Here is a 57,671-nt window from a genome sequence, read left to right as displayed (position 1 = left end):
ATCTAAGACAAGCCGTTTTTGCATGGGTGTGATTTGCGGGTAAATATAAAAAGAAAATCTACTCTTGCCCTTCTTCAGGCTGATACAAATCCCCAGCGACCATTACTTTGCTTAAAAAAAACACCTCTTTGCTAGCACCTGATCCATCTTCTTTCTGATATCGAATCCTCTGAGTACCAGTCAATAAGTAAAATCTTCCAAACCAGTGAGAAATGCTTAAAGTCTCCATATTATTTTCAGCGATCCGCTGGGTCTCGTCCATCAACTCTATTTCAACCTCCAGATTGTCAAAAACTTTCTCCCCATTTTTGAAGTAAGCCAAACGGATTTCATCATCCCGAACATAGGCATGGTAAAATTCATCCCCGATTACTGCGATGTCCCCAAAAGCCATTCGGATTTCAGTATTCAGGTCATCAAAAGTGGCAGCATTATCCCAAATCACCTTTCCATCTTTGCCTAACTTGATGAAATGCGCCGAAATGTAACTGTACTCAGGTTGCAATTGATTGAACTGAGGAGACCCCAGCCTATTCATATAAATAGGGTCAAAAATATTCTGACCAAACCGATTAAAACGATCATATCTATACATTCCCATTGGGGAATAAGGAGTGCGGAAATTACCGCGGGAATTTATAATGTTATAGTGATCAAAATAAACATAATAGGCCTCCGGAGTCTCTATAGCCTGTCGGATAGAGTACACGTTACGAATGCTTGGAACTCTATTTTTCTCAATATTGCGCATCACTTCCCGATCTTTTCTGGCTTTAGACCTTTCATTCAGGTAATTGAAAAAATTAGGGAAATCTTCCAAGGTGTATAGTTTGGTTTCAAACTCCCCGAATTCATTAATATCCATCAAATACATCCCTTGGTAATAATCTCTTCTCTCCAATCCAAAGGATCCAATCATAGTCTGCTGATATCCTCGCATCGGTAAAAGCAAGGCTTCCATAATTTCCTGATCTGGATCTCCAAATTGATTGACCTTGATATCCCGCAGAAGATTTCCTTCCAAATCATAGGTATTGATAATGATTTCCCTTTCTCTATATTGCCCTTTTCGACTCAGTACCACCTGAAATGATTCGATTTCAGGCATTTTTCGTATTTGCAGAATTTGGGTGTCATTTCCATAAATTCCCTGTAGCGTATGCACACTTTTGTCATCCAAGTCATATACCTGAACAGCAGGCCGGGTATCAGCAACTCCCATTACAATGACGCTGTTATTTTGAACCAAAAACTCAGCGAGTTCCATATCCAAAAGATTGCTCAGCCCGTATTCAAAGCCCTTTCTAGTGGATAAATCTATTCTTAAAACGTAGCGTTCACCGGTGGTAGAATAACCTCTTTGAAACAAAACATGGAAAAAATCACCTTCCAGATCAAACCCTACCATATCAAAACCATCCCTGACAGGCAATTCGATCAGCCCATCTGTATTCAATTCCAAATCGGAAATAAAATATTGAAAGGTCCTCCTGTTATTGAAAGCCTTTTTAGAAAGAGTCCTGAAAGAAATCAGTCCTTGATTTGTAGGAATGGTTTCAAAAAGAGGATCAAAAAAATCAGTCTCTACTTCAAATCTCGCCACATACTCCACTTGTGCAAAAGATTTAAAGCCTAAAAAAAGAATTAAAACCAATACGAAAAGCTGCTTCATTTTGACATTTTTAAAATCGTTTCAAACTCTTCCTTACTCATAGGCAAAACAGATAATCGGCTTTGTTTTAACATGGGCAATTCCGAAAGCGAATCTTCTGATTTGATTTGGGAAAGAGTAACAGGCTTATTTAATTTTTGATGAGCCTTTAAGTTAACAGCCACCCAAGCCTCGTCTTTTGGGTCGGGAAATGCACTTACGGATACTTTAGCTATTCCTACGACTGCCTTCTCCTTTCCACTATGATAGAACATCACTGCATCCCCTACCTCCATTTCTTTAAGGTAATTTCTAGCCTGATAGTTTCTGACTCCATCCCAAACGTCTTCCCCTTTTCCCTCAAAATCCTCCCAAGAATAGGAGTTTGGTTCGCTTTTCACCATCCAATAGTTCATGTGCTTTCCATTTATATTAGTAAATCTGATAATCCTCAATCACGCCAGTTATCCAATTTTCATTGCTTGACTGATTTGAAGACCGAAGACCGAAGCAAGCTTAAATTGAACTCTCACCTGGCATTCATGCCAACTAATTCCCCTTATCATGAAAAGCATGGATGCATAATTACCAATTTTCATAAGCCAGCTACTTATCTCTCTCCAAAAGCTTAAGTTACCTGATCAGGCTTTAATTTGAAACAATATTTCTGCACTTTTGTCTGATATGTATCACGAAAAAGAAAAGATTTTGGACCATAAAACTATCCTGAAGAAAATCAAGCTCTGTATTCAATTAATGGAGCTACATGATGAAAATCCTTTCAAGATCAGAAGCTATCAATCTGCCCTGAATTCATTGGAAAGAGGGGATGCTGATATCATGGAAATTTCAGAAAGTGAGCTTTCAAAAATCCCGGGTGTGGGGAAAAGTATTTTGGAAGCCATTGTTTCTTTGAAGGAAACAGAAACTTTCAGTACTCTGGATGAACTGATAGAAAAAACTCCGGAAGGAATCTTGGAAGTTTTGCAAATCAAAGGTTTAGGTCCTAAGAAAGTTAAAACCCTATGGGAGGAATTAGGCATCACTTCCACCCATGAACTAATGGAGGCCTGCCAAAGTGGTAAAGTGGCTAAAATCAAAGGATTTGGAGAAAAAACTCAGGAAACCATTATCCAAAATCTAGAATTCAAGGCATCCAATGCTGGAAAATGGCTTTATGCTGATGTTGAAGAGAGCATAGAATCCTTGACAAGCGAACTACAAAAAAGCCTGAATTCATCAGAAGTTGTTATAGTTGGAGACTTTGCCCGAAAAATGGAAATCATTGCTTCGGCTGAATGGCTGATAGGCACCTCAGATATTTCTCAGGCAAAATCTCAATTTAAAGCAATCGAAGCATTTGAATTGGATAAAAGCCTTTCAAGCCCTTTTGTTTGGAGAGGAAAAGTTAAGGACTTGGATCTAAACTTTGGAATCCATTTCAGTGATCTGAATAATTACCCATCAAAAAAATATGCTCTCAGTGCCTCCGCTGAGCATTTGAAAAGCTTGGTGGATGAGAAGGAAACTATTGCAGAAAAGCTGGCAAAAAATGGCTTCAAAAACGATGAAGAATTTTTCTCTCAAATAAATCTACAGTTTATCCCAGTAGAGATGAGAGAAGGCTATGATGAAGTGAGTCTGGCGAAAGAACAAAAAATTCCAACTCTTTTGGAGGAGAAAGATCTAAAAGGTATTCTTCATAATCACTCCACCTATAGTGACGGAAAGCATAGCCTCAGACAGATGGCCGAATATTGCAAAGAGTTGGGCTATGAATATTTGGGGATTTCTGATCATTCCAGAACAGCTTCCTATGCCGGTGGGCTGGAAATAGAGAAAGTCCAAAAACAGCATGAGGAAATTGACCAACTCAACAAAGAATTGGCGCCTTTCAAGATCTTCAAAGGTATAGAGTCGGATATATTAGGAGATGGCAGCTTGGACTACCCTGAGGATGTGCTGAAAAGCTTTGACTTTATAGTTTCCTCGGTACACTCTATCCTTAATATGGATATCAAAAGAGCAACAAAACGATTACTGACTGCAATTGAAAATCCATATACCACCATCCTTGGGCATCCAACCGGAAGATTGCTCTTGAGAAGAGAAGGTTATCCTATTGATCATAAAACCATCATTGATGCCTGTGCAAAAAATAAGGTTGTCATAGAAATCAATGCCAATCCATGGAGATTGGATCTGGACTGGCGCTGGGTTCGCTATGCCATGGATCAGGGGGTAATGCTATCCATAAACCCGGATGCCCATGAAATGGATGGCTACGCAGATATGAAATATGGAGTTTTGGTTGGAAGAAAAGGAGGATTAACCAAGGAGATGACACTGAATGCATTGAGTTTGAAAGAAATTCAAGAGTATTTTGACCATAAAAAGGGCTGAATTTTCACTCAAGCTTAATCTTTGGAAATGACCTATTCTTTTTCCATCATGAATCTCTAACTTCGCTTCCTTTAATATAAGTAATATGAAATGGACTGACCAGCCGGAAGGCGTACTTCTTCAACGATCATTTATTTTTGGAATAACAGGTATTGTATTGGGCACTCTATCCATTTTCAATACCAATTTTCAGTTTTTGGAAGCTCCTATGGGGCCTTTAAATGGAGTGGCTATTCTACTTCAAATGATCGGCTTGAGCTTGGCAGTCTTGGTTTTGAGGAAAAGAAAAGTTCTCAAAGAAAATCTAGAAAAAGCCAAAGTGATGACCATGATTTTGAGTGTAGCTTTGTTGTTTTTTATTTTATCAATCTGATAGTTTTTTTTGGAAAACAATTTTAAAATTGCTGGCGTAGAAGTCCTTATCTAAATAAACCAGTAATGAAAAAAATATTGTTATCAGCCGCTTTAGTAGCGGCCTTCTGCTTGAATTTAAAAGCTCAAGAGGTTTCTAGCCAAGCATCATTTTCTGAGTTCAAAATTATCACTGTCGTGGAATCCATAGTTCCCATGGGTCTTGGGCGTTCCAGAATTATTGACAGTCAGACACAGGTAGATGCTTCCCTATTTACCACAGAAAGAACAGATGGCAAAACCAGTAAACAAAAGGAAATAGACCGGGCAGATATCAAAGTAAATGAGCTGGAGGAAACCAAATTATTAAACTTCTTCAGTGCTACCGGTATTAATTTTCAAAATATCGCTTCCAACGATGCGGTAATCGCTTCAAAAATCAACAGCATGCTTGCACAGGGATGGAAACTCACTTATGTGACTTCAGGAGTGGAAAGCAATGCTGGAGCTGAGGATGGTCAAGGGATTTTTATTACCCGACTCTTCTTTTCCAGATAGCAAAAATAAACCCCGATCCTATTTAGAATCGGGGTTTCATTTATTCAGAGGATTTTTACTCCTCAGCTTTTTCTTTCTTTTTCACAGTGATAGTCAATTCAGAACCCTCACCGTCATAATCGGCGGTGATGATATCTCCCTCTGACAAATCACCTTTCAGGATTTCTTCAGCCACAGCATCTTCCAGATATTTCTGAATAGCTCTGTTTAATGGTCTTGCACCATATTGCTGATCATATCCTTTATCAGACAAGAATTCCTTGGCCTTCTCGGTCAATTCAATCTTGTATCCCAAATCAGTGATTCTGTGGAAGAGTTTGCCCAAAGAGATGTCGATAATTTTGAAGATATGCTCTTTATTCAAGGAGTTGAATACTACCACATCATCTAATCTATTCAGGAATTCTGGACTAAATGCCTTTTTCAAAGCAGACTGAATGGTAGATTTCATAATCTCGTCCATATTGTCCTGCTTCGCCTTGTTGGCAAAACCAATTCCAGCTCCAAAATCCTTCAAATCTCTGACACCAATATTAGATGTCATGATGATAATGGTATTCCTGAAGTCAACTCTTCTACCCAATCCGTCGGTCAAGATACCGTCATCCAATACTTGCAATAAGATATTGAATACATCTGGGTGAGCTTTTTCAATCTCATCCAAAAGGACTACTGAATAAGGCTTTCTTCTGACTTTCTCAGTCAATTGTCCACCTTCTTCATATCCAACATATCCTGGAGGGGCTCCTACCAATCTGGATACGGAAAACTTCTCCATATACTCAGACATATCAATTCGAATTAAGGAATCTTCCTTGTCAAATAGGTAGGTCGCCAGCATCTTTGCCAACTCTGTTTTACCTACACCGGTAGGACCCAGGAAAATAAAGGAACCGATTGGCTTTTTAGGATCTTTCAGACCAACTCTCGTTCTCTGAATAGCTTTCGTAAGCTTCTTGATAGCTTCATCCTGCCCGATAACTTTTCCGGCAAGCTCCTCATTCATATTGAGCAATTTCGCTCCTTCATTCTGAGCAATTCGCTTTGCAGGAATTCCAGTCATCATGGCAATTACCTCAGCCACATTGTCCTCGTCTACGGTAAATCTTTTGGACTTACTTTCTTCTTCCCATCTTACTTTAGCGACTTCAAGTTGCTCAAGAAGTTTCTTCTCTTTATCTCTCAATTGAGCGGCTTCCTCATACTTCTGAGATTTTACCACTCGATTTTTCTCATTTTTGATATCTTCTACCTCAGCCTCGAGCTTTAGAATATCTTCCGGCACATGAATGTTGTTGATGTGCACTCTAGCTCCAGCTTCATCTAGAATATCAATCGCCTTATCAGGTAAGAATCTATCAGAGATGTACCGGTCAGATAATTTGACGCATGCCTCAATAGCCTCCTCTGTGTAGTTGACATTATGATGATCTTCATACTTGTCTTTGATATTATGAAGAATCTGCACAGTCTCTTCCGGAGAGGTAGCATCTACCATGACCATCTGGAATCTTCTCGCCAAAGCACCATCCTTTTCGATGTATTGACGATATTCATCCAAAGTCGTAGCTCCTATACATTGAATTTCTCCCCTGGCTAATGCCGGCTTGAACATGTTGGAAGCATCCAAAGAGCCTGATGCTCCTCCTGCTCCAACGATAGTGTGAAGCTCATCGATGAACAAGATCACATTTGGTGACTTTTCAAGCTCGTTCATGACGGCTTTCATTCTCTCCTCAAACTGACCTCTATACTTCGTACCTGCCACTAAAGAGGCTAAATCCAAAGTCACGACACGTTTGTTGAATAAGACACGAGATACTTTTTTCTGTACAATTCTCAAGGCAAGGCCCTCTGCGATGGCAGTTTTACCTACCCCAGGTTCACCTATAAGTATTGGGTTGTTTTTCTTTCTTCTGGAAAGAATTTGTGCAACACGCTCTATTTCTTTTTCCCGTCCTATAATTGGGTCTAGCTTATCATCTTCCGCCATTTTGGTCAAATCACGGCCAAAATTATCTAAAACTGGAGTGCGGGATTTTTCCGCACCGGCTTTAGAAGAGCCTGATCCACCGCCTGGAGAACCGAACAATTTAGAACCATCATCATCTGAATCTTCTGCTTCAGCTTTTGATCTCGGACTCATTCCCGGATCAGACTGCATTTCCAGCATTTCTTTGACAGCTTCGTAATTGATGTCAAACTTGTTCAAAATCTGTGTGGCAATATTTTCTTCATCCCTCAAAATGGAAAGCAACAAATGCTCTGTACCAATTAATTGGCTCTTAAAGATTTTTGCTTCCAAATAAGTTATTTTCAATACCTTCTCTGACTGTCTGGTCAGAGGTATATTGGCCATGTTCTTCACATTGTGATTTGCTGTACCTTTGACGGCACGTTCGATCGCCGACCGAAGTTCGTCCAAGGGTACGCCCAATTTTTTAAGAATGGAAACAGCTACACCTTCCCCCTCACGAATCATCCCTAATAAGAGGTGCTCCGTACCAATATAATCATGTCCCAGGCGAAGAGCTTCTTCGCGACTGAGAGAGATCACCTCTTTGACTCTGTTCGAAAATTTTGCTTCCATTTAATTCCTTTCTGATTGTTTAATAATCCTGTACGTATGTTACCGAATTTGTTTTAAAAACACAATCCTTTTGAGGATTGTTCATTGTTTTTTTGCAGACTTTAAGAGGAATTTTTTTGCTGCGGGTCCCTCGCAAAGGAGCAAATCCAGTACGGAGAGGTTAGGCTCAAAGTCTAAGCCAAAAAGTTGGGTATAAGGCTCCGCCTGATAATAATTTCTGTTCGAAAAGTGCTCTGAGGGCTTTATTTGACCTCTTATGTCCCAAGCATCTGGCAATTCCTCAGCTTTTTCAAGCACCTGCACTTTGACAGATAGCTGCAAAAGTTTAAGACAGATTGTCAGGAATTTGTAATTTAAATCCCATAAAGAGGGGATTTCCTGCTCGTAAATACTTTCGATGTATGGAAAAAAAAATTCAAAAAAAGGTGCCTTCCCGTAGGCACTTTGGATTCCCCGAAGGTGAGTAGCCAGCCATTTTTGGTTGTAATCAATCTGAATTTCTCCCAATGGAAGCCTAGGTCGTCTTCCCACTATTGGGATAGAAAGTGTCTCTACTTTATTACTGAGAAGAATCTGAGTTCTGTTGAAGTATGATTTTCTCTGATAGGTATCAAAGGGAGAAATGTAAAGTGTCTCGCATTGTGAAATAGCTGAAAAAAATTCCAGGTTGGGCAAATAAAAAAGGTCGGCAATAATTTGGCGCATGATTTTCTTAGGATGAGAAAGCGAAATTGAAGTCTTTTTCCGATTTAAAAAAAGGAAAGATTTCTAAAATAAGTCCTCAACATTTCCCAGGCCTTCCCTGATTACTTCCACTTCATCGCCTGTGCAATTTAAAATAGTTGAGGCTACATTTTGTCCGTAGCCACCGTCAATAACCACATCTACCAAGTGCTGGTATTTCTCGAAAATCAATTCAGGGTCCGTGCTATATTCTACTACCTCATCTTCGTCGTGAATGGATGTGGTAAGAATAGGCTGCCCCAATTCCTGAACCAAGGTCCTAGGAATATTATGATTGGGAACACGAATACCCACTGTTTTTTTATTGGAATGGAGGATCTTAGGAACTGTTGAATTTGCTTCCAAAATAAAGGTGAAAGGTCCCGGAAATGCCTTTTTCATCATTTTGAAAACTGGCTTGGTAATCACTCGAGTGTATTGAGCAATATCGCTCAAATCAGCGCAGATGAAAGAAAAATTATGCTTTTTCGGGTTGATCCCTTTGATCTTAGCGATACGTTCAATTGCCCTTTGATTAGTAATATCACAGCCCATACCATAGACTGTATCCGTAGGGTAGATTACTACTCCCCCATCTCTCAGGATTTCTACTATTTCCTTAACCTTTTTAGGTTCGGGATTCTCTTCGTACAGACGTATAAATTCAGCAGGCATACTTAAAATTAATAGTTCTTTTGAATGGATTCCCACTTTCTACTCAGTTCCTGCACAATGGGAATATCAGCTTGTGCCCAATTTACTTCAAAAAGTTCACTTGAACCCAGCCAACGATAAGCAGCATGCTCCGAAAGTATCAATTCGCCTGCTTTGTAAGAAGCCAAAAATGGAATCAACTGTATGGTTTTCCCCCGTTGGTAGGAATGCTCGGAGGAATCCCAGCTTTCCAATAAATCAATTTCTATGTTCAGTTCTTCTTTGATTTCTCTATGCAGGCAGTCCTCAGGACTTTCCCCTGATTCTACCTTTCCCCCTGGAAACTCCCAAAGTCCTGGTAGATTCATAAATTCAGACCGCTGTGTTGCCAAAACCTTGCCTTCAAATAAAATTATTGCGCAGGTGACTGGTATGATCATCAGGAGTTCTCTTTCCTATTCAACTGATCAATAAAGTTATCACTAAACCCTATTTGAACAAATTCAATTTTCCCGTTTTCATCTATAATATAAAAGGTAGGATAACCGGAGACTTTATAGGATTTGCCCAATTCACTAGCTCCCACTAGGACAGGAAAAGGAATAGAATTAGTTCGAAGGTATTTTTCCATCAGTTCTTTGCTATCGACCGGATTGATGTATAATGGAACCAAATTTGAGTCAAAGGCAAAGTCTTCGTCTTTGAATTTGTTGATTGCAATTTTACACCATCCGCAATTTATCATAGAGAAGTCCAATAGCACCCTTTTTCCTTTGAGCTCCGATAATCTGACAGGATTACCCTCCATATCAACCAATTCAAAATCAGGCGCCTTTTCCCCTACCTCCAAAGGCAGTCGAGTTTCAGATTCCCGCTCTGTCTTACTTACATAAGAGCTCGGTATTTCTAAGGTCAACTCTTCATTTCCTTCAGAAAATTTATAATCAGAAAAGTAAATCTCTATCAATTGATTCCTTTTCCCATGATGGTACAAACGTCTGCTATACCAAACCGGAATAGCATTAGAGGGATTAATAAAAAGGTGATTTTCAAGCAACACTTTGGTTTTATCAATCGTGGTATCCATTTCGATCTGTAAGTAATCAAAATAGATTTTATTGTCGACGATGGTATCTTTTACAAAGGACCAGCCTTCTTTTTTCATCAAGCCTAATGGAGAAAAAGAAAGAAAGCCATTATTAGAAAGGGTATTGATAAAGTTGAGAGAATCTTGCTCAATGGAAGTAATTTCTACGGTTTTCTTTTCATGATCAATAGACTGCAGCACTCCTCCCAAATACGCGAAAGTATAATTATCTCTCTTTCCTATATAGGCATAGTCAAAATATTCATCCTTTATTTTTCTAGCCTCAAAACTTCTGAAAGTAGTATCAAATTCATGGAAATTGGGGTTTTCCCAAACCATTTTGGATTGAAAAGATAATCCTTGAGGATTGAAAATTTGAGTTTTTGATTCTTCCCAGATCTGATCGGGAGTTTTTGGAGTTTCGCAGGAAAAAACTGCAACCAAGGCAAACAAAAGGAAATACAAACGCTTAATCATAGTATAAAAAGATGTTTTAACAAGATAGTTAGGAATTTCAAATTCTATAAGCATTAACCATATTTTGTTCGATAGAAAAAATAGACCCATTGAAAGTTTCTACTTAGCGTTTTAAAGCTATTTCCTATTTTTGCTCATATGATCGCCGACAAAAAGAAAAAATTACTGCTCATTCTGATCATCACTTTCTCCGTATTGGGAATTTCGATGACCTTCTATTTCTATCAGGTATTCTTCAGTCCCAATACTTTTTCGGAGCCTGATCAACCCATTGCTCTAAGAATACCAAGCAATGCCAATTATAAATATGTAGCTAATAAGCTGTATGATGATCAAATCATCAATGATGCGGTCAGCTTTGCTTTTGTAGCTAAGGTTCTTGGCTATCAGGAACTTGTCAAGCCGGGACTCTACACGATCAAACCTAGAATGACGAATCTGGAATTGGTGAGACTGTTGAGGTCAGGAAGACAAACTCCGGTTCGGATTACTTTTAATAATGTGCGAACCAAAGAGGATTTGGCGGAAAAAATTTCCGACAATTTGGAATTGGAAGAAGAGCAGTTTCTAGCCTTACTCCAAGACTCTGTTTACATCAGAAAATTCGATTTTAACGAGGAAACAATCATGAGCATGTTTATCCCCAATACTTATGAAGTTTGGTGGAATACATCTCCGGAAGCCCTTTTCGATAGAATGTATAAGGAGTATAATGATTTCTGGACGGATGAAAGAAAAAGGAAAGCAGCAGAATTGGGTTTGAATCCAAAGGAAGTTTCAACCTTAGCCAGTATTGTTCAGGCAGAAAGTCAGAAAAAGGATGAAAGAGCAAAAATTGCCGGCGTTTATCTCAATCGCTTGAAGTTGAATATGCCTTTGCAGGCTGATCCAACGCTGGTTTTTGCCTTAGGAGACTTCTCTCTCAAGAGAATCCTCAATATCCACAAAGAAACTGAAAGCCCTTACAACACCTACAAATACGCAGGTCTTCCTCCTGGACCTATTAATCTTCCAGAAATCAATTCTTTGGATGCTGTCCTGAATTATGAAGACCATGATTATCTATACTTCTGTGCGAAGGAGGATTTCTCAGGCTATCATGCTTTTGCAAAAACCTTATCAGAGCATAATGCGAATGCCAGACGATATCAGGCCGCATTGAATGCAGCAAAAATATTTTAAGATGTATCAAGCCGAAACACAAATCCGGGTAAGATATGCCGAAACAGATCAAATGAGCTATGTATACTATGGCAATTATGCCATGTATTTTGAGGTAGCTAGAGTGGAAGCTATGAGAAGTGTAGGTTTTTCCTACAGACAAATGGAGGAAGAGGGAATTATGATGCCGGTTTTAGAAACCCATTTTCGTTATCTAAAGCCGGGTAAATACGATGAGCTTTTGACCATCAAAACCCAGATCCCTCAACTCCCGGGAGTGAAAATAAGATTTGAGTATCAGGTTTTTAATGAGGCCGATGAGCTGATCACAGAGGGCTGGACTACCTTGGCTTTTTTAAAAAAAGTAAGTCATCAACCCACTAGACCTCCTCAAAATTTATTAGCTTTATTGAAACCCTATTTTTAGAATTCCTTATCTGTGGTTAAAAAAAGGATAAAAAAAGCACGTAAAAGATTCGATGATTGGCTGTTAAGCTTAAAAAATGTCCATCTAGGAGATCCGTATAAAAATGTCTACGACCTAGGAAATATTTTTATCCAGCAGCTTCAAAAAGATGATATCAATGAAAGAGCAGGTTCAATGGCTTTCAGCTTTACGATTGCTTTGTTCCCAACCATGCTTTTTTTATTAAATCTTGTTCCTTATTTGCAGGATTTTGTTCCCTATGTGACTACAGAAAATATATTACTTTTTGTGCAGGAGAGTTTACCCGGGGAAATATACAGTCAGTTGGAAACCACGATTATGGATATTGTATCCAAACCCCGACAAAGCTTATTATCTATCGGTTTCTTTTTCGCACTATTTGCCAGTACTCAAGGGGTGATGTCTATGATGATGTCTTTCAACTCAGTGTATCAAACCAAAGAGAGTAGAGGTTTTTTCAAAAGCCGTGTAATTGCCATCAGTATCGTGGTTGCTTTAGTGTTGGCGATTTTCGCAGCCAGTACAATTATGATTTTGGGCTCAATTGTCATCACCAGAATTGAGGAAATGCAGTTATTCAATTCTGACTTCTTAATTTTCTTATTCAATAGCTTAAAGTTTTTGGTTCTATTAGCCGTTTTTTACTTTACGACAGCATTTGTATTCAGGCATGCTCCAGCGATACATGATAAGTGGCATTTCTTTTCAGTAGGTGCTAACATCGCAGGTCTATTGATTACTTTAGCTTTTTACGGATTTACCTTTTATCTGAATAATTTTGCCAGCTACAACAAACTTTACGGTTCTATCGGAACATTGATTGGTTTGATGCTGTGGTTGTATATCACTTCTCTGATTATCCTCATTAGCTTTGAAATTAATGTGACGCTTGACTTGATAGAAGAAGACAAAAAGAGAATGGAAGATAAACTTCTTCGAGAGGCCGGACCAGAGAATATTGATTAGACTCGTTAGAATGGGTATTTGTGTAATTGAGTAACTGAGTAATTGATTAACAGTGTGTTTGTTCAGGGTATACTCCATTAAGGGCAATCCAATTCTTTATTTAAATATTGGTTTTGAAGAAACCAGATTTGGATTTAGTTCTAACCTTTATTCACCAGCTAAAGCTGTAGGAATTTTTTAGCATTGAACTGAATATCGCTTCATTAAAAAATAGGAACGACCCTTAAGGCTATTCAATCAATGAGTGTCAAGATCAGTTAAGCGTATGAAAAAAAAGCCCGGTTCCCCGGGCTTTTTATTGATTGGTGATCAATTACTTTAACTCTAATTGTTGAATTTGACCATTCGAACCCCTGATTTCCTCATACTTTCGAATCATTTCCTGGAGCTTTTCAGGATTGCTTGATGCCAAGTTATTTTGCTGTTCAAGATCCTCCTTGAGATTATACAATTGATAATCACTCGAGTTTCCCAATTCAATATTGACCTGATTTTGAACTGCCGGTCCTGGATACGGCGGGATCATAATCCAATCCCCTTGTCTTAAAGCTGTTTTTGTTGTAGCCTCCAATACAAAAGCATCTCTTCCTTTTTCGCTTTTCCCAAGAAATGTATCTAATAAATTCTGGCTGTCTGGGGCACTTTGCTCACTTCCAACCAAAGCGGAAATTGATGCCAACAAATCAATCTGAGTAACCAAAGCATCAGAAACTCCCGGTTGGATTTTCCCTTTCCAATAGGTGACAAAAGGAACTCTTGTCCCAGCCTCAAATAAAGAATATTTGCCCCCTCTCAATGGCCCTGCTGGAGTATGGTCACCTAATTTCTCAACAGCATCATCGTAATATCCATCGTTGAGTACAGGCCCATTATCGCTAGTGAAAACAATTAAGGTATTTTCCAAAATCCCAGCTTCTTCCAAAGCCTTGATGAATTCTCCAATCACCCAATCCGCTTCCAGAATCACATCTCCTCTCGGCCCCATGCCTGACTTTCCTTCAAACCTAGGATGAGGAGTCCTTGGAACGTGTGGCTGCTGCAATCCATAATACAAGAAAAATGGACTGTCTGACTGGGCTTTTTCTAAAACATATTCCTTGGCTTTGGCCAAAAAATGATCAGCCATATCCACATCACTCCACTTGGCACTTGCACCACCTTTCATAAATCCAATTCTAGGCACTCCATTAACGATGCTGTTATTGTGACCATGATGCCATTTCATAGTCAAGAGTTCTGGATTGGAGATTGCAGTGGGCTCTCCTTCAAAGTTCTGATCATAATCCACCTGAATAGGGTCATTAGGATCCAAATTAACCACTTGTCCATTTTCTATATAGACTGTGGGTACTCGATCTTGGGTGGCGGCCATGATGTGGGAAAAATCAAACCCCACCTCATTAGGACCTGGCTTAATTTGCTGATTCCAATCCACGCTTCCATTTCCCAGTCCCAAATGCCATTTACCGATTACCGCTGTATGATAACCTTGGTTTTGTAAAATTTTCGGTAGTGTCAATTGAGCTGTATCAATCAAAAGAGGAGCTGTTCCGGGAAGAATTTTAGCATCCTGATTTCTCCAAGGATAAGTACCTGTCAAAATTGCATACCGGCTCGGAGTACAAGTGGCAGATGAGGCATATCCATTGGTAAACTTTACTCCCCCATTTGCTAATTTATCCATATTTGGGGTTTGAAGCGTCCCAGCTTCATAGGCACTCACATCTCCATATCCCAAATCATCCATGTAGATAAAGACGATGTTGGGCTTCTTAGATGGAGCTTCTTCATCCACCTTTTTATTTTGACATGCGAGGGAAAAAACCATTCCCAACAGGATTGCAAAAAAACTAATAGACCTATTCTTCATAAATTTAAATTTGGGTATTTGGTAAATCTTAGGCTTTACTTTCATTTTAATCATTTTTCTTTTCTGCCATTTGAGGAAAAACCTGAATGGCACCAATTCCAGGATTATCCAAAATTGGATTGCCTAATATGTCCTTACTCAGATGAAGACCATCAATCAATCCAAACTCATCCCCTGAAAGGAATGGTACTTTTACCCCACTCTGAACTACAGCAACATTTTGAGGAATGTAGTCTTCTACATTTAATCCCCCTGGCACTCTAAATTGAGCATCTCCAACAATTCCATCTTCTGATTGAATCAGCGCATTTTCAGGCCAAAGACCATTTTTGACAAATAGATTATTCTTAAAAAAAACGTCTTCCAACTCCCTATTCGACTCATCATCAGGCTTATATTGATCTCCTGCTACCAACTCCGTCTTTCCCGGAATATGAAAAATATTATTGGCAATTAGCACCCCTTTGGAACGATTGTCTATCGCAATTTTTGCAACTATTTCTTCACTGACATAAATCGTATTATTATAAAAATAAGAATTAACTGGTCCCTTTCTCTCCTTGTCGCCTCCTTGATAGCCACTCAACCAGAATATTTTACCCTCTTGAAAAGCCCCATTTTGTCCTTTAATCCTATGGCCGTCATTTACAGAAATATTGTAGCGATAAGCACAATTGTAATTATTCCCCAATATCTCAGCAAAACCTCCGGCATTATAGGCTGAGAAGTTATACTGCATCACAATGTTGTCACAGTTGAAATCAATGTGAGCACCAGCAGAATCGCCCGGGCCATTAGCGTACATAAATTTATTTTTCTCGATCAATACCATGGAGGAACTCCAAGTCCATAATCCGCTTCCTCTTCCCCATTTTCTCCCATCATCATTGCTGCCGGAATACATTACTTCATTATCTGCCACGTAAACAAATTTTACTCCGGACATCTGAATTCCAGGTCCTCCCGTTCTGTGAACAGTATTCCCTTTTATCGTAATCCTGCGGATATTTTGATCAGTATTCCCAGTTAATTTAATACCCGTATGACTAAGATCTGAGATATGGGAATTTAAAATCTCGATATCCTCTATCATCTCGGAATCTGATTGATTCATTACCCGAATTCCCCAGCCATATTTTTGAGTTCCATTGGCTGACTTGACTTCTTCAGCACTTCTCTGAATTCCTTTTTCCTCGAAAAAAACTCTGGAAATTATCAAGTTATCTAAGGTTACTCCTTTCACTCCGCCTTTTTTATTGGCACGGATCAGTACTCCTACCCGCATTTGACCCTCGGGAGACATCTTTCCATAGCCTTCAGCCGTGATTTCCAAATTCTGAACTCTGACAAAAGAGGAATTTTCTATTAATATACCGTTCAAATATCCCTTTGCATCAATCCTTGCTAGTTTGGAAGGAGAATTATTCTGTTCGCTGTAGCTGCTAATCACCAAGGGCTCATTTTTTTCTCCCTTCAACCCTATGATTTCCAAGCTTCCGTTGAAAGTTTGTCCTTCGGCCAACAAAATCCTATCCCCGGCCTGAAGATTCAGAGATTTCACTTTATCAAGGCTTTGAAAAGCCTGATTCTTACTAAGTCCGGAATTAGTATCATTTCCCATTTTTGGATGGAAATAGTAATCTGTTGCCAAGGCTGCATTCCCAGCAAAAAATAGGAACAAGAGGCCCAGAATGGACTTTATTCTGTTTTGTAAATTCATTGTAAATAGTTTAAAAGTGTTTGTTTTCTTTAGTTTTCAATTTTTCTATCCGGTGTGTATCTATCCGGATGCAAGCGGCTATACTCCTCATCTTCCAAAAGACCCAAGAAAATAGGATCCATCAATTGCTTTTTCCAGGCTTCTAATTTTTCCGATAGCTTTTTAGCCAAAGCCTCTTGTATTGAAAATTGATTTTTGGATTCAGACAAATCCTTAGAAAGATCAAACAGGAAGTTTTGATTGGGCTGCATAATCATCTTAGAGTCACCGGAACGAATGGCAAAGCGATTGGCATTGTAGTTTCTCCAATACAGTTCCTCATGTGGAATCCCTTTCTTATTCCCCGTCAAATAAGGAATCAAGTCAACTCCATCTAGCTCATTTTTAGGCTTAACATTTGCTAAAGAAGCCGCCGTTGCGAAGATGTCCAATGAGATGATAGGCGCATCATATCTTTGACCTGAGGGAACCTGCCCTTTCCACTGCAAGGCAAAAGGAACTCTGATTCCACCTTCAAAGAAATCACCTTTAAAACCTCTCAGGGGCTTATTATTTGATCCATTGTCTTTGGTAGGCCCGCCATTATCTGAAAGGAAAAAAACTAGCGTATTCTCTTCTATATTGAGGGTTTTTAGCAAATCCAATAAGGCACCTACTCCATCATCCACCGCACTGACCATTGCCGCATAGGTTCTCCTTTTTTCATCTTTTATTTCAGGAAACCTGCTTAAATACTTTTCAGTGGCCTGCATAGGCGCATGAGGCGCATTGTAAGCTAAATACAAGAAGAAGGGTTGATCAGCATTATTATTGACAAAATTCAAAGCCTCTCTTGAAAGCGCATCTGTCAGGTATTCTTGCTCATTGACTCTTTCATCATTCTTTAAAAGCTTGGTTTTATATCCATCCCATTGATCTCTGGCTTCTGAGAGGTCATTGAGCACCCACTTTTCAGGAAAATATTGATGCCCTCCTGAAAGAAACCCGTAGAATTCATCGAATCCTCTTTTATTAGGAACTAAGCTTGGATGTGCTCCCAAATGCCATTTTCCAATAGCGCCAGTTCTATATCCTGCTTTTTTCAACAAATCCGCCATGGTTTCCTCTGACAATGGTAAGCCCATGGTGGAATCCTTAGGAGCCAAAAGAGGATTTCTGGCAAAGCCAAATCTATCTTGATACCTACCTGTTATTAAGCCTGCTCTGCTTGGACCACATACGGCAAATGATACGTAACCAGAACTGAAAACCACGCCATTGCTGGCAATCCTATCAATTCCTGGTGTAGGTATATCGGTGCTACCATTAAATCCTACATCTGCATATCCTTGATCATCAGTCAAAATGACTATGATATTTGGTCTATCTTCTGGTGATCTACTCTGTGACCAGCAGGTCAAAGAAAAGAGCAATATGCTTACTAAGAGCTGTAATTTTTTCATGTATTTGGATGAACAAGTAAACACCCCCACCCTATATCGGGTGGGAGTGATTGACCAATCTATCTATGAATTGATTATTACTTTTTAATTCCAAACTGGATTTTGAACCAAATTTGGATTGGCGTCTATCTCAGATTGCGGGATTGCAAAAACCTCAGAAAGTCTGCCTCGATACTGCGGATTATATGGACCTACTGGATCAGCTTTGGCGCGAGCATAAGCCGCCTCCACTTCACCCAATCTCTTCACATCCATAAATCTTAATCCTTCAAATGCCAATTCTACTCTTCTTTCCAATCGGACTAAATTCAATAATTCCGATTGACTAAGATTAGTACCATTTACATTCGTTACAGTAGGCATTCCCGCACGGGTTCTGATTTGATCCAGTAGAGGATATACTTCACTCAACTGACCTGATTCTGCCAAAGCTTCTGCACGCATCAAGAGTACATCAGCATAGCGAATCACATAAAAATCCTGACCTCCCGGACTGAATGGTGCAATGCCATCTGCAGATTGATCATCTCTTACATACTTTTTTAATCCAAACTTGGTGGCTGTATTCCCTCTAAAAGGTCTATCCAAGTATTTTACGAAAATATCCCCCTCAAAATAGATGGAAGCACCCAATCTAGGATCTCTATTTTCCTTACGTTTTTGTGGGTTATAAAGAGGAGAAGATGAAATAGGTAAGCCATCTATACACAAATAGGAATTAACCAAATTTGGCATTGGCTGCACATTTACCTTAGGAATACCCAAGAAGGTAGAGGAGAAAGTTTCCCCATTATTCGACTGATCCTGAATAAATCTCACTGAGAAGATAATTTCCTTTGACTGCTCGCCTGCCTCTGTAAACAATTGCTCATAGCTCGGATGCAATTGGTATCCCAAGGACATAATTTCAGAAGTTAGTCTGATTACCTCCCCATAATTTTGATTATACAATTCAAAACGGGCTAACAGAGAAAGTGCTGCACCTTTGGTAGCATAGCCGAATTGAGAGGGAGGATAGGACACAGGCAATGCATCAGCTGCTGCTCTTAATTCTGAAATAACAAATGCTCTCAGTTCTTCATAACTATTTTTAGGAACATATGCTTCTTCCAAGGTCTGAGTCGAAGTAATCAGAGGAGCATCTTCAAAATAAACAGCTAAGTTGAAATAGAACAGCGCTCGTAAGAATTTTGCCTGAGCTACCAATGCATCTCTTGAAGAAGCACTAATATTACTATCCGGAATTCGGGCAATGTTTTCAATAGCCACATTTGCTCTGGCTATCCCTCTATAAAGAGAAGTCCAAAAGGAAAGAAAGAATCCATAAGCGGGATCAGCTCTGCCTTCTACGAAATTCCCGGGCCCTTCAAACTTGTAATTATTGAATGTATTATCAGCGAAGCTGTCATGTTGTGGAATTCCTGCCACTCCATTTAAATTTCCACTATACATCACTCTATCTTGGAGGACTTCATACACTCCATTGATGCCTAACAAGGCATCTTTTTCATTTTGCCAGAAATTACCTTCTGCCAACTGGGTCAAGGAACCTCTTTCGAGATAATCCTCAGAACAAGAGGCCAAGAAAAGGATACTGATTAGATATATGAGTTTTTTCATCTCGATTAAAATTTAAAGTTGACACCTGCGGAAACGACTTTGTAAAGCGGGGTGGTTTGATCTGTGTTACCACCTCTTTGCCTTTCCGGGTCAAAGTTTTTGACTTTGGTGAAAGTCAACAAGTTCTGACCACTCACGAAGATTCTGGCTTTTTGTAAAAGCGCAATTTTCGAAAAATCAGCAGGTAAAGTATATCCCAATTCTATATTTCTAAGTCTCAAATAAGACATATCCTGCACGTAGAAAGAGGAAGTAACGGCATTATTCACCCCTCCTAATCTTGGAAGAGTTTCGGAAGGATTTTCAGGAGTCCATCTGTCTATCCAATAGGCTAATGCATTGTTTCTGTCTCCCTCCATTGGGGTTTGACCATTGCCGTCCAAATATCTATCGATTCTTCCAACTCCTTGGAATACTAAGTTCAGGTCAAAACCAGACATTTGAAATCAGGCATTGAAACCATAGATCCAATTCGGGAATGGATTTCCAATTATAGTTCTGTCAAATGCATTGACAACGCCATCTGGCTCTCCATCAGGTCCGGAAATATCAGCGTACTTCAAGTCCCCCGGTCTTGTCAGGTTACTGCCAAATTGCTGTGGTGCATTATCAACCTCCTCTTGTGTTTGGAAAACTCCAAGCACTTGATATCCAAAGTAAGAATTGAAAGGAGCTCCGATTCGAATAATCGTATTACCACTGATGGTTTCCTCTCCTCCAGGACCTAAATCAGTCACCTTATTATCTGCCATCTTCGTGACGTTGGCAGAGATATTCATTTTCAATTTCCCAATTGTCTCTCTATAATTTATTCCTAATTCAATTCCGCTGTTTTCCATGCCTGCTGCATTTTGAGCAGCCAAATTGGTTACTCCAATCGTATTTGGAATTGGAAAATTGGTATAGAGAATATCAGAGCTTATTCTTTTAAAATAATCTGCTGTCACATTCAATTTATTGGCAAAAAGAGCTACATCCACACCTATATCAAATTGTTCGATGGTCTCCCAGGTAATAAATGGGTTGGCCAATGAAGTTAAAGCAACCGCCGGCACAATGCCATCTACACCCAAATGATAATCTAATCCAGTGTTGTAGGTTTGCTCATAGATGTAATTCCCAATCCGGTCATTACCACTAATTCCCCAGCTGGCTCTCAATTTCAAATCAGCCAAAACTTCAGATCCTGCTAAGAAAACTTCTCTTCCGATATTCCATCCAGCAGAAACAGAAGGGAATGTTCCATATCTATTCGTTGGACCAAATTTGGAAGAACCATCTCTTCTTACGTTAGCTTCAAAAAGATACTTTTCATTGTAATTATAATTCACTCTTCCAAAAAATGACTGCCAAGCTTCTTCAGATGCTCCTCCACTTACAGACGGATTAATTACCCCTCCCCCATTAAATTCCTGAATGGCGTCAGATGGGAAGCCCTGTAATGAGCCTGAAAATCCATCCGCTTTATCATAAATCACAGAATGACCCAGCATAAAGTCGAAATTGTGAACTTCATTTAGACTGGTTGTGTAACGGAAAATATTTTCATTCAATAATCTGTAATTAAAGTTCAGATTATTATTCAAATCATTCAATTCGTTTTGAAGAACTACTTCCCCCTCCCAATCTCTTAGTATATTCGTTGGTCTGAAATTTGAAATATTAGCAAAGTTGATAATTGCACTACCGCTAGTCTCAAAAGTTAGCTTTTTACTAATTTTTGCTTTCAAACCAATTCGCTCACTGATGTTGATATTATCATTACTAAAGTCCCCAAAGTTACCGGTTAACAATACGTTATTAATTGGGTAAGAAAAGTTTACATTTTGATATGCTCCATCAACTACGCCCAATTCTCCATTAGAATATCTTACCGGTACTGTTGGAGAGGATCGCTGAAACTGATTAATGATACCTGTTTCCCCAGTAATCGCGCCTGCACCGCCACTTGGTCCTACAAATCTGGACCAATAAGCATTGGTTACATTGGTCAAGGTTAACCAGTCATTGGCATTTACAGAGAGGTTAATTCCTAAATTGTATCTATCTGATTTAAACTTTCCTCGTACTACTGCTTCCTGGTTCAAATAGCCTAGAGAGACTCTGAATGAAGTTCTGTCAGTTCCTCCTGTAAAAGAGAGATAATGATTTTGAATTGGTGCGTCCCGAAGAGCCACATCAGCCCAGTTGGTGTTAGCAAACTGATCAGGATTTGTTCCATTTCTGATAGCTTGAATATCAGCTTCAGAAAATCTCATCGGAGAGTTTTGACCATTCACATTTCGGTCTCTCTCATTTTTTAATAATGCATAGTTTATAGCATCCAAATATTCAGGAACAACTGTAACTTGCTGAACTCCAAAGTAATTATTGTAATCCACAGAGAATTTACCCTTGGATCCTTTTTTGGTGGTAACAACTAGTACTCCATTAGCTCCTCTTGCACCATAAATTGCGGAAGCCGAAGCATCCTTAAGCACTGAAATACTTTCAATATCAGATGGAGCTAGATTATTAAATTCCGCTAGCCCTTCGTATTGGATGTTGTCAATCACAACCAAAGGATTGGTTCCACCGAAAGTTCCAATCCCACGAATGATAATTGCAGATCCATCTGCACCAGGAAGTCCTGTGGACTGAGTTAATTGAACTCCTGCAAATTTACCGTACATCAACTGTGCAGAGTTGGTTACAGGCTGGTTCACTGCCTCATCAAACCTCACTGTTTCTACAGAGCCGGTTAGGTTTAGTTTTTTCTGTTCACCATAGCCAACAACCACCACTTCTTCCAAGAGGGATTCTGATTCAGCTAACGCTAAATTGATTACTGACTGGTTTCCAACTTGAATTTCTTGAGTATTGAATCCTATCAGACTAAAAACCAAGACTGATTCTGATGAAGGCACATTGATGGAAAACTTCCCATCCAAATCCGTGACAGTTCCCTGATTGGTTCCTTTAACTAAGACTACAACTCCTGGGATAGGAGAATTATCGGAAACTGAGGTCACTGTACCAGAGACTGATTTGGCACTCTGTCTGGCTATCGTTGCTGAGAAGCTTATGAGAAAAAGCCCCAGCACCAGCAGGCAATTCCTTAAAATAAGCCCCATTCCAGATCTCTTATTCTTTGAGAGATCATCTGTAGAATTTCTATCCATGAAAGGAAAATTTTGGGTTATTACTAATTAAAACTTATCCAAATTTTGATTTTCATCTTCATATATAAGGGGTATGAATCATTCAAGTCAGTAGACAAATCATTCAATCATTAAAAAAAGCACCCATTTGGATGCTTTTGAAAGGGTTTTATTCGGCTTTTTGGAGAATGAGTGATTTGTAATCCGAAGGGAGACAACCAAACTGCTGCTGAAAGGATTTCTTGAAGTGTTTGTAATCATTAAAGCCAACTTCATAGGCAACCTGACTGAGTTTGTAGTCTGTTTGCAAAATCAATTGAGCCGCTTTTTTCAATTTGACAGAGCGAATGAATGCGGTTATAGATAGACCTGTGAGGGATTTTATTTTTCTAAAAAGGGTAGACTGACTCATGCAGAGTTCATCTACCATGGTTTCTATTCCAAATTCCTCATTGAGTAAATTGGCGTTGACCAAGGAGATGGCTTTTTCAATAAACTGCGCATCCAAATCATGCTCCACCACTTCTTTGGAATCTGGTTCAAAGCGAACTTTATTTAAAAAGTATTCTCGAAGCTTTTTTCTGTTTTCCAGAATATTCTTAACCCGAGTTTTAACTATACCGGGATTAAATGGCTTGGTAATGTAATCCTCGGCACCTGTCTGCAAGCCATCCATTTCGTAAGCAATGGATGTCCGGGCTGTCAATAGGATTACTGGAATATGGGAAATGTTGATTTGATTTTTGATTTCATGACAGAGTTTGATCCCATCCATTTTAGGCATCATCACATCTGAAATCACCAAATCTGGCATTTCATTCTGAATCATAGTCAAGGCTTGCTCCCCATCTTCAGCTTCCCAAATATGGTACTCCTCACTCAGTAGAGATCGTAGATAGACCCGAATATCTTCATTGTCATCAGCAATGAGAATACTGATTTCTTTCCCTTCCTGATCAATCTTGAGAACATCTTTATGCTCGAAGTCCAAGTCTAGGACCTTCTCCGTAGCAATTTCAGAATCAGGAGCCACTTCCTTAACTTCAGAAAGATCGACATTGAGTGGTAAGGAGAAGAAAATACAAGTTCCGACTCCTGGCTCAGAATCCAAGTCGATTTCACCATGATGCAGATCCACAATATTTTTGGAAAATGCCAATCCAATCCCACTTCCGACCAGATTAGAGGTCTCTGCATTCTGAACTTGATAGAATCTATCAAATACCAGTTTAGACTCCTGATAACTCATGCCGATTCCATTATCTCTAACACTTACTTTGATTGAATCAGAATTTTTGGTCAACTCCAAACTAATCTCTCCTCCATCTTTGGTGTATTTAAAGGCATTCGAAAGGAGATTACAAAGGACAATTTCCATTTGAGATCTATCGAAATCCAAGTTCAACTGATCCAAATCGCTTTCAAAATGGTAATTAATTTGCTTTTTGATGGCAAGGATTTTAAAGCTGAGATAAACCTCTTTTGCAAAACCTACAAAATCTGACCTGGTTGGATTCAGTTTTAAAAGACCATGTTCGGATTTTCTAAAGTCCAGTAATTGATTGATCAAACCCAGCATTCGCTTTCCGTTTGACTCTACCAAGAGCAGTTTTTCTTTTACCGTTTCTTTCAGTTCGAAATTGCTGAGAAGCTCTGTAATCGGACTCAGGATCAATGTTAATGGTGTGCGGAATTCATGAGAAATATTTGTGAAAAAGGTAATCTTAGCTTCGCTTAATTCATGCTCCTTTTCTTTTTCAATTTGGATGATGCGAAGCTCAGCTTCCAATCTTGCCTGCCTTGCTGATACATAACGAATCAAAAACAATATTCCGACAGTAAGTAGAAAATACCCTAGAAATGCCCACCAAGTCAGCCAAGGAGGAGTGTCGATTTGAATGAATAATCTCCTTTCCGGACTCCAGTCCTGATTATTTCTACTAGCTCTGAGCAATAATTCATAATCACCCCATCTTAATCCGGTAAAACTGATTTGATTATTGGCTCCAAGATTTACCCATTCATCCTGAAGCCCTTTCAACTTGTAGGAATAAAAAATATTATCTGCTCCCAAAAAGTCATTCACGGTAAACATCAGTGAAAGGTGATTTTGACTGTAATCCAATTCAATAGACTCCGTGTTTTCTATAGAGTTTTCCAAAATGATCTTCCCATCCACTTCATCACCCACATTCAAAGTTTTGTTGTTGACAATGAGCTTGGTCAACACTACTTCGGGAACCTCTATACTTTCAGATATTTTAGATGGGTCAAATGAAATCAAACCATTAGAGCCCCCGAAATACAAAAGCCCGTTTGCATCCTTGAAAGAAGATCCGATGTGAAATGAATTAATCATCACCCCATCTTCTCTATCATAGTTGATAAAGGATTTTTGAGCTGGATTATATTTTGTCAATGAAGTAGTGGTGGAAATCCAGAGATTTCCGGATCTATCTTCTTCCAAGGCACAGATAAAATCATTGGTAAGACCTGATTTCCTGTCAAATGAATGTATTAAATCCAGCAACTGACCTTCTTTCTTTAAAATGATCAGTCCTTTCGGTGTACCCAAATAAATTAGATTGTCCTGCAGGTATAAATCATTGATAATACTAGGAGAAAGGGAGGAGCTCAGCAATTTATCTTGCGGAAGGAAGTTACCGCTTTTCTCATCATACTTATTGATCCCGGAATAAGTCCCTATCCAAATCTCCCCGTTTTTGGATTCTTTGATCTGGCTTATTCTATTGTTGGACAAAGGATGTTCAGCATTGGTTTCAGAAAAAACAATCCATTTTCCAACATCCAGTTTTTTGGTTGAATCAATCATTTTCAATCCCAACTGCTGAGTACCCAACCACAGCCTATCTTTCGTATCAACAAGGATTGCGGTGATTTTTTGATTTTCGAAGTGCCTCTCAGGTTGCGCAAAATTTCTATTTCTGAAAATATATAGCCCCTGCCCAGTTCCAACATATAAATCATTTCCTTTTTCAAAGAAACAGTTGATTCGGCTGGGAAGGACTTGACTTAATCTTGAAAAATTCGACTTCCCTTGATTGGAAAAGACACCTTCTGTCAAAGTCCCTTTATATAAAAAACCCTCACTATCCTTATAAAATGCAGTGATATTATGGTCCGGGATATTCTCCAAAGCCACGTTTCTTGAGATTTCGAAGCCTTTATTCGGATACAAAATCAGGACTCCACCATGGGATGTCCCTAGCCAGGCTATCCCATTTTCATCTATATCAATACTTACGATGATGGAGTAATTGATATTATCAAAACCCGCACCCTGAGGATTTGTATTGATTTTTCTAAAATTTTTAGCATCCTGATCACTTATAAAAAGCCCGTCCCCCCAACTTCCTATCCATATTCTATTTTTTTGATCTATGGCCAAACTTTTGACATAAGTAGCTTGAATAGGCAGAAGCTCCTCTCTAAGACTTTGGAGTTCGTAATCAAAATTAGCTAAAGAAACATTTTTTCCTTTGTTGCCCACCAGCCAAATCTTATTACGCTTAACGTCCTCAGTTAAGTTGAAATAAATGTTTTTGGTTTGAAACCTGATTCTTCGACTTTCTGAGGGGTCAAATTTGTTGAGTTCCTTTCCTGCTATAAACCAGATATTATCATATTTATCTCGGATAACATTGTAGATAGGCTGGTCGGTAGCAAAGTGTTGGATCAGTTTTTCATTTAGGGGATCCAAGACAAAAAGTCCACTACTCCAAGTACCTGCCCAGATAAAGCCGTTTCCATCTTGCTGAATTGAGATCACCCGGAGTTTTTTAGTGGTCAGGGATGAAAAAATATGATTCATATTTCGAATCGTATTTTTCCTGGGGTCCATAACAGAAAGGCCACCTTCTTTGGTGCCAATCCAAATTTTATTGGCCCCATCCTTAAAAAGAATTTCGATGTTTTCGTTTTCTAGGCCTGGATATTCCTCTCCAGGTCTAAAATCAGTAAAACTGTATCCATCAAACTTAGAAATCCCTCCCTCGGTCGCGAAAAATTTCAAATTGTTCTCATCTGATACAACCTTGGTGACAAAGTTACTAAGTAATCCCCTCCGGACATTCAACACATCAATCGAAAACTCCTCTTGGGAAGGCTCAATCTGCATTGCAAAAGCTTGATGCAGCATCATTGAAGCCACTAGTAACAGCAGTAGTGGTCTCATTTATTTTGGGTTTGTTAAAGCAATTTATTCTTTTTGATTTAAAATCCTTTGCTAGTATCATTCTGATAAGCTTATGGTTTTAAAGAAAAGAATTAGCACAAATTAGCTTGATCTTTAAGGAAAGCTGGGGTGAAATTGAGCAAGTGGGGGTATAAATCGTTCAAATACTATCTAAATGTGGCGGGCGGTTTAGGCTTATTATTCAATCTTTTATAGTTTCATTATATACTCTAGAAACTATGTGCAAGAATTTATCCTTTTGGCTTTTTCTATTTCTAATTAATCTATCAGCATCTGCTCAATCTAAAAGACCCAATGTGATTTTTATTTTGGCGGACGACATGGGTTATGGAGACTTGGGAATCACCGGTCAGGAAAAATTCCAAACTCCCAATATTGACCAATTGGCAAAGGATGGAATCCTATTTACCCAACATTATGCTGGATCTACTGTCTGCGCTCCCAGTCGTTCAGCATTTTTGACAGGACTACATACTGGTCATACACCCATTCGTGGCAATAAAGAAATGCAGCCTGAAGGACAATATCCACTTCCGGATTCCTTGATGACCATTCCCAAACTTTTCAAACAAGCTGGTTATACCACGACGGCATTCGGCAAGTGGGGATTAGGCTTTCCTGAGAGCAGTGGCTCTCCCGAAAACCAAGGAATCGATGAGTTTTTCGGATACAACTGTCAGCGATTGGCTCATCGCTATTATCCAGAATACTTGTGGAAAAACGGGGAGAAGCTATTTCTGGAAGGCAATGATTGGACGGAGAAAAGCACCTATGCTCCAGATCTGATCCATCAAGAGGCATTGAATTTCATCGAGAAGCAAGATTCTGGTAAACCCTTCTTTTTATATATCCCTTTGATCATTCCTCATGCAGAACTGGCAGCTTCCTCAGCAGCCCGAATTGAAAAATACCATCAGAAATTTGGACCTGAAAAAGCCCATGTAGCTGGTAAAGGAGGGGATTATGGCCCTGAAATGAATTTAGGTGGCTATCAGTCTAACCCATACCCCAGAGCAACATTTGCCGCCATGATGGAGGAAATGGATTTGCAGGTAGGAGAAATCGTACAGTTACTGAAAGAGCGTGGACTAGAGGATAATACGCTAATCATTTTCACAACAGACAATGGACCTCATTTAGAAGGAGGACATGATCCGGAATTTTTTAATAGCAATGGTCCATATAGGGGATTCAAAAGAGACCTTTATGAAGGAGGAATTCGAGTTCCTTTAATTATGAGATGGCCATCTGTGATTTCGGGAGGAAGACTCAGTGAGCATGCTTCAGCATTTTGGGACTTTCTGCCCACCTTTTCAGCAATTCTGGGGATTCAGTTGGATCAGGAAACAGATGGTGTGTCAATGCTCCCAACAATCATCAATCAGGGAAAGCAGAATTCGCATGAGTATTTGTATTGGGAATTTATCGAGCAGGGCGGCAAGCAGGCGATTCGAAAAGGAAGTTGGAAGGGAGTTAGAACAGGTCTGCAGAAAAATCCAGATGCAGCATTGGAGTTATATGATTTGGAAACTGACCCAGAGGAGAAATACAATCTGGCTGAAAAATATCCAGAAATTGTCAAGGAGTTAATGCAAGATTTGAGTCAGGCAAGAACAATCAACCCTGTCTTCCAACTATTTCCAGGAGAAAAATGATTTGATAAGTGGATCAAAAAATAGAACCAAGAAGTCTCCCGATTTTTGGAATGCTTAGCTTGCAAAAAAATTAGACGATTAGCTTATGATGTTTGACAGCCCTGATTATCCTCGGGCATTGAGTGAGAAAGAATTTAATTCTTGGATGGAAAAAGGAAGGCAAAGTCTGATTTCCTACAGTTATTTATTGATTTTTTGGGATGAAATGGATGAAAAATACCTCCCCATATTTGTCGAAAATCGGAATGAAATCCAGACTTATGAGCGCTACGGAGATTCTCCGGGGAGACAACTATTGGTAGCGGCTTATGACTTACACTCAGAGTCAAGGGTGGCTTGATTTTTTTGAAATACAGAAGAAGTACAGAAATACGCCTGCGGCGAAATATTTGAAAGATACCTAAAAGATAATTTTTAAGATATGCCTGCGGCGAGATACGGGACAAATCCCCCTTTGGAAACGTAAATTAAGTTTGGGACGAATTCTTTTTTCAAAGGGGGCAAGGGGGATTTTGGATGAAATACAGTTGAAATAAAGAAATACGCCTGCGGCGAAATAATTAAAAAGATACCTATAAGATAATTTTTAAGATATGCCTTCGGCTAGATACGGGTCAAATCCCCCTTTGGAAACGTAAATTCAATGTAGGACGACTTCTTTCTTCAAAGGGGGTATGGGGGATTTTGGATGAAATCTAGTAGAAATAAATTGAAATACGCATGCGGCAAAATAATTAAAAAGATACCTAAAAGATAATTTTTAAGATATACCTTCGGCAAGATACGGGTCAAATCCCCCTTTGGAAACGTAAATTCAGTATGGGACGACTTCATTGAACAAAGGGGGCATGGGGGATTTTGGATGAAATACAGTTCAGATAAAAGAAATACGCCTGCGGCGAAATATTCCCAAGCCTGAGGTTGTCGGAAAGATGTTTTTTAAGATATGCCTTCGGCAAGATACGGGTTAAATCCCCCTTTGGAAACGTAAATTCAGTATGGGACGACTTCATTGAACAAAGGGGGCATGGGGGATTTTTGGATGAAACACAGTTGAAATAAAAGAAATATGCCTGCGGCGAAATAAGTAAAAGATACCTAAAAGATAATTTTTTTTAGATATGCCTGCGGCGAGATATTTATCCCGTAGGGATATCAGCTCGGTAGCAAAATTGAGCATAAACCCATCTCCATGCCGTAGGCATGGCACCTTAGAGAAATACGGTTGAAATAAAAGAAATACCCTTCGGCGAAATAGTCATTTATAAAATGAAATCAGGTGCTTTAAAAATAAGCAAGGTGTAATCCCTCAACCCTTTTTTTGATAAATCTATCCTTTTTCCAAACCCAGATGATCCAAGTAGTGAAATAAAAATCCCGAGAAACAAATTGCTTCCCGGGAGATTGAAATTAAATTTTGACTTCTCCGAAAGATTTTACTCAGAGATTAAATATACCCTTCTTTTATTATGCTCTACCAAGAAATGGGACTTTTCGAAAATAGGTTTAAATCTAGACTTGATAGCATCGATATCTCCATAAAATTCTGCCTTGATATCTAAATTTTTATCTACCAGATAAATGGTTGGGGTTGTCTTTTTTTCAAATTCTGTGAAATCAACTTTAACCTCAATTTCCTCATCCTTTTCTTTTTTAGTTTCATCCTTGGCAAACACCATTCCTATTGTCAGGAAAAATGAAAGAAGGATTGCAGTGACATAAGCAATCAACTTGTTGGTTTTCATAGCTTTTTAATCGTTTGTTGGTTTAATTAGTAATACTTACGATTAAGTTTAAGAATTGATTCAGTGAGCTGAATAATTTTTTCTATTACACTTAACTTCTATCAATGTTCTAGATTTTTGATGAAAACAATAGAATAATACCTTCGGAGAAATACTGTTGAAATAAAGAAATACGCCTTCAGCGAAATATATGAAAGATACCTAAAAGATAATTTTTAAGATATGCCTTCGGCAAGATACGGGTCAAATCCCCCTTTTGAAACGTAAATTCAGTATGGGACGACTTCATTGAACAAAGGGGGCATGGGGGATTTTGGATGAAATACAGTTGAAATAAAAGAAATATGTCTGTGGCGAAATATTCTAAAGCCTGAGGTTGTCGGAAAGATAATTTTCAAGACATGCCTTCGGCAAGATACGGGTCAAATCCCCCTTTGGAAACGTTAATTCAGTATGGGACGACTTCATTGAACAAAGGGGGCATGGGGGATTTTTGGATGAAATACAGTTGAAATAAAAGAAATACGCCTGCGGCGAAATATTCTAAAGCCTGAGGTTGTCGGAAAGATAATTTTCAAGACATGCCTTCGGCAAGATACGGGTCAAATCCCCCTTTGGAAACGTTAATTCAGTATGGGACGACTTCATTGAACAAAGGGGGCATGGGGGATTTTTGGATGAAATACAGTAGAAATAACAGAAATATGCCTGCAGCGAAATATTCTCAAGCCTGAGCTTATCGAAAAGATATTTTTTAAGAAATGCCTTCGGCAAGATATTTATCCCGTAGGAATTTCAGCTCGGTAGCAAAATTGAGCACAAAACCATCTCCATGCCGTAGGTATGGCACTGTAGAGAAATACAATTGAAATAAAGAAATACCCCTTCGGCGAAATATTCCCATCTTTTTTAAATATTTCATCGGATTGAAAATCCTACGATAGGGATTCGGGATTACAAATCCCGAATAGCATAATGATCATCCTAAATAAACCCTCCAAGGGATTTGAAACCCTTGGAGGGTAGAGTTACATACCGTTCTTCCTGCTCTTCTACCATTTGGGAAATTACAGACAACAAAATCATTTCTACGGGGTTAAAAAGTATGTACAAATGAATTTCATTTATATCAAACCCATAAAACATTTTTAAAATGACTGAACAAAGCAAATGCCCCATTTCTGGAGGCAGAAATCAAATTAAAAGCGATAGAATAGGCGGTGGCATCGGCACCAAGCCTATGAATGCTGACTGGTGGCCAAAGCGCCTTCCGGTTGAGTTGCTTCACAGCCCATCATCCAAAGCAAATCCTTATGGTCCTGACTTTGACTATCCATCGGAGTTCGCTTCTCTGGATTTGGCAGCTGTCAAAAAAGATATCACAGAAATGCTGACCACTTCCCATGATTTTTGGCCAGCAGATTATGGCAACTACGGTCCCCAGATGGTTCGAATGGCATGGCACGCTGCCGGAACTTACAGAGTTGCCGATGGTCGAGGAGGTTCTGGCGAAGGCTTGATCCGTTTTGCTCCTCTCAATTCTTGGGAAGACAATGGTAACATCGATAAGTCTATCCGACTTTTAGAACCCATCAAACAGAAATATGGCAGAAAATTATCCTGGGCGGATTTAATCATTCTAACGGGTAACTGCGCTTTGGAGCAAATGGGATTCAAAACCTTCGGATTCGGAGGAGGAAGACTGGACTCTTGGGAAGGTGATGATAGCACCTACTGGGGTCCGGAAACAGAAATGGCCACCCAAGATAAGCGCTGGACAGGAAAGCCGGGAACTGAGGAGTATGATTTGGAAAATCCATTAGGAGCATCCAGACAATCTCTTATCTATGTGCATCCAGAAGGACCTTTTGGAAATATGGACCCTATTTCAGCAGCCCAGGAGATTCGAATTACTTTCTCCAGAATGGCGATGAATGATGAGGAAACGGTTGCCTTGATCGCAGGTGGACATGCCTTTGGAAAAAGCCATGGCGCTTCTCCAAAATCCCATTTGGGACCAGAACCTAATGCTGCAGAATTAGAGCATCAGGGTTTGGGCTGGATCAACAGCAATGGAACAGGAAATGCTCAGTATACCACCACGAACGGAATTGAAGGAGCTTGGACCTCCAATCCTACCCGATGGGATAATGAATATTTAGAAAACCTTTTCAAATACGAATGGGAGCAAACTGTCAGCCCTGCAGGTGGAAAAGCTTGGAAACCAAAAGGCGGAGCTGCTGCAGATGCTGTTCCTGATGCACATTTGGAAGGTGTTCGTCATCCATTGATGATGATGACCACGGATATTGCTTTGATAACCGATCCGGAATACCGAAAAATTTGTGAGCGATTTGTGGAAGATTCCACTTTGCTAGATGATGCATTTGCTCGTGCTTGGTACAAACTGACTCATAGAGACATGGGGCCAAAAAACAGGTTGTTAGGTCCTGAAGTACCCAGAGAGGAATTAATTTGGCAAGATCCAATTCCTGCTTTAGATCATGAAGTAGTGAATGAACAGGATATCGCTCAACTGAAAAAGGACATTTTGGCTTCAGGTCAGTCTATCTCTGCTTTAGTAAGTGCTGCTTGGGCTTCTGCTTCAACTTTCAGAAAAACTGATTTCAGAGGAGGTGCCAATGGTGCAAGAGTGCGTTTAGAGCCTATGAAAAACTGGGAAGTCAACAACCCCAAACAATTGGCTTCAGTTTTAGAAACTTTGGAAAAAATCCAATCTGACTTTAATGGCAAGCAATCAGGAAATAAAAAGATTTCCATGGCTGACCTGATCGTATTGGCAGGTTGTGCTGCTGTGGAGAAAGCTGCCCATGATGCCGGAGTGAAGGTATCTGTTCCTTTTGTACCAGGCAGAATGGATGCCAGTGCAGAACAAACAGACGTTGATAATATCGCAGTATTGGAGCCAATGCTAGACGGATTCCGCAACTACAGAAAAGGTAAGTATGCCGTAGAGACTGAGCGTATGTTGATTGATAGAGCTCAGTTATTGGACCTGACTGCTCCTGAGATGACCGCCTTGGTTGGAGGGCTGAGAGTTTTAGGTGCCAATTACGATGGCTCCAAGCATGGAGTATTTACCGAAAAGGTTGGAGTATTGAGCAATGACTTCTTTACCAACCTATTGGCCATAGATACCAAATGGACTCCGGCAGATGATGCTAAGGAAACCTTTGAAGGAAAGGACAAGGCGAGCGGAAAGACCAAATGGACTGCAACCCGTGCTGACTTAGTATTTGGTTCCAATCCACAGCTGCGAACTCTTTCTTTAGCCTACGCAGCTTCTGACGGTCATGAATTATTTGTAAAGCAATTTGTAGACGCTTGGCATAAAGTCATGATGCTGGATAGATTCGAATTACAACATGAATTGTACAAAAACTAATCTGGGGACGGGAGTCATAAATCACTTCAAATTATGATTTTTGAGCTTCCCTATCTTCGAAAATTAAATCTTAATCAAAGCAATCCTCCATTTTGGGGGATTGTTTTTTGTTTAGTCATTAATAGAAATCGGAAAAAATCAAGATATTCTAGAACAGAGATTTGCCAAGTAAAAATCGATTTTCCAGCAAATAATATTTTGAGAGCCTAAGAAGAAGGAGTAAATCTCTATCTTTCATTCAAGGCACTGGAAATCATTTTAAAGATCTCTTTTCGCATAAGAGTTTCTAAGAAAACCCAATCGACTCTCATAGCTTTTTTTATAGCGTTCTTTCATTTCATCAGACAGAAAGCTTCGATTGATTATAGGTTCAATTTCTTCTAAGGGCTTTGAGAATTCATTGAGGATTTTTTTAACTCGAATTTGCATGATTCCGATTTTTATACCGAATTCGAAAAAATCATCGTAGGCATAAAGCCCCATTGCCTCGTAACTTTTGGTGTAATAATCTTCAGCAAAGAGCCCATCTTTTAGAGCCATTTCAGAATCCTTTACATGAAGTCTAGTATTCACCAAATCATATGCTGGGCTCAGATTATAATCTCCTTGCGAAGTTTCCAGTAGGGCAAAGTTTTTCAAATGCGCATCCCCATTTGAAAACAGAAAATTGAATACCACTAACCTGAAGAACTCTTCTATGGCAATAGGATAAGCAGCCACATATTTTTTAATCAAAAGGGCGATCCCTTCATAGCTATAATTGTACTTGAATTCTTCTCCATCTGTTTCCTTTGATTTTAGAGCCAAAGTCGCAAAATCTTCTTTGCCCAGCTTTTTAGAAGTTTTAGAGTCGATATCAAATCTTTTGGTCAGGTAGGCAGGTTCTCCATTTTCGAAGAAGATCAAGGCACTCTCAGCTACATTCAACTTATAGATTTGTTTAGCAATCTGCATGGTCAAGTGTTCATTAGCCGGAACCTGATCCACATTCTCCAAATCCCTTGGAATAGGTTTCAAAATATAGGTTCCTTGTTCTCCTTGACGGGTTAATCTAAGCTGGCCTTTATCCCAAATCAAAGAGAGCTTTTCCTGAACCCCTGAAATAGAAATTCTCTTTCTATTCTCCATCAATTCTGCCATTTGAGAAGTTTGATTTGGTTGATGGCTATGATAGGGAAGAATATGTGCTGTCTTTTTCCCTGAGAATAATTGTTTCAATCCAAGCGGGCTGTAGGTATGAAAGCCTTCTGCTAAGGTTATGGGACAGGTATTAATGATTAGCTCAGTCATTTGGTTCAACGGTTATTGCACCTATGGTATCTGAATCAGCAGTTTTTAAAAGTATAGTAAAGAAATCATCTTCATCAATCTGAAATTGGCGTGCCTGTAGTTTCAAATTGACACCTTCAGAAAGCATATTGAAAAAGAATGGAAATAAATGATCAGAATAATACTCTTTTTTTGATTTTGGAAGTGTTAGGCTAACGGAGGGTTTATCCGGATGAGAAAACCAGGAATCTTCGTAAACAAAAGAGTACTTACCAGATTCCGATTTTGACAAGATCCCGACCAACTCCCCATTTCTTAAAACTCTCGCTGATTTCATCTATTAAAGCAGTTTTTTGACGGAAAGTGATAATTCCATTCCCAAAATCTCCGCAAGTTTATTTAGCACTTTGACCGATGGATTAGCCTCACCACGCTCAATTTTGTATAGGGTATTAATACTCACCTGAGCCATTTCTGCCAAATCTGGCTGAATGATTTTAAGAACCTGTCTTCGTTCTTTTATAGCCAACCCTATTTCTTCAATTGTCATTATAATGTGATTTTTAGACTAATTTACTATTGATTTTTCTAAAATCAAATATAAATCATACTATAATGTGATATTTAGATTATTATGAGCTAAAACAGATTTAAATCTCGCAATATTCACAATATATTATGATTTTACGTGCTAATTGAAGAAAGATAAAGGAAAGGGAATTCTTTGTAGGCTTTGTAAAAATAAGAAAAGTGTAGGTTTGGAATATACTGGAGGTTTTTGTTGATCCTCAGCCTTAGATCATTCTATAAAAAATAAATACTGATCTAAGGCAATTTTTCATTTTGGCGTTGAATATTCTCATACCTCTGGAGTTCAATTGGTCGCTAGGTGGAATTTGCCTCCCCATTAAGCAGGCTCCAGGCTAATTCCGGTAATTATCAGAATCACAGAATGATTTCTTAACGCCTTGTCTTACCCTACTATCCTTCCCGATTTGTAATTGGTTATGTTTCTTAGACTATTGTATCCTAAGCAAATTACAAATTTGACAGAATAGAAAGGCGTAGTTTCAAACTACGCCTAGTCCTAACCATGATTCTACTCCCAGCAGGGGATTACCCTAGAAGATAAAACAGCCTCCGAACAGGTGCGCCTGATTGCCGAGCTGGACGAAAAGGACAAGTCCGTTATCTTCGGCTTGATCGAGACAATACTCACCAAAAAAAAAGTTCAAGGACTTCTTCCAAAAAAACGTAGCTGCTCTATAAAGCAAAAATCCGGACTTGCCGGGCTCACACTTTGTTGATTTGGGCTAATTTACCCGAAAGGTCAATCTTCCAGGATTCGTTTTTCCCGTATTTGTATTTGTCCTGCAAAACAACCGCTGTTTCGCTTACCCACTTCCATTTCACATAGTAAACAAACTCACCTTCACAGGGAGGCTTGGATACTAACCTTTCACGCTTTAGCTCCTTGTTTTGCTTATCGAACAAAACCCAATAGAGTTCAAAAACATCCAGATCCCAATTACACCAAAAACCTATTTTGTGCTTCCTGTCAGGTGATGACTTCGGTTTGCCTACATCAAAATGATATTCAAGATTCCTTTCCTAACATTGGTTATAGGCATCCAGAAGAGGGTCTGTTGACCACCCTTCCCTTGCGGCTATCTGCATCATTCCCTTATGTACAGCTTCCAATTGCATCTTTTTCTTACCTTGCTTGTCTAAAACCGAATAACTAGGAAAGTCAAAGTGGTTTCTAATAGTAATAACATCCACATAGCTTTCATAATAATCTAACAATTCACCCCATTCTTCTCTAATATTGACATTTACTTTTACCACCTTGCCAGTATCAAAGTCTTTTAAAAAAGAACAGTACAATTCAGGAATCGACCATGCTTCTGAATTGATTGACTGATTTTTATGTCCCTGCGTATAACAAGCTAATGTAATCTGATTAAGCATATTAATTAGGTCTAATTTGTCTTGGAGGCTTTTGATTATTATTATTTGTTCTGAAGTCCTGCACTTTCCCCTTTTCCCAATCTAGTGCCTGTTGTCTATTCCCTAAATTCCCATCTATTACTCGGCCTCCAATGTCAGGGTCATTGCCGTATTTTGATCTTACTTTCTGGTCGATCCTTGGAGACCCCGCAGTTGAGATTTGGTTGGCTGACCTTTTCTGTCCGCTAATCCCGTACTTTAAAACATCACCAGTTTTTTTGTTGAAAATTTCATAACCATGCTGGGCTTTCTGACTCAATTTGGAGTTAGCCACCCTTAATCTACTTTTTTCAACTCCCTTAATAGTTATTTATCAAAAAACTGCTTTACATTATAATTATCTATAGTGTTAGCTAGATCCAATGCACTTATCCCATAATTATTTTTTATTTCTGGATCCGCACCATATTTAAGTAACTTTTCAATTACCTCTCCCTTCCCCTTAGAAGAAAAAACTGCCCTCCATAAAACTGTGTTTCCAAAATTATCTTGAGAATTAACCTCAGCTCCATTTTCTAGAAGTATCTGCACTAACTCTATTAAGTTTTCGTTTACAGAAAAATGAAGGGGACTCCAACCATTTTTGTCCGCCAAATTTATATTTAACCCATTATTAATTAAAAATTCCGCAAACGATTTATTATTCTCTAATATTGAATAAACCAATAATGTTCTACCATCTTTATCTACAAAATTTAAATCTTCAAAATCTCCTATTATCTCCACAAAACTTCCAAAATCATTTTTATATAAGAGTGACTTAGCTTTATCGAATTTTTTCTTCATAAAATTTATTTCTTTTCATATCTACGACTTCTATTAGAGCTAGGGTTTTCAATCTGATAAAGATTGGGATTATTCTCTGAATCCAGAACCTCTTTTCTGGTACTACCATTTTGTTTATGCATTTCCTTTCTGGTTCTCCATTCTTGACCTGGTTTGTGTCCAATGTCAAATGGGCCATCTTTTGGAATCACTTGACCAGTATTAGGATCTAAATAATCTCCATTCCGATTCTTCGGAGCATTATCTTTAACTTGTTCAATTGTTCCTTTCCGAAGCTTAACTCTATTTTTGGTCGCATCAATCGCATTATTGATGATCTTGACATCCTTTCCGATCTTCCCGACCTTGGCAACGTCCCCTATGTATGGGATTATTCCGGCCGTACTGATGGCAGCACCCAGCCAGTCACCGTTCTTTGCCTGCAAGCCCGCATTCAGGCCATCGGCAATACCTGTAGGATCAACCACTCCGACAATATCCAGAGCAGCACTGAGGATATCATCCCCCTGCAATGAATAATTGCCCCCCAAATCCCCAACTATCCTGCCCGCATTGACATCGATATCGATAAGGTCGGTCACGATGGTCACACTGGAATTGTTCTCCCCGTGTATTCGGATGTCAAACATCCCATCCGGATCAATCCTCAGCATCGGATTGTTCTGCACGTAGTTGTACGGGCTTACCCAGCTTCTTTCACTGTCCATGGGATCCGGGCTGGTCCAGCGCCCTATCACTGGATCATAAAAACGTGCCCCGTAATCGTATAAACCAAGATTTAGATCGGAGATCAGTTCCTTCCCGTTGTAGAGGTACTTGTTCGCTTACCCATTAACCTAACGTCCTCCTTCCTATATCATATATTAGTAAGACACCTAATACACAGGCACTAAGCACAGATCCCAATATAACAAATGTGCTTTTTAAAAAAGCAACAAAAACAAAAGGGATACCAACTACAAATAATATCAAAAGTATAGTAACAAGAGATGAAATCCCCCAAGATTTTGTTTTAAAAAAGAACGTAATTTCCTGATAAGACCTAACTACAGCCAAGTTAAACAACACTATTCCAATAAATATGCCCAATCCTTTTAAAACTGGCCCATATCCATACTTTTCAGAGGCTACAATTATCAAAACTACGACCACTATGTAAGATGCCAGATTTCTAATCCTCAACCTATCACCTGATATTTTACTTATTTTCATCTTCTTTGACTTTTTTTACCGTGTAAGAAGCCGCTCCCGCACTGGATGTCTCCACTGGGTGTAGTAAAATCATCGTTAGGACTGGGTGAAGTTTGCAACTTCACCCTAATATCCTTACCAATTTGCAATTGGCTTAGTTACTTTATTTACCAATAATCCACTTCAATCAAACCCTTCAAACCAGAATAATTCCTAGCACTCGAGTATAAATATTCTTCCTCCTTTTCGACAATTCCTGCCCTAACTGGATTCTCATGAATATACTTCATCCTAGTCTCAATCATTTCAGGCCGATACAGTTCTATCGCATGATTGTCATGGGTCCAAAACTGAAAATCGCCTGATCGTTTATTAAACTCAGCATGGTACTCAAAAATCATCTTCATCCATTCTCTCCTGCTTTCCTGCGGATTCTCAAGGATCATTTTCAATAGCTTTTTACTGGTGAACTTTTTAAAATCCCGCACCCAATCCGAAAGCTTCCCATCCTTTTGCTGAACCACTAAATGAACATGATTGCTCATAATCACAAAACCATACAAGTACAATCCCTTTTCCAACCGACAATATGATAGGTTCTCCAAAATAAAATCACGATATACTTTTCTGGTAAAAACATCCGCCCAACCTACAACCTGAAAAGTAAGGAAATAGGGCATTTCTTGATCTCTTATCTGATAGGCCTCTCCCATAAAACAATGTTTTTCGATATCAGCAAATTACAAATTTTTTTTGTATAGAAAGGTGTAGTTACAAACTACACCTAGCCCCAATCAAGCACCTTCTACACCCAGAGGGGGTGAACAAAATCGCCAGATATTTCGGAATGACCATTGATGAGCTGATCAACTTTGACGGCAACATCCCCGATGAAGTGACCATTGAAGATAAAAGCCTGATGGAACAGGTAAAACTTATTGCTGAACTCGAACCCGAAGAAAAAAATATGGTCTTCAAAATGATCGATACTTTCCTGACCAAAAAGAAGTTCAAAGACTTCTTTCAGAAAAATGTAGCTGCATTATAATTTAAAAGCTCTAGAGACCCAGAGCTTTAAATTATTTTTTGAAATTGGGTATCAAATAAAAATTAGAATCTAACTCATCCTTACTTTTAAAAATCAACCCTTCCCGAATTGCTGAATTGAAATCATCACTAAGTACCTTCTGATCTTGATATTGAGGGAAGTCACTTTCCCTACTATGCGCATAAATGCCCAACCTCCATAAATCAAAACCTTCATGATTTAAGCCACTACCAAAGTCAAACTCTACAGTCCTGCCCGATTTCTCAAACCTACACCCCTTACCATGAAAATTATACTTAATCCCCTCTAATAAACCCTCTTTCGGAATCAAACCATGTCTGGCAGATGCAAGGGGATGATTGTCCCCAATCTTCTTTCGGAGTAAAGACATAAAGATATCAACATCTTGTAAATACTCCTTGATGAGTTCTATTAAGCTCTCCTGACTCATTATCTAATAATTGACATTATAATTTCAGCTTCTGATTTCCAGCCATATAGCGACTGTGCTTCCGTAAAATTCAATACTTTATATTGAACATCTATTCCTGCCCTTGTAGCTGCTTGAACCCTATGATGTCCATTTAGTATGGCAAATGTTCCGTCCTTTAATTTATATGCATGAATTGCCTCACCTTGCCAACCACTCTGACTCATACTCTGGGCAATCCTCTTAACCGCTGATCTACTCGTCTGTTCTGTTGCTTTAAAAAGTCTTGGGCTGGCCGTAAGTGCTTGATTGCCCACACCCCTGGCCATAAGCCCACTCCTTGCAGCTACCCTTGCGCCTCCTGCTCCACCAGTCATAAAAGACAATCCCGTAGAAATATCACCTATTAAATCTCCTGTAGCTAATAATGCTTCTGTATTTCTCTTGTCCTTGAAAGATTGGTTCGCCTTGGATTGGAAATCTAAGGCGTCACCCATATTAAAATTATTACCTATGAAAAAATCAGTTGCAAACTGCCCTCCGTTATTGAAAATTTCATCCTGGCTCATCCCTTCTTTAAATGCACCATCATAAACGATAGCTTCTCCACCAGCACCAAGTTCATCATATCCCAGAAACTCTCCCTGTGAATTAACAATCGGATTGTCAAGTGCCCCATCAGGGTCAATCCTGTTCAATGGATTATTCTGCACAAAATTGTAAGGGCTTACCCAACTTCGTTCTTCTGCCAAAGGATCCACAGAAATCCACCTGCCTATTGCTGGGTCGTACATCCGAGCCCCATAGTCATATAGACCAAGATTCAGATCCTCTATCAGTTCCTTCCCGTTATAGAGATACCTATTCGTATGATTATTATAGCTATAATCCAATCCTGCGATGGTCATTCCAAAGGGATAGTAGGCATTTTCCTGAACGATGATCGGACTGGTACTTTGCACTTTTAGATTATCGAAAAAGATATTCTGAGCTGTTTCGTTGACCACGAAGGTTTCCAGATATCCATTCTTTTTGACTTTGAGTGTCTGTCGAAGTTGCTCATGCTCATTGGCTGCGGCATTGCTGACCAAGACCTTGCCCTGATCGTATAGCACACTGTCCTGATCATATAGCGCATACATCAGGTAACTTTCTGGGGTCTTCTTGGATTCGATCTCTGCCAATAGCAATCGGGTAAACTCATAAATCAACATCGGATTGATCTCAGGAGAAAAGTTAAGGTTTTGCACTCCTTCCAGCAAGCGATCCTTCCATAATGTTTGACTTCCACTTTTGATCAGTGCAGAAGGATGCAATATGCCCTTTCTCTTTTTGTCGAAAATCACATCCACTTCAAGCGTCAGACTATCTCCTTCCTGTACCTCCTGCGTTCTTGATGGACCGAGCATTTTTCCTCTTTCTGCATTCAGCCAGGCCACTTGGTTTCCACCCACAGTATTGTTATGGCGGTGGTCGAGTATCCTTGTTTCCGGAAGCTGTTCAAAAAGTTGCTCTTCTTCTTGAGCGTATTCCTCCTCCATGGTGGCCCGAAAAGCCAGTGTAAAAGGTGCACGTATTACCTGACGGACATTGCCAAGATGATCTTTATAAAAATACTCATCATATGGATTTCCCGATCCGCCATCCCAGGCTGTACGTCCTTCCTCGTGTGCAAAGTGTTGAATTGTATTGTTAAGATATACAAAATCTCCGATGTAATCATAGGTTTTTGTGGTACCCCCGGATACTATCGTTGTGGATAGTTTTCTTCCTTCAGAATCATAGACATTGGTAATTTGATTACCTGAACCTAAATTTATAACTCTGGGTAAATTATTGAAATTATAAGAAATATTAGTTATTCCTTTATTCTCATCTGAAATCAAACTACCCGCATTATTATATTGATATTCATTAGAAGAGGAGGCCCCGTTTTTAAAGTCCATAAAACCAAATTGTGGCATGACTAGATCTTCTACCTGGGACAACCTATTAGATGCATAGGTGAAATTCAATTGATCGATAGTGCCAAATGAATTAGGGTTAGACACTTTACCTTTCCTTTCCAAGGATAAAATATTCCCATTTTCATCGTAACTTATGGAAGATAAGGAATATCTATCTGATTCCAGATTCCAAGAAGATCCAAATGCAACATAATGCCCTCTCGTAATTCTATTTATCTGATCGTAATTAAATCCATAGCTTCTTTTCACGTTATCTCTACTACTTTTCCATTGAATACCTGAAATATTTCCATTGTAATTTATGGAATTATAACCGAAATCATAAAAAATCTGCATACCAAATGTATCACCGCTTTCAGATAAGTTTGGGTCATTAATATGTGTGAGCCAGCCTCGAGGATTGTACTTATAATTTACGGTTTGAAGTCCATTCCAATTTTTACTAATTAGCTGTCCCAGTTCATCGTACTGGTAAGTAACTAAAGTCTGAATAGGATTAGAGTTGACTTTTTGAGAAATTGAAATAAGCCTCCCGCCATGGTCATATGTATATGTTTTTAATAATGTAATAGTTGAGTTAGATCCTGCATTTGGATTATTCTGTACATGATAGCTTTTAATTACTCTGCCCAAAAAATCATACTCCATGGTTGTCCAATCTGTACCTCCTTTGTGATTTAAAACCTTCTTTTGAATTAAATTCCCTATTTCATCATAAAAATAAACTTCAGAAATATAGCTACCAGTACCATCTACCTTCTTCCTTTTACCTGTCATTCTACCATGAATTGCCTTGGTACTTCTAAGAGGAGAAGAAAAGTTAGAATTAAAAGAGGAATTAAACGTATGGGTAGTTCCTCCAAATGTATAATTGCTATAAATATTTGATTGATCAGTAGAATTTAGCGTAAGATTTTTTATAAAGTTAATGTCCGAATCAACCGTTGATTGGTAACTATCCCGGGTTGTGGAACTAACCAATCTTCCAATAGTAGATACTTCTTCGAACTCATTATACTTAATTACCATCCATTCGCTTGAAGCTGAAAGATTAGGGTCTCTCTGCATTACAACCCTATCCAAGTGATCATAAACGTATTCCGTTATTCCGGCTCCAGGTATTTTTTTTCTTATAACTCTATCCCTATTGTCATATTCATACTTAAAATAATGTTCTTTTACGTTTGGATGCTCAATATCCCAATTAGATGAAGAATTACAAATTGACGCACCTTGCGGCATGAGAGTGTAAGCTATCCTGCCTTTTTGGTCAAAAATGTAAAAAGTCCAAAACCAATCATTAAAATTAGAACCAGGCAATAAAAACTTGGATTTTCTCGAAGCAACCATTTGCCCCAAAGAATTAGTAAAACTTTCTGATATTTTACCATCTTCATCAATTACTTTATTTGTAATCAATTGGCTAGCCCCATAGTCTCCAACATGTATTGGAAAGGATTGACCAGGTGGAATTTCAAATTTTTTTATTGGAATAGAATTAAGAAAGTCATCTTTTGAGACACCTCTATCCGAACCTGTCCAAGAATTACCGGGAGAAAAGGATTTTATAATGTTTTCTAAAGGTGAAGATTCATAAATAATTTTTCCAAAAAAGTTTCCTTCATTTTGATAAATCGAACTTAATCTCGATGAATACTCTGCGGCAGTATTCAGAACAATTTTTCCACTTGAATTTAAAGATGGATATGAAGACAATTCATATTTTTTCCTTCCAAATGAATCAAATACAAAAGGCTTTACAATATCTTTACCTTGAGGGCTAAGCTGAAAATAAACTTCTTGCAAAGGTTTTCCCAGTCCATCCATATAAAATGTTAAAGTCCTTGCTTGTTCCTTACTAGGATCACCCGGAAATAAAACTACGGCCTGCTGAAAACTCCACTCTCTTATGACATTAATGTTTGCCGTGGAGGATATTGAAGGTATATTTAACGATTCAGGACTAGAGGCAGTTGAACTTCCAACCTGATTTGGTAAATTTTGAGAAATGCAGATATTACAAATTGTAAATGTAATTAAAATAGCTATAAATGTTTTCATCCTTAAAATGATATAGGTGCCTTATATTGATAAAAATATTGTTTTAATCTTTCTCCATTCTGATTTAGAATCATACTTAATCTTCTTTGTCCATTATAAAAATAATTGACAGGAATCATAGAATTGGGATTTTCATAACTAAGACCAATAAATGGAAAATATCCATACGTGGTAATCGAAGATTCAATAGGAAGGATTCTTAATTCATCTATCAAAACACCATCCCCTTCTATTTGAACACTTGAACTAGAAGACAATCTATATTGATAAATAATCCACTTTTCGCCAATATCACTATTGCTTATTCCAGAATCAGAAATTATTGATCCATTCTTTTTCACAACCAAGTTAGGAATCGCATTACCATCCTTTTTAACTGCAAATGTTAAAACATAGGTCCTAGATTGATTTAAATTATTTTTTGTTAACGGGTTCCCCGATAATCTGTGTACAATACTACCAGTAAAGGGAGTTATTCGAATGGGACGGGATAAAACAGTATAATTCCAACCTCCTTGATTATTTGTTTCGAAACTAGTATATGCGAAGTCAGAATTTGTGCCAGTAAAATTTCTGATATATGCAGTAGGTTTTAAATCTGAATAATCATAGAATATTTTAGTTTGGATCCCATTATCTTTTATTAATTCTGGATAATTCTTAGAATTAAAATTCAATACCTCATTTGTCAACTTAAAGCCTTGGCTCAATTCTGGTTGATTTAAATTTAAAGTATAATTACTGACAGGTTGAGCAAGGTCTAACCTATACGCCTTATTATGTAAAAGTCTACCATTTAAACTAATCAAAGGGAAATATCCACCATTAATAGTATATTCTACTCCATTATAAACTTTTTTATCAATAAATAGCAGTGGATTTTTATAAGTAAAAAAAGCACTTTGAGAGTTAATTTCATCAGAGTAAAAATAATATCTAATCATTGTATTGGAAGGATTATTAATATCCTTATAAACAGACTTAGTAATTTGATTATTTAAAGAATCAATCGAAAAATAAATATTCGATTCTCTTGTGAGTCCATTTTTATATAACTTACTTGTCTCTTTATACTTCGACAATAACGCTGATAAATAACCGTATTTAAATAAATTATATTCCGCGGGTTTAAATAACCATTGCTGACCTGGTTGAACTTCAGCTCTTTCCCTATTCAATTTCATTCCAAATGAATAAAATGAGCTCGGGCCAGCATTTGCTTGAAAGGAATTAGTATTTGTAATAAAAGTTTTATAATGAAACGTCTTTTCTTCGATCTTCTCAAAAGATGATCCTTCCTTTTTGAATATCTCCGTTTTTATTGGCAAACCATGTGTCCAATCATAGTTTATACTGGAAAGTGATGGTGCAGTATTGATAATAACATCATTTATTTGAGAAAAATGATAAACTATTTTCCCTTGAGAACCATCATTTATTATTTCTTCAACCCTCTTATAAGTTATGTTATATGTTCTTCCCATAAATGAAGAAAGTTGATCATCACTACTGACTACATAAAATTTACAATCTAATCTATACGGACCTGTGTCATTGTCATGTTGCCATTGAGATTGTTCATCTATGAAGTTGACACTAGACTGCAAATTGTCAATAAAGCCTGATGAGATAGATTCATTTTCTTGAACATATTTGTAATCAGTAAATTTTACTAGAGAGTTTAAATCAGAATAAGAACTTATTCTTTTGATTCTAACTCCTGGTCCTTGCTGATTTGAATTACCAAAGAAGACCCAATTCGGTTCATATTCAAACCTGTTGTATCCACCAGTTGGGAAAGTGATTATTTCCAATAAACCAGCGTTTATCCTAGAAGGATTAGGAGATCTATCAGCACCGTTAGGATTATGATTTGCATTATAAGGTGTCAAAGTTGAAACAGAAGAGTAAATATGATATCCGTAAAAATCTTGGTCAAAAGAAAGTCGGGAAGCAAGATTTCCAAAATAAGAAAAAGAATAATTATGGTCAGAATCAAAAATTACTTGATCCAACTTTAGCCTTTTTTCCCAAGCTACATTATGATAAAGACCTGTTGATCCAGACCCAAAATGATAAGAAGTGACTAATTCTACTTTTTTTAATGGAAGAGCTTCACCCATATTGAATACTTCAATAAACTGAAGAGCTTTTGATCCAGGTAAATCTTCTCGAGTACCATCAGATGTTGCCTCAGTTTTATATTTAAATAAAATCTGCTCGTTTTCTGAAGTTTCTATTCTGATTAATCTTTTTCCGGTAACTGTACTTTCTTGAATACAATGAACATCTGGAAGATTGGAATCAGCGACACAGCCTCCACCAAATAGCCAAGAATACTTTTGCTCTGTTCTGTTTACTGCGTAAGTATAAGACTCATTTTGGATCAGTCTGAATATCTGGGGAGGCTAAAATTTTATCCATAGATATTGGAAAGTCTGAAGAGGAAGAATTCGACATTTGACACACCTCTGAACTGTGCTCTGAACGCTTTGATTTTTGCATTGAATGATTCAGCCGATGCGTTTGTGCTTCTGTTTTCAAAGAAGTTGAGAATGGTTTCGTAGTGATTTTGGATGGTTCTGGATACGGTGTTGAAGGATTTGAATCCTGCCTGCTCCACTTCGTTGTACCATTGAGCTAGTTTGGTGAAGGCTACTCCCTTGATTTTGCTGGTCTGATAGATTCTGGCCAGAGACCTGGACAGTTTATAAGCTTTTTCTAAATCAGGATAGCGATGGAAAAGTATTTCTGCCCGGTGTGCCTGTGAGGGCGTCCAGGAATCCTCTGCCTTAAAAAGCAAATATCTACTCCTTGCCAAAAGCTGTTTTTCAGTATCTCCGTTTTCGAGCTTGTTAGGAATAAATGGCTTGCCACACTCTTTGCTCAGTTCCATTTCTTTGTTTTCCTGCTCGATGGCCTCCCATCTGTGGGCAATTCTCATTTCCTGTACGGCTTCATGAACAAGTTGCTGGACATGGAAGCGGTCGGTAACCAACAGTGCTTTAGGAAAACTCCTGCGGACAATTCGTTCCATGCTGGCAGCCATGTCCAGGGTAACTTCCTTGACTTTCTTTCGTTTGCCCTCAGGTAATTTTCTCAGCACATCAATTACCCGCTCACTGTCAGTCCCCTTAATCATAGCAACCAACGCTCCCTTTTTGCCTTTGGCGGCTTTATTGGTCAGTACGGTATAGAGCTCTCCTGAGAAAGGGATGTTTCATCAATGCTGAGGTGGGTGCCCAGATTTTCCGGAAAGAGAATCCAATCCTTGGCATGGAATTTCTGAGACCAAGTCTGAAAGTCACTGAGATGAAAAACATACTGATGTTCAAGGACCTTTCCATTCACATGGAAGTTTTCAGCAAGACTCTTACAACTTACAGGGGACGAGTCCAGTCGTTCCTTTTTAAAAAAAGCGCGAATTCCTGTGTCATTCGCGTGCCGTTAGCTACCAAATTCCAGTCCCTGCTTACATTCTTTCCCGTCTCTTCATTCAACCACTTTCTCCGCTTTATTTTCAGGAAACAAGCTTTACCCCTCAGGGGGAAATCCTGTACGGTAACTTCCTCAAAAAAACCTTTGGAAACCAGCTTTACTCCCTGAAGATGTTCAGGATGAATGTTGAGCTCTTCCAAATAAATATGATAAGCATTGTCCTTAAAGGCTGCCGAGGTAACCTTGAAAAATTCCAAAAGCCCCTGAGGCAAAAGTAAACTGAGGTAATCCTTTTCTTCCAATTGTTTTTTTTAACAAAGAAACTCGATTCACTCAAATCCCCCAAGTTTTAGGACTGATCCCTCATTTTCATAAAAGAAATTTATAATCCCTCCCTCCTTAGACTCAATTTTTGATAAGTAATAGGAGTCATTATATATACCAGCATTTACACAACCCTCTGTGGCCATATATAATGAATTCGGACATCCTGGTGGAATGTATGTTGTCTCTTCTACATCAAAAGTGAATTTAGTTCCTTCCTTGTCAAAAATAACAAATGAAGAACCATTATTTTGAATCGAAAGCCCCTTGTAAGGAACTTCTCTATAAGATCCCTGATAAATAGGAACCATAACACCTGAATAGATTCCGAAATTATAATTTATAACATCAGGTTCAGTATCATAACAGTTATTCAATGCATCATGTGCCCACATATAATCGGTATCATTTCTGCTAGCAGGAAAGGATGAGGGGTTTGTATTTGGATTAAATGAAGTATAGTTTGTTGGTAGATAAATAAAATCTCCTCCGATTTTATTTGCTGTCGTTGCCAGCACGCCAGATGCATTTAAAGCCCAGCCAAGTCCGACATTTGAAGAAACTTGATTTACCTTTATTCCACCACCGTGGTAGTTCAAACTAATTGAATGTTCATACCCATTTACATTTATTGTATGAATCGGAATTGTCACATTTGCAATTCCAGTTGAATGGTTGACAGGAATTTCCCCAAATTGCCCAAGTGAGGCCATTTGAGGAGAAGGTGGCGATTTCATTTTCCTGAATGGCTCTACTGGACTGAAAGGAATATGAGCATAGTTTTGTGTTGATATTTGATCTTTTTCATTTTTCGTGGAATCCTTCTTTGTTTGACCGTTTCCATTATTTCCGTTTGAATTCCCTTGAGCAACAGCCTCCAATCCTATTGCTAAAAATAAAATAGTAAAAATTAAGTTTTTCATAGTTTAATTGACTTTTCCCAAATAAAAGCATCAATAAGTCGAAAAAAAATACCCTGTACAGGGTATTTTTTTTTTAATATTTTTTATTTAACAAAATATTCTTCTGATTTAAAATACATTTATTAGTATTTAAAAATGATTTTTTTATTTATTCAAATTAAAATAGTCATATTTATACTTATTTTTTTTATAATTAATAGTAATAGTGGTTAATTTTGACTAAAAAATTACATTAAATACTTATTTTAACAAATCTTGACGGCTTATTGCAAAATAAAATTTGGAATACTGAAAAATCGATGTCGAAAAAAAATTGAATATTTATTAAAAAAATTGATTTTTTAAGAGATATGTAAAGAATATTCAAGAAAGTATTTTAATTCTTAGGCTTTAAGGGATAAGAATTAAATACCATACCATTTAACAATCCAAATTGGATAACAAACTATTACCCTGATTCGGCAACTTTAAACTCCTCACCAGAAACTTGCCCCTCTCTATTATCTCGCTCCTTCAGAGCTAAACCAATTAGTCGATCCAATTTCAATTTGCTAAATAATCCCGCTCCTTCGGAGCTTTGAGATGATATCAAAAGTCAAACTTTAAATTCTCCACCTTAAACTTTAAATTATTTTTCACCGCAGAGCTGCAGAGAACGCTCAAAATTCCACAAAGAAAGATTTTAAAAACCACAAAGAAATCATAGATCACATAGTTTGAATCAAAAGAGTCCTTTCAATGGACTTACACCCTAATAACAACTATCTACTAACGCCCATCCCTACTTCACCCCGTTCACGCTTTGCAGGAGCCAAAACCGCTGTGTATTCGAGTGATAGTTTGAGACTGCTTCGCTCCGCAAGCTTCGCTCGCAGAGACGATTTCAAATTCACACTCTATGAAAGACAAAAACCGCTGCGCCGCCGCGCTACCGCGAGAAAATTAAACTTCTTTTATCACGCTCCTTTGGAGCTGCAAAAAACGCTTGATATAATTCCTGGTTCCTAAATAATCCCGCTCCTTCGGAGCTAGGGAATCAAACTGAAACCCTGTAAATTTTAAATTTCTCACTTTGAACTTTAAACTGCTATCACTGCAAGAGATCACTAAATATCAACTTTAAACCTCATTCCCCTTCTTCATGATCCATTGATACTCTAAGATCGCATCAAAGGAGGGGCATTCTTTGATTCGTTCCCAAGGTTCTATGATCCCATTGCCGTTTTTGTCTGGCGAAAAGTCCCGATGGCCTAAAATCTTGATTGCCGAGATATCCTGAAACTGTTTGGCCCATTCTAAGGATTGAAAAATACAGGTTAGAATACCCGCTTGTTGTTGCTCTGTACGTGTATCCATAGCCAAATGGACATTATCTGGATGCACTCCACCCACATAACAAATATGAATGGCGTGCTGATTGTACCCCCTGACTCCATTACTGATTTGGTCTAATGGTAGCAATTGATGAATTAATCCATCCACTTCAATCAAAAAATGATAGCCCGGAACTTTCCATTTTAGTGTCTCTTTCCAAAATCTTTCGATTCCCTCTCTGCCTGCATATCCCGCAGAACAATGAATTACAAGGTGTTTGATATATCGGATTTTTGAGATCATTGTGATTGTGTATTTGTGTAATTGAGTAATTGAGGAACTGAGTAATTGAATGATATGGCTTCTCGTCTCTCGCATCTCGCCTCTAGTCTCTAGCTTCTCGTCTCTAGCTTCTCGCATCTCGCTTCTCAACCCTCTCATCTGTTATTTCAAAAAAAGCCGGGCAGGAAACCCGCCCAGCTTGATGATCAATAAGTCAGTGATGCATCCCCATCTTCCGGCTGATTTTCATCCACCGTCAGTTGAGTGATGGTCACCAGGATGGTTCCGGCTGTCACAGCATGCCCTGCCCATAGCAGTAAAGCGGCAGGAACAGAACCTGGAGCTGTCAAAACCGCCGTGCCTACAGCGGCTATTACCAACCCAATTCTTTTCAGTTTTTTAAAGAAGGGTGGTGTGGGGGCCAAAGCCCTCTGCTTGATTTCTGATAGTATTCCCATGTGATTAGTATTTGTATTGTTTAATGATCTGTGCTTAAGAAAGTCGAGCTTTCCGCATCAGCTGCTTTTTGAGCAAAAGCAACACCTCGGAGATCCTGTCAATCTCAGCTCTCAGGCTTTCTTGCCTGGCTTTGATTTCCAGAAAATCCTCTTGCAGTTTTCTAAAGTCCTGAAACAGAAACTTGAGAAAATAAGCGATCACCGATAAGAGGATAGAAATGATCGCCCCGGTCAGGGTTAGGAGTAAGAAGGTATCTGACATGCCTGATAGGAATAGGGTATGGCCTTGGATTCTATCTGCAATTGGAGGATCTCTCCTCTTCCCCAATATTCTCCCAGCTCATCCAATAATTTTGGAAGGCAAGTTTGGTGAACAATGGAGTGCCATCAGCTCGGTAACAGCTTACCGGACAGAGTTCAAAAGTCCCCGGCAACTGATCAGCCGCCTTGGATAAAATCAAGCCTTTATCCCCTACCCGAATTTGCCAGCCGCTTGCTTCACTGTGAATGGGTTCCAATTCATAGACCCCTTCCTCCATGCAGGAAAACTTGGATCCAAAGCAATTCTTAGGCGCTTCCCTGATAAAGCATAGCTGTCGCTGACCCAGGAAAAGCCTCCCCAGGCTACCCCGGGGAGTGTACCTTCGCTTCAGCAGCAGTCTCATCACAGCGAGACATTTATTTTTGAAGCCCCTTTGAAACTGGATTCCCTAGGTGAACAAAGAGCCTTTGGTCTAGTCCAAAAGAGAATCATATACTTATTATCATTACCTATATGGATTATTTGAGCCATTAATAAGTTATTTATGATAAACAAAGACTTACCATCTCAATTTCAGTCAGTATGAATGAACCTTAGGTGGAATATTCTGTGACTATTCATTCACTTTGATGTGTTTGCCTGAAGCCCAAGTAACTATTGAGTTATAGGACTAAATGACAAAAATTCCATCTTGTTTATTAAATGACCAGTTTGAGATTGTAGGGTACAGTATTCATACTCATCAACTTTCTACTCTTTCTCAGTAAGTAGGAATTAAAGTGATGATGGAAAGGAGGAGTATGCAAACTCCTCCCAATTTTACCCAAGTAATCAGTCCATCCAAGCAATTTCACAACAGGCCAGATTCAGGGCCTTTTCCGGTGAGCTTCTTATTTCCAGTCGAAGACTATCCCGAAACCAATTGACTTGTGCAAAAGCTCTCATTAGATTACCGAAAGCTTTTGTGGAAGATGTTCCAGTGCCTTCAGACCTAATCTTATGGACTGGTAGAATTATTTGGGGAAATTCAATCCCAATCAAACCCTGAGGACAAAGGACACCTACAAAGTCTCCTTTTTGATGTTTCTTCAAGGAAAGAAAGGGCATCTGGTCTTCCTTCAAAATCAGGTAAGAACCTTCCGGAAGACAGGATTCTTTTGGGTTTCCTGAGATTCTTGGTTTTTCCAGCGTATGGCAGATTAGTTTATCATTGACGAATAAACTACCATGGGTACTGGTTGGCCAATATTCTCTTTCCAGAATGATTTTCATCAGACTCTAATTTTTCATGCAAGTCAAAGGAAACAAATCAGGATACTACCAAAATTGTAGCTGGATTCTGGGTCAAATCATAGAGATCATATTTTGATCCGTTTTCCAATACCTGTAAGTATTCCAATGCCATTGCAAAGAAATGATGAGTATCAGGAATTGAAGGTTTTGGAAGGGTTAATACCAACTCTTCCTGTTCATTCATGGAAATAGGAATTTCACCTGAATTCACAGATTCTTCAGAGTAGGTTCCATCCACAAAGTTGATACTGGCCCGAATCAGGGAGATTCTGTAATGAGTTGTATTAACCACAGAACGGAGATAGGTAGCCGGCACCATTGCTTGAATAGTTACAGTAACCGAGTCAGGTTCATCCGAAATTTGTGGCTGTTTGAACAGAGTATTTTCAATTGTTGATTGATTGGAAAACTGGAAGCCTTTCATCAGCTGGATATTTCCCAACTCAAATCTTCTTTCCCCCCTGTTACTCAAGGTATCTGAATAGATCACTTTGGTAGCAATGGAATAGAGCCTATTGTGCAAGGACCCATCACTGGATTTGAGAGCAATGCCTCGAAATGCATCTTTTAAGAATTTAGCAGCATTGGCTGCTCTTGCAAATTCCTGGAGATTTTCACGGGTTCTTCTGAACTTGGGATCTTTCAAGATCCGATCCTTAGAAACACCGCCTTTTTGGCGGGCTTTAAAACCGGTCCTCCCTTTATAAAAGGTTATATCACCGATGGTCCCTTCGAGTTTTAGAAAACTTGATTGTCTTGCCATAGCATATTTGTTTTAGTGTGAAACATGCCCAAAACTGGACGCAAGTATCTGAAAATCAAATTGAAAGTGGATTCTAGAGAATCTATATAAGGAGTGGATCTAGTGGAATTTAAGGAAATAAAATACTCTGTGGACTTGACAGTAATTCAAGCATGAATTGTGAGTCAGCTTTGCTGTAACTCTCCTGTAGCTTTGCTATTACTTTGAGGCAAGACTGCTGGGAGTAGGTGTTAGGCATTAGTATAATTAATATGGGAGTGTTGGAGTTTTAGGGAATGAGGCTAGTTAGAAGGGTAGCTATCAAACAAAACACAGGATTGGATATCATGCGTGAATAGTAAGGTCAAAAGGTAAAATGAGATAATTAAAAGGTTTTCAAGGCCGTCTCAGATTTCCTCAAGCAATCAAATGGATGAGCACAATTGAATTTTCTCAAGGGAATTCTGACTTTTTGAACTTGCGCCATAGGGATATAAAAGCTGTTTGTCTTGGTTGAAATGGTGTCTGTTGAAATATTTTGAACAGCAAGAATCCCTGTATTAGAATGGAGTTTAAAAAATGAGATTTTTATTCAGAGCTCCGATTTTTGATTTGGACCCAAGATCCATAGAAGAAATAAGTGCCCATTGGCCTCAGGTATTAAAAGCCATCAAAAATTCTTCGGAAAGTTTTTACCAAGAAATTAAGTCAGTTTCATTTCCGGAGTTGTCCGAAAGGAAACAACGAAAAGTCATTAAGTATCTGCTGAGAGGTAGGTTCAGGTCTACTCCTTTTGGCTATTGGGCAGGTGTAGGGGTTGGTGAATTTGGAGATGATAAAAAAAATGAGTTGGATCTGAGCGAAGTACTCGTTTTGAACAAGATTGATTTCACTTCCAATTCGACGGAAAAACATGAACACTATTATGTAGGACTTGAGGGATTCAAAAATTTTGGAAGAAATCACTATTTAAGTTATTTGAACCGCGAAGAGCGGTGGGCTTTCGTGAGTATTCCTTCCAATCCTCTTACTCAGAAGCTAGAGAAAATTCTTTCCCAGGACAATGAAATCTCCTACTCAAAATTTGAGGATTGGTACTCCCAATGGCCAGAACAAGAAATTGAAGAACTTTGGACTCAACTTTTGGAAATGGGTATCATTCAAAAATCCTTTCAAAGGAGAGAAATGGGAGTAGTTCCCAGGCAAAAAATTGATCTTGTTTTCAAAGAAAAAATAGCTTTGGGAAAAGATAGTTTTCAATGGGTTCAAGATTTTTGGGCAACTGCGGGGAATTTATTTACTGAGACAAAAAGCAGCTATATTCAATCATTTCATTATTGGTTTCAGGAGCATTTTGACGACAGGTTTGTACCCTTACCCATTTTATTGAATTATCCGGACTTTGTGTATGGTAATTTTTTGAATCAAGGTTTATTAAACAGTGAGGCGGACCCCTCAGGATATTTGAATTTTGCCGGTTTGGACTTTCAAAATCCTATTGATTTAAAAAGCAGATTAACAAACAAACCTGTTTCAGATGCAATTTACGATCTCAACTTCCTAATTAGAAAATGTAATCGAGGCAGGCTTTTGGTTAAAAACCTAGTTTGTAACAAGCCATTCAGCTATTTTGGGAGGTTCAATCGCTATGGCCCAATATTGAATTGTCAAAAGGAAATAAGAGACACTGTTTTCCGGAATCAAGACATTATTTACGCAGAACTAAAAATTGTGGAATCCGGCAATGTCCAAGGAATCTGTCAGACAGCCCCATTATTCCAATATTACATCAGTCCAATGAGGGAATCTGACCCCGGGGCAATTTCACTTTGTGATTTAGAACTGGGAATTAGGGAGGGTAACATCTTGATTTATCAACTAAGCACCGGTAAAAGAGTTGTTCCTGTAGTCACCCACCCTTTAAATGGGAGAGAAATCTCCCATCCTTTAATCAAGTTGATCTGGGAACTAAATCAAGGACAGTCCTATAGGTTAGGGATCTATGAATTTCAATCCAAGTCTTTTATTCCACACAGTCCTCAATTTCAATGGGGTAATCTGATTTTACAGTGCAGAAAATGGAAAATTTACGCAGAATGGTTTTCAGTCAGAAAAGATCTTGAACAGTGGCTCATCAGAAACCAAATTCCATGTCCGATAAAAATCGGAATTTTTGACAGAGAGTTACTTATCAATTGGGAGAAAAACGAAGAGTTACAGATTTTTTGGGAAGAGCTGAGAAAAAAGAATAAACTCACTCTTTCAGATCCTATTTGGCTGGAAGATAACAGTTATATTTCAAAGGAATCTGCCCGTACTATCTACCCTGAATTTGCCATTAATTTCAGCAGAGAAAAAAAGGAATGGAGCTGGGAGGGTTTTATCAATTCTATTTCATCCGAGGATAAAGAGTCCTTGTATTTTTTAATCAAAATTCATGAAGAGGATTTATGGGATTTCTTGATTTATTATTTCTCCAGGGAATTGATCGAGTATGTTTCAGTACAGAAAATCGTTTGGTACTTTTTAGTCTATCCTGAGTCTGGCTGCATTCAGGTCAGAATTCGGTTTTTAAGGGTCAATTCCCAGCAGAAAAAAGAATTATTCTGGTTGGGTTATGGGAAAGTCAGGAATTCCTTTTATTCCATTGAGTTGAGACCATATTATCCCGAAATCAAAAAATACGGGGCTGAAACTTATAAAATATCTGAAGAGCTCTTCCATTTAGAATCCCAATTATTGATTGAAGCGATTAAATTTTACCGGGATGAAGAGCTTCGAAATCGTTTTTTTCAAGCAATCAGCTTGAAATTATGGAGCAAATTGATTCAAAAGACATTTTCCAAGGAAGGAGCATTTAGATTTCTACAATTAAAAGTCAAGTCTATTCCCTATGAGCAAAAAAAAGATTTACTCCAAAATTCCATAGATTTGGATTTTATGGGTTCCTTTCTGGAATTAGGATGGGAGAAAAACTATGAATCCCTTTTCCTAAACCTGCTAAATCTAAAGAAAGAAGAGGAAGAGAGGTTCAGGGTTGTAGGGAATCACATTCATATGATGGCTAATAGGTTTTTTGGAGAAGGGCGTCAATCTATGGAGTTCCGGATATACATTGAATTGCATAAGTTGATCAGAAAGGAATTATTTAAAAGAGTCAAAGGGACAAAGGGAAGATCATGACCTCCCCCAGCCCGTCCTGGAGGAGGGGAGTGAACCAGAACCTGTAAACTAATTTTAGGGCGAGTCAAGCTGAGAAAATCCCCCTTATCCCCTTTTAAGGGGGAATTGATCCTTCTCAGATTTAAGGCATTGAGATCAGAAATTTAATCTCTTCAAAGTCTGAAAGGCTTAAGCTCTTCAATTGCCATGCCAGAGGCGCACAGGCCGGAGTAAGGAGGCGGAGGAATGGAGCTTTCAATTCAGCATTTAAATCGGCCGTCCCTATGGGACTTCGTCAACAATTCAACACCTTATCTGAATTCCAGAGATTGAAATCTCTGGCTTGGAAATATTTCGTCGCTATGCGACTTATAACTCCTTCGAACTGAAACCTATTTCAAAGCTCCGTAGGAGCGTAAAATGTCATAGCCCCGCCACGGCAGGCGTGGGTTTTAACCCCTGGATTCCAAAATGAACCACCCTTCCCCAGCGCTGGCGCAGAATTTCAAATTAGAAACGAAATCACCGTGCCATCAAGACGACGACTAAATCCAAATTGGATCAATTATTCTCTTTGTTCTTTTTTAGGCAAAAAAGAACCAAAAAGCCTTGTCGTGGCAAAGCTTCCCCCCTTATGCCAGCCCACGCCCCGCTGCCACGACCTCCCCCAGCCCCTCCTGGAGGAGGGGAGCAGGACAAGGGCTTGTAAATTAATTTTAGGGCGAGTCAAGCTGAGAAAATCCCCCTTGCCTCCTTTAAAAGGGGAATTGATCCTTCTCAGATTTAAGGCATTGAGATCAGAAATTTAATCTCTTCAAAGTCTGAAAG

Annotated in this window: 48 protein-coding genes and 2 pseudogenes (1 of these 50 cut by a window edge); 11 read left to right on the top strand and 39 right to left on the bottom strand. The window is 38.7% G+C overall.

Annotated features, from left to right (window positions below; translation table 11 throughout):
• The 3 genes in view from pyrR to GYM62_RS02230 are tightly spaced (at most 34 nt apart) and all read right to left on the bottom strand, a layout consistent with a single transcriptional unit that may run on beyond the window.
• Window positions 1–24, bottom strand: the 5' portion of a protein-coding gene (gene pyrR / locus GYM62_RS02240) for a bifunctional pyr operon transcriptional regulator/uracil phosphoribosyltransferase PyrR (protein ID WP_219958135.1). Its footprint begins 525 nt before the window's first position; the window shows 24 of its 549 coding nt (coding positions 1–24); its start codon is at window positions 22–24; the stop codon falls past the left edge of the window.
• 34 nt (window positions 25–58) lie between these two features.
• The gene (locus GYM62_RS02235; protein ID WP_219958134.1) at window positions 59–1,672 is read right to left on the bottom strand and encodes a hypothetical protein; all 1,614 of its coding nucleotides are present in this window, start codon (window positions 1,670–1,672) and stop codon (window positions 59–61) included.
• Complete coding sequence (locus GYM62_RS02230; RefSeq protein WP_219958133.1) at window positions 1,669–2,067, bottom strand: EVE domain-containing protein; 399 nt, start codon at window positions 2,065–2,067, stop codon at window positions 1,669–1,671. The genes GYM62_RS02235 and GYM62_RS02230 overlap by 4 nt, the downstream gene beginning before the upstream one ends.
• A 268-nt stretch (window positions 2,068–2,335) precedes the next feature.
• Between GYM62_RS02230 and GYM62_RS02225 the strand changes: the two genes are divergently transcribed.
• The 3 genes from GYM62_RS02225 to GYM62_RS02215 all read left to right on the top strand — a co-directional run bounded on the left by GYM62_RS02225 (window position 2,336) and on the right by GYM62_RS02215 (window position 4,963).
• Window positions 2,336–4,054, top strand: coding sequence for a DNA polymerase/3'-5' exonuclease PolX (locus tag GYM62_RS02225; RefSeq protein WP_255590501.1), 1,719 nt, complete (start codon window positions 2,336–2,338; stop codon window positions 4,052–4,054).
• An 85-nt stretch (window positions 4,055–4,139) separates the two neighbouring features.
• Entirely contained in the window at window positions 4,140–4,427 is a 288-nt protein-coding gene (locus GYM62_RS02220) for a hypothetical protein (RefSeq protein WP_091655031.1), read from the top strand.
• Window positions 4,428–4,492: 65 nt separating this feature from the next.
• Window positions 4,493–4,963: a hypothetical protein gene (locus GYM62_RS02215; protein WP_175557926.1), complete on the top strand. Its 471-nt coding sequence runs from the start codon at window positions 4,493–4,495 to the stop codon at window positions 4,961–4,963.
• A 55-nt stretch (window positions 4,964–5,018) separates the two neighbouring features.
• On the opposite strand, the gene GYM62_RS02210 is transcribed toward GYM62_RS02215, so the two are convergent.
• The 5 genes from GYM62_RS02210 to GYM62_RS02190 all read right to left on the bottom strand — a co-directional run bounded on the left by GYM62_RS02210 (window position 5,019) and on the right by GYM62_RS02190 (window position 10,494).
• Window positions 5,019–7,553: an ATP-dependent Clp protease ATP-binding subunit gene (locus tag GYM62_RS02210; protein ID WP_219958132.1), complete on the bottom strand. Its 2,535-nt coding sequence runs from the start codon at window positions 7,551–7,553 to the stop codon at window positions 5,019–5,021.
• A gap of 81 nt (window positions 7,554–7,634) precedes the next feature.
• Window positions 7,635–8,258, bottom strand: coding sequence for a WbqC family protein (locus tag GYM62_RS02205; RefSeq protein ID WP_219958131.1), 624 nt, complete (start codon window positions 8,256–8,258; stop codon window positions 7,635–7,637).
• A 63-nt stretch (window positions 8,259–8,321) separates the two neighbouring features.
• The gene (locus GYM62_RS02200) at window positions 8,322–8,951 is read right to left on the bottom strand and encodes an L-threonylcarbamoyladenylate synthase (protein ID WP_219958130.1); all 630 of its coding nucleotides are present in this window, start codon (window positions 8,949–8,951) and stop codon (window positions 8,322–8,324) included.
• An 8-nt stretch (window positions 8,952–8,959) separates the two neighbouring features.
• A complete protein-coding gene (locus GYM62_RS02195; protein ID WP_219958129.1) occupies window positions 8,960–9,370 on the bottom strand; it encodes a (deoxy)nucleoside triphosphate pyrophosphohydrolase in 411 nt (136 codons plus the stop codon).
• Window positions 9,370–10,494 carry a peroxiredoxin gene (locus tag GYM62_RS02190; RefSeq protein WP_219958128.1) on the bottom strand — a complete coding sequence of 375 codons (1,125 nt, stop codon included), beginning with the start codon at window positions 10,492–10,494 and terminating at the stop codon, window positions 9,370–9,372. Before GYM62_RS02190 ends, GYM62_RS02195 begins: the two co-directional genes overlap by 1 nt.
• A 138-nt stretch (window positions 10,495–10,632) precedes the next feature.
• Between GYM62_RS02190 and mltG the strand changes: the two genes are divergently transcribed.
• From mltG to GYM62_RS02175, 3 genes are read left to right on the top strand one after another with little or no spacing between them, the layout of a single operon-like run.
• Window positions 10,633–11,676 carry an endolytic transglycosylase MltG gene (mltG, locus tag GYM62_RS02185; protein WP_219958127.1) on the top strand — a complete coding sequence of 348 codons (1,044 nt, stop codon included), beginning with the start codon at window positions 10,633–10,635 and terminating at the stop codon, window positions 11,674–11,676.
• Window position 11,677: 1 nt separating this feature from the next.
• Window positions 11,678–12,082 carry a thioesterase family protein gene (locus GYM62_RS02180; protein WP_219958126.1) on the top strand — a complete coding sequence of 135 codons (405 nt, stop codon included), beginning with the start codon at window positions 11,678–11,680 and terminating at the stop codon, window positions 12,080–12,082.
• A 12-nt stretch (window positions 12,083–12,094) separates the two neighbouring features.
• Window positions 12,095–13,069 carry a YihY/virulence factor BrkB family protein gene (locus tag GYM62_RS02175; protein ID WP_219958125.1) on the top strand — a complete coding sequence of 325 codons (975 nt, stop codon included), beginning with the start codon at window positions 12,095–12,097 and terminating at the stop codon, window positions 13,067–13,069.
• 313 nt (window positions 13,070–13,382) lie between these two features.
• Here the strand turns inward: GYM62_RS02175 and GYM62_RS02170 are convergent, their stop codons facing one another.
• From GYM62_RS02170 to GYM62_RS02140, 7 genes are all read right to left on the bottom strand, one after another.
• Window positions 13,383–14,939, bottom strand: a complete 1,557-nt coding sequence (locus GYM62_RS02170; protein WP_219958124.1) for an arylsulfatase — start codon at window positions 14,937–14,939, stop codon at window positions 13,383–13,385.
• 46 nt (window positions 14,940–14,985) lie between these two features.
• Window positions 14,986–16,659, bottom strand: a complete 1,674-nt coding sequence (locus GYM62_RS02165; protein ID WP_219958123.1) for a right-handed parallel beta-helix repeat-containing protein — start codon at window positions 16,657–16,659, stop codon at window positions 14,986–14,988.
• A gap of 29 nt (window positions 16,660–16,688) precedes the next feature.
• On the bottom strand, window positions 16,689–18,101 hold the full coding sequence (locus GYM62_RS02160) for a sulfatase-like hydrolase/transferase (RefSeq protein WP_219958122.1): 1,413 nt from the start codon (window positions 18,099–18,101) through the stop codon (window positions 16,689–16,691).
• An 84-nt stretch (window positions 18,102–18,185) separates the two neighbouring features.
• Entirely contained in the window at window positions 18,186–19,721 is a 1,536-nt protein-coding gene (locus tag GYM62_RS02155) for a RagB/SusD family nutrient uptake outer membrane protein (RefSeq protein ID WP_219958121.1), read from the bottom strand.
• A gap of 5 nt (window positions 19,722–19,726) precedes the next feature.
• A complete protein-coding gene (locus GYM62_RS02150) occupies window positions 19,727–20,161 on the bottom strand; it encodes a hypothetical protein (protein ID WP_219958120.1) in 435 nt (144 codons plus the stop codon).
• 6 nt (window positions 20,162–20,167) lie between these two features.
• The gene (locus GYM62_RS02145) at window positions 20,168–22,882 is read right to left on the bottom strand and encodes a SusC/RagA family TonB-linked outer membrane protein (protein WP_219958119.1); all 2,715 of its coding nucleotides are present in this window, start codon (window positions 22,880–22,882) and stop codon (window positions 20,168–20,170) included.
• A gap of 148 nt (window positions 22,883–23,030) precedes the next feature.
• Window positions 23,031–27,056, bottom strand: coding sequence for a two-component regulator propeller domain-containing protein (locus tag GYM62_RS02140; RefSeq protein ID WP_219958118.1), 4,026 nt, complete (start codon window positions 27,054–27,056; stop codon window positions 23,031–23,033).
• Window positions 27,057–27,295: 239 nt separating this feature from the next.
• Here GYM62_RS02140 and GYM62_RS02135 point away from each other — a divergent pair, with 239 nt between their 5' ends.
• Together GYM62_RS02135 and GYM62_RS02130 are read left to right on the top strand one after the other, a co-directional pair.
• Entirely contained in the window at window positions 27,296–28,732 is a 1,437-nt protein-coding gene (locus GYM62_RS02135) for an arylsulfatase (RefSeq protein WP_219958117.1), read from the top strand.
• A gap of 85 nt (window positions 28,733–28,817) precedes the next feature.
• Window positions 28,818–29,072 carry a hypothetical protein gene (locus GYM62_RS02130; protein WP_370627652.1) on the top strand — a complete coding sequence of 85 codons (255 nt, stop codon included), beginning with the start codon at window positions 28,818–28,820 and terminating at the stop codon, window positions 29,070–29,072.
• Between the two features lie 1,096 nt (window positions 29,073–30,168).
• Here GYM62_RS02130 and GYM62_RS02125 read toward each other — a convergent pair.
• Window positions 30,169–30,477: a hypothetical protein gene (locus GYM62_RS02125; RefSeq protein ID WP_219958116.1), complete on the bottom strand. Its 309-nt coding sequence runs from the start codon at window positions 30,475–30,477 to the stop codon at window positions 30,169–30,171.
• A 1,153-nt stretch (window positions 30,478–31,630) separates the two neighbouring features.
• Here GYM62_RS02125 and katG point away from each other — a divergent pair.
• Window positions 31,631–33,883 carry a catalase/peroxidase HPI gene (katG, locus tag GYM62_RS02120; RefSeq protein ID WP_219958115.1) on the top strand — a complete coding sequence of 751 codons (2,253 nt, stop codon included), beginning with the start codon at window positions 31,631–31,633 and terminating at the stop codon, window positions 33,881–33,883.
• A gap of 258 nt (window positions 33,884–34,141) precedes the next feature.
• On the opposite strand, the gene GYM62_RS02115 is transcribed toward katG, so the two are convergent.
• The 11 genes and pseudogenes from GYM62_RS02115 to GYM62_RS02070 form a co-directional block, all read right to left on the bottom strand.
• Entirely contained in the window at window positions 34,142–35,173 is a 1,032-nt protein-coding gene (locus tag GYM62_RS02115) for a type II toxin-antitoxin system HipA family toxin (RefSeq protein WP_219958114.1), read from the bottom strand.
• Window positions 35,166–35,489: a HipA N-terminal domain-containing protein gene (locus GYM62_RS02110; protein ID WP_219958113.1), complete on the bottom strand. Its 324-nt coding sequence runs from the start codon at window positions 35,487–35,489 to the stop codon at window positions 35,166–35,168. The genes GYM62_RS02115 and GYM62_RS02110 overlap by 8 nt, the downstream gene beginning before the upstream one ends.
• Window positions 35,490–35,492: 3 nt before the next feature.
• Window positions 35,493–35,702 carry a helix-turn-helix domain-containing protein gene (locus tag GYM62_RS02105; RefSeq protein ID WP_144605527.1) on the bottom strand — a complete coding sequence of 70 codons (210 nt, stop codon included), beginning with the start codon at window positions 35,700–35,702 and terminating at the stop codon, window positions 35,493–35,495.
• A 743-nt stretch (window positions 35,703–36,445) separates the two neighbouring features.
• Window positions 36,446–36,646, bottom strand: coding sequence for a hypothetical protein (locus GYM62_RS02100; protein WP_219958112.1), 201 nt, complete (start codon window positions 36,644–36,646; stop codon window positions 36,446–36,448).
• A gap of 117 nt (window positions 36,647–36,763) precedes the next feature.
• Window positions 36,764–37,123 carry a hypothetical protein gene (locus GYM62_RS02095; RefSeq protein WP_219958111.1) on the bottom strand — a complete coding sequence of 120 codons (360 nt, stop codon included), beginning with the start codon at window positions 37,121–37,123 and terminating at the stop codon, window positions 36,764–36,766.
• A gap of 1 nt (window position 37,124) precedes the next feature.
• Window positions 37,125–37,436 (bottom strand): hypothetical protein, encoded by a 312-nt coding sequence (locus tag GYM62_RS02090; RefSeq protein ID WP_219958110.1) that lies wholly within the window; start codon window positions 37,434–37,436, stop codon window positions 37,125–37,127.
• 32 nt (window positions 37,437–37,468) lie between these two features.
• On the bottom strand, window positions 37,469–37,948 hold the full coding sequence (locus GYM62_RS02085) for an ankyrin repeat domain-containing protein (RefSeq protein WP_219958109.1): 480 nt from the start codon (window positions 37,946–37,948) through the stop codon (window positions 37,469–37,471).
• 5 nt (window positions 37,949–37,953) lie between these two features.
• A complete protein-coding gene (locus GYM62_RS02080; protein WP_255590675.1) occupies window positions 37,954–38,577 on the bottom strand; it encodes a GH-E family nuclease in 624 nt (207 codons plus the stop codon).
• 9 nt (window positions 38,578–38,586) lie between these two features.
• Window positions 38,587–38,757 (bottom strand): annotated as a pseudogene (locus GYM62_RS20955) (RHS repeat-associated core domain-containing protein); the annotation flags it as partial.
• A gap of 22 nt (window positions 38,758–38,779) precedes the next feature.
• Window positions 38,780–39,160 (bottom strand): hypothetical protein, encoded by a 381-nt coding sequence (locus GYM62_RS02075; RefSeq protein WP_219958107.1) that lies wholly within the window; start codon window positions 39,158–39,160, stop codon window positions 38,780–38,782.
• Window positions 39,161–39,306: 146 nt separating this feature from the next.
• Window positions 39,307–39,852, bottom strand: a complete 546-nt coding sequence (locus GYM62_RS02070) for a transposase (RefSeq protein ID WP_219956607.1) — start codon at window positions 39,850–39,852, stop codon at window positions 39,307–39,309.
• Between the two features lie 107 nt (window positions 39,853–39,959).
• Here GYM62_RS02070 and GYM62_RS02065 point away from each other — a divergent pair, with 107 nt between their 5' ends.
• Entirely contained in the window at window positions 39,960–40,187 is a 228-nt protein-coding gene (locus GYM62_RS02065) for a transcriptional regulator (RefSeq protein ID WP_255590496.1), read from the top strand.
• Between the two features lie 31 nt (window positions 40,188–40,218).
• On the opposite strand, the gene GYM62_RS02060 is transcribed toward GYM62_RS02065, so the two are convergent.
• From GYM62_RS02060 to GYM62_RS02005, 12 genes and pseudogenes are all read right to left on the bottom strand, one after another.
• Entirely contained in the window at window positions 40,219–40,638 is a 420-nt protein-coding gene (locus GYM62_RS02060; RefSeq protein ID WP_219958106.1) for a hypothetical protein, read from the bottom strand.
• Entirely contained in the window at window positions 40,638–44,645 is a 4,008-nt protein-coding gene (locus GYM62_RS02055; protein ID WP_219958105.1) for a DUF6443 domain-containing protein, read from the bottom strand. The genes GYM62_RS02060 and GYM62_RS02055 overlap by 1 nt, the downstream gene beginning before the upstream one ends.
• A gap of 2 nt (window positions 44,646–44,647) precedes the next feature.
• Window positions 44,648–46,768 (bottom strand): hypothetical protein, encoded by a 2,121-nt coding sequence (locus GYM62_RS02050; RefSeq protein ID WP_219958104.1) that lies wholly within the window; start codon window positions 46,766–46,768, stop codon window positions 44,648–44,650.
• A 293-nt stretch (window positions 46,769–47,061) separates the two neighbouring features.
• Window positions 47,062–47,996: pseudogene (locus GYM62_RS02045) on the bottom strand (transposase).
• 29 nt (window positions 47,997–48,025) lie between these two features.
• Window positions 48,026–48,385, bottom strand: coding sequence for a transposase (locus tag GYM62_RS02040; protein ID WP_219957786.1), 360 nt, complete (start codon window positions 48,383–48,385; stop codon window positions 48,026–48,028).
• 27 nt (window positions 48,386–48,412) lie between these two features.
• Window positions 48,413–49,330, bottom strand: a complete 918-nt coding sequence (locus GYM62_RS02035) for a hypothetical protein (protein ID WP_219958103.1) — start codon at window positions 49,328–49,330, stop codon at window positions 48,413–48,415.
• Window positions 49,331–50,449: 1,119 nt separating this feature from the next.
• Window positions 50,450–51,085, bottom strand: coding sequence for an N-acetylmuramoyl-L-alanine amidase (locus GYM62_RS02030; RefSeq protein WP_219958102.1), 636 nt, complete (start codon window positions 51,083–51,085; stop codon window positions 50,450–50,452).
• 47 nt (window positions 51,086–51,132) lie between these two features.
• Entirely contained in the window at window positions 51,133–51,384 is a 252-nt protein-coding gene (locus GYM62_RS02025; protein WP_219958101.1) for a hypothetical protein, read from the bottom strand.
• Window positions 51,385–51,418: 34 nt separating this feature from the next.
• Complete coding sequence (locus tag GYM62_RS02020; protein ID WP_219957383.1) at window positions 51,419–51,646, bottom strand: hypothetical protein; 228 nt, start codon at window positions 51,644–51,646, stop codon at window positions 51,419–51,421.
• Between the two features lie 31 nt (window positions 51,647–51,677).
• Entirely contained in the window at window positions 51,678–51,923 is a 246-nt protein-coding gene (locus GYM62_RS02015; protein WP_219958100.1) for a hypothetical protein, read from the bottom strand.
• A gap of 554 nt (window positions 51,924–52,477) precedes the next feature.
• Window positions 52,478–52,918 carry a DUF5675 family protein gene (locus tag GYM62_RS02010; protein ID WP_219957385.1) on the bottom strand — a complete coding sequence of 147 codons (441 nt, stop codon included), beginning with the start codon at window positions 52,916–52,918 and terminating at the stop codon, window positions 52,478–52,480.
• 37 nt (window positions 52,919–52,955) lie between these two features.
• On the bottom strand, window positions 52,956–53,702 hold the full coding sequence (locus GYM62_RS02005; RefSeq protein ID WP_219958099.1) for a hypothetical protein: 747 nt from the start codon (window positions 53,700–53,702) through the stop codon (window positions 52,956–52,958).
• Window positions 53,703–54,260: 558 nt separating this feature from the next.
• On the opposite strand from GYM62_RS02005, the gene GYM62_RS02000 reads away from it, so the two are divergent.
• Window positions 54,261–56,864 carry a lantibiotic dehydratase gene (locus tag GYM62_RS02000; RefSeq protein ID WP_219958098.1) on the top strand — a complete coding sequence of 868 codons (2,604 nt, stop codon included), beginning with the start codon at window positions 54,261–54,263 and terminating at the stop codon, window positions 56,862–56,864.
• The last annotated feature ends 807 nt before the right edge of the window (window positions 56,865–57,671 follow it).

This window comes from Algoriphagus sp. NBT04N3 (genome assembly GCF_019443765.1).
Lineage (GTDB): Bacteria > Bacteroidota > Bacteroidia > Cytophagales > Cyclobacteriaceae > Algoriphagus > Algoriphagus ornithinivorans.
This window is presented reverse-complemented; position numbering and strand designations above follow the sequence as displayed.

Bases quoted from the DNA above. Each gene is read 5' to 3' on its own strand.
- GYM62_RS02235 (WP_219958134.1), bottom strand. From the start codon at position 1,672: ATGAAGCAGCTTTTCGTATTGGTTTTAATTCTTTTTTTAGGCTTTAAA.
- GYM62_RS02230 (WP_219958133.1), bottom strand. From the start codon at position 2,067: ATGAACTATTGGATGGTGAAAAGCGAACCAAACTCCTATTCTTGGGAG.
- GYM62_RS02225 (WP_255590501.1), top strand. From the start codon at position 2,336: ATGTATCACGAAAAAGAAAAGATTTTGGACCATAAAACTATCCTGAAG.
- GYM62_RS02220 (WP_091655031.1), top strand. From the start codon at position 4,140: ATGAAATGGACTGACCAGCCGGAAGGCGTACTTCTTCAACGATCATTT.
- GYM62_RS02215 (WP_175557926.1), top strand. From the start codon at position 4,493: ATGAAAAAAATATTGTTATCAGCCGCTTTAGTAGCGGCCTTCTGCTTG.
- GYM62_RS02210 (WP_219958132.1), bottom strand. From the start codon at position 7,553: ATGGAAGCAAAATTTTCGAACAGAGTCAAAGAGGTGATCTCTCTCAGT.
- GYM62_RS02205 (WP_219958131.1), bottom strand. From the start codon at position 8,258: ATGCGCCAAATTATTGCCGACCTTTTTTATTTGCCCAACCTGGAATTT.
- GYM62_RS02200 (WP_219958130.1), bottom strand. From the start codon at position 8,951: ATGCCTGCTGAATTTATACGTCTGTACGAAGAGAATCCCGAACCTAAA.
- GYM62_RS02195 (WP_219958129.1), bottom strand. From the start codon at position 9,370: ATGATCATACCAGTCACCTGCGCAATAATTTTATTTGAAGGCAAGGTT.
- GYM62_RS02190 (WP_219958128.1), bottom strand. From the start codon at position 10,494: ATGATTAAGCGTTTGTATTTCCTTTTGTTTGCCTTGGTTGCAGTTTTT.
- mltG (WP_219958127.1), top strand. From the start codon at position 10,633: ATGATCGCCGACAAAAAGAAAAAATTACTGCTCATTCTGATCATCACT.
- GYM62_RS02180 (WP_219958126.1), top strand. From the start codon at position 11,678: ATGTATCAAGCCGAAACACAAATCCGGGTAAGATATGCCGAAACAGAT.
- GYM62_RS02170 (WP_219958124.1), bottom strand. From the start codon at position 14,939: ATGAAGAATAGGTCTATTAGTTTTTTTGCAATCCTGTTGGGAATGGTT.
- GYM62_RS02165 (WP_219958123.1), bottom strand. From the start codon at position 16,659: ATGAATTTACAAAACAGAATAAAGTCCATTCTGGGCCTCTTGTTCCTA.
- GYM62_RS02160 (WP_219958122.1), bottom strand. From the start codon at position 18,101: ATGAAAAAATTACAGCTCTTAGTAAGCATATTGCTCTTTTCTTTGACC.
- GYM62_RS02155 (WP_219958121.1), bottom strand. From the start codon at position 19,721: ATGAAAAAACTCATATATCTAATCAGTATCCTTTTCTTGGCCTCTTGT.
- GYM62_RS02150 (WP_219958120.1), bottom strand. From the start codon at position 20,161: ATGTCTGGTTTTGACCTGAACTTAGTATTCCAAGGAGTTGGAAGAATC.
- GYM62_RS02145 (WP_219958119.1), bottom strand. From the start codon at position 22,882: ATGGATAGAAATTCTACAGATGATCTCTCAAAGAATAAGAGATCTGGA.
- GYM62_RS02140 (WP_219958118.1), bottom strand. From the start codon at position 27,056: ATGAGACCACTACTGCTGTTACTAGTGGCTTCAATGATGCTGCATCAA.
- GYM62_RS02135 (WP_219958117.1), top strand. From the start codon at position 27,296: ATGTGCAAGAATTTATCCTTTTGGCTTTTTCTATTTCTAATTAATCTA.
- GYM62_RS02130 (WP_370627652.1), top strand. From the start codon at position 28,818: ATGATGTTTGACAGCCCTGATTATCCTCGGGCATTGAGTGAGAAAGAA.
- GYM62_RS02125 (WP_219958116.1), bottom strand. From the start codon at position 30,477: ATGAAAACCAACAAGTTGATTGCTTATGTCACTGCAATCCTTCTTTCA.
- katG (WP_219958115.1), top strand. From the start codon at position 31,631: ATGACTGAACAAAGCAAATGCCCCATTTCTGGAGGCAGAAATCAAATT.
- GYM62_RS02115 (WP_219958114.1), bottom strand. From the start codon at position 35,173: ATGACTGAGCTAATCATTAATACCTGTCCCATAACCTTAGCAGAAGGC.
- GYM62_RS02110 (WP_219958113.1), bottom strand. From the start codon at position 35,489: ATGAAATCAGCGAGAGTTTTAAGAAATGGGGAGTTGGTCGGGATCTTG.
- GYM62_RS02105 (WP_144605527.1), bottom strand. From the start codon at position 35,702: ATGACAATTGAAGAAATAGGGTTGGCTATAAAAGAACGAAGACAGGTT.
- GYM62_RS02095 (WP_219958111.1), bottom strand. From the start codon at position 37,123: ATGCTTAATCAGATTACATTAGCTTGTTATACGCAGGGACATAAAAAT.
- GYM62_RS02085 (WP_219958109.1), bottom strand. From the start codon at position 37,948: ATGAAGAAAAAATTCGATAAAGCTAAGTCACTCTTATATAAAAATGAT.
- GYM62_RS02080 (WP_255590675.1), bottom strand. From the start codon at position 38,577: ATGTTTGACATCCGAATACACGGGGAGAACAATTCCAGTGTGACCATC.
- GYM62_RS02075 (WP_219958107.1), bottom strand. From the start codon at position 39,160: ATGAAAATAAGTAAAATATCAGGTGATAGGTTGAGGATTAGAAATCTG.
- GYM62_RS02070 (WP_219956607.1), bottom strand. From the start codon at position 39,852: ATGGGAGAGGCCTATCAGATAAGAGATCAAGAAATGCCCTATTTCCTT.
- GYM62_RS02060 (WP_219958106.1), bottom strand. From the start codon at position 40,638: ATGAGTCAGGAGAGCTTAATAGAACTCATCAAGGAGTATTTACAAGAT.
- GYM62_RS02055 (WP_219958105.1), bottom strand. From the start codon at position 44,645: ATGAAAACATTTATAGCTATTTTAATTACATTTACAATTTGTAATATC.
- GYM62_RS02050 (WP_219958104.1), bottom strand. From the start codon at position 46,768: ATGGGTGAAGCTCTTCCATTAAAAAAAGTAGAATTAGTCACTTCTTAT.
- GYM62_RS02035 (WP_219958103.1), bottom strand. From the start codon at position 49,330: ATGAAAAACTTAATTTTTACTATTTTATTTTTAGCAATAGGATTGGAG.
- GYM62_RS02030 (WP_219958102.1), bottom strand. From the start codon at position 51,085: ATGAGAGGGTTGAGAAGCGAGATGCGAGAAGCTAGAGACGAGAAGCTA.
- GYM62_RS02025 (WP_219958101.1), bottom strand. From the start codon at position 51,384: ATGGGAATACTATCAGAAATCAAGCAGAGGGCTTTGGCCCCCACACCA.
- GYM62_RS02020 (WP_219957383.1), bottom strand. From the start codon at position 51,646: ATGTCAGATACCTTCTTACTCCTAACCCTGACCGGGGCGATCATTTCT.
- GYM62_RS02015 (WP_219958100.1), bottom strand. From the start codon at position 51,923: ATGGAGGAAGGGGTCTATGAATTGGAACCCATTCACAGTGAAGCAAGC.
- GYM62_RS02010 (WP_219957385.1), bottom strand. From the start codon at position 52,918: ATGAAAATCATTCTGGAAAGAGAATATTGGCCAACCAGTACCCATGGT.
- GYM62_RS02005 (WP_219958099.1), bottom strand. From the start codon at position 53,702: ATGGCAAGACAATCAAGTTTTCTAAAACTCGAAGGGACCATCGGTGAT.
- GYM62_RS02000 (WP_219958098.1), top strand. From the start codon at position 54,261: ATGAGATTTTTATTCAGAGCTCCGATTTTTGATTTGGACCCAAGATCC.